Source organism: Streptomyces sp. NPDC028991 (genome assembly GCF_055564775.1).
In genome coordinates, this window is the sequence record NZ_JBVHVP010000020.1 from 1 (window position 1) to 57,671 (window position 57,671).

A 57,671-nucleotide genomic window follows, 5' to 3' on the forward strand; every position below is an offset into this window, starting at 1 on the left:
GATGTGGCGGAGAACAGCGCCCCCGAGTCCCGACCCTTTGGCGATGGGGGCGGTTTAGGGGGAAACGCGCCGCGCCCCGGGGGGGGCTCCTTTCGGGGCCCGCTTCGCCCGCATCAGGCGTCACCCGTCCAGCGACGTCATCACGTGCTTGACCCGCGTGTAGTCGTCGAAGCCGTACGACGACAGGTCCTTGCCGTAGCCGGACTTCTTGAAGCCGCCGTGCGGCATCTCGGCGACCAGCGGGATGTGGGTGTTGATCCACACGCAGCCGAAGTCCAGCTTCTTGGACATCCGCATGGCGCGGCCGTGGTCCTTGGTCCACACCGAGGAGGCCAGCGCGTACTCGACGCCGTTGGCCCACTCGACCGCCTGGTCCTCGTCGCGGAAGGCCTGGACCGTGATGACGGGACCGAAGACCTCCTTCTGGACGATCTCGTCGTCCTGCCTGAGGCCCGAGACGACGGTCGGGGCGTAGAAGTAGCCCTTCTCGCCGACCTGGTGGCCGCCCGCCTCGACCTTGGCGTGGGCGGGGAGCCGCTCGATGAACCCGGCGACCTGCTTGAGCTGGTTGGGGTTGTTGAGCGGGCCGTACATGACGTCCTCGTCGTCCGGCTGACCGGTCTTGATCTCGGACGCGGCCTTCGCGAGCGCGCTCACGAACTCGTCGTGGACCGACTCGTGAACCAGCACGCGAGTGGCCGCGGTGCAGTCCTGGCCGGCGTTGAAGTAGCCCGCCTCCGAGATGCCCTCGACGGCCTTGGGGATGTCGGTGTCCTCGAAGACCACGACCGGTGCCTTGCCGCCCAGCTCCAGGTGGACGCGCTTGAGGTCCTTCGACGCCGACTCGGCGACCGACATGCCGGCCCGCACCGAGCCGGTGATGGAGGCCATCGCCGGGGTCTCGTGCTCGACCATCAGGCGGCCGGTGTCGCGGTCGCCGCAGACGACGTTGAAGACGCCCTTGGGCACGATCGAGCCGATGATGTCGGCCATCAGGGCCGTGGACGCGGGGGTGGTGTCCGAGGGCTTCAGGACGACCGTGTTGCCCGCGGCGAGCGCCGGGGCGAACTTCCACACGGCCATCATCATCGGGTAGTTCCACGGCGCGACCTGCGCGCAGACCCCGATCGGCTCGCGGCGGATCATGGAGGTCAGGCCCTCCATGTACTCACCGGCGCTTCGCCCCTCCAGCATCCGGGCCGCGCCCGCGAAGAAGCGGATCTGGTCGACCATCGGCGGGATCTCCTCGGAGCGGGTCAGCCCGATGGGCTTGCCCGTGTTCTCCACCTCGGCCGCGATCAGCTCCTCGGCCCGCTCCTCGAACGCGTCCGCGATCTTCAGCAGGGCCTTCTGCCGCTCGGCCGGGACCAGGTCCCGCCAGGCCGGGAAGGCCGCGGCGGCGGCCGCCATGGCGGCGTCCACGTCCGCCTGCCCGGACAGGGGGGCGGTCGCGTAGGCCTCGCCGGTGGCGGGGTTGACCACCTCGGTGGTCCGTCCGTCGGCGGCGTCCCGGAACTCACCGTCGATGTAGTTGCGCAGACGACGCAGCTCGGTGCTCACTGCCGGCCCTCCAAGTTCGGTGTCTACTTCAGGTCTCTCGATGTCCGGACCGCTCCGCTGTCCAAACACTGAGACACCCACCCTAGACGGAGACCCGACGTTTTCAACACCCCCGGTCACCTCAAGGTTGCGAAATCCGTAGAGTCTGACCTCACAGACAACGAATTTCATCGATTCGGCCTTGCAAAACTGTCGAGACGTCGTGCACAGTGAAGCCGTGGCCAGTCGAAGCGCAGACCAGAGGGACTCCCGCGAGTCCAGGAACGGCGGTCCCCAGTTGGACGCCGTCTCCCTCGCCATCATCGAGCAGCTCCAGGAGGACGGCCGCCGGCCGTACGCCGCCATCGGCAAGGCCGTGGGCCTTTCGGAGGCGGCCGTGCGCCAGCGCGTCCAGAAGCTCCTCGACCAGGGCGTGATGCAGATCGTCGCCGTCACGGACCCGCTCACCGTGGGATTCCGGCGACAGGCGATGGTCGGCGTCAATGTCGAGGGCGACGTGGAGTCCGTCGCCGACGCGGTGACGGCCATGTCCGAATGCGAGTACGTGGTGATGACCGCGGGCTCCTTCGACCTGATGGTGGAGGTCGTCTGCGAGGACGACGACCACCTTCTGGACGTCATCAACAAACGCATCCGGGCCGTCCCCGGAGTGCGCTCCACCGAGAGCTTCGTCTACATGAAGCTCAAGAAGCAGACCTATATGTGGGGAACCCGATAATCGTGAGCACCGACAGCCCCAAGGACCTCAGCAGGACCGCGTACGACCACCTGTGGATGCACTTCACCCGCATGTCGTCGTACGAGAACGCACCCGTCCCCACCATCGTCCGCGGTGAGGGCACCCACATCTACGACGACAAGGGCAAGCGCTACCTCGACGGTCTCGCCGGCCTGTTCGTGGTCCAGGCCGGACACGGCCGCACGGAGCTGGCCGAGACCGCCTCGAAGCAGGCGCAGGAGCTCGCCTTCTTCCCGGTGTGGTCCTACGCCCACCCGAAGGCCGTGGAGCTGGCCGAGCGCCTGGCCGACGAGGCCCCCGGCGACCTCAACAAGGTCTTCTTCACCACCGGCGGCGGTGAGGCGGTCGAGACCGCCTGGAAGCTGGCCAAGCAGTACTTCAAGCTGACCGGCAAGCCGACCAAGTACAAGGTCATCTCCCGCGCGGTCGCCTACCACGGCACCCCGCAGGGCGCCCTGTCCATCACCGGCCTGCCCGCCCTCAAGGCCCCCTTCGAGCCGCTCGTCCCGGGCGCGCACAAGGTGCCGAACACCAACATCTACCGCGCCCCGCTCTTCGGCGACGACCCCGAGGCCTTCGGCCGCTGGGCCGCCGACCAGATCGAGCAGCAGATCCTGTTCGAGGGCCCGGAGACGGTCGCGGCCGTCTTCCTGGAGCCCGTGCAGAACGCCGGCGGCTGCTTCCCGCCCCCGCCCGGCTACTTCCAGCGGGTGCGCGAGATCTGCGACCAGTACGACGTGCTGCTCGTCTCGGACGAGGTCATCTGCGCCTTCGGCCGCCTGGGCACGACCTTCGCCTGCGACAAGTTCGGCTACGTCCCGGACATGATCACCTGCGCGAAGGGCATGACCTCGGGCTACTCCCCGATCGGCGCCTGCATCATCTCCGACCGCCTGGCCGAGCCGTTCTACAAGGGCGACAACACCTTCCTGCACGGCTACACCTTCGGCGGCCACCCGGTCTCCGCCGCGGTCGGCGTCGCCAACCTCGACCTGTTCGAGCGCGAGGGCCTCAACCAGCACGTGCTGGACAACGAGGGCAACTTCCGGGCGACCCTGGAGAAGCTCCTCGACCTGCCGATCGTCGGCGACGTCCGCGGCAACGGCTTCTTCTACGGCATCGAGCTGGTCAAGGACAAGAACACCAAGGAGTCCTTCACCGACGAGGAGACCGAGCGCGTCCTGTACGGCTTCCTCTCCAAGAAGCTCTTCGAGAACGGCCTGTACTGCCGTGCCGACGACCGCGGCGACCCGGTCATCCAGCTCGCCCCGCCGCTGATCTCCAACCAGGAGACCTTCGACGAGATCGAGCAGATTCTGCGCGCCACGCTGACGGAGGCGTGGACCAAGCTCTGATCCGGGCGGTGCCCTGGAACCAGGCACAGCTCCGATCATCCTTCTGGATGATCATCACCGGCCCCGGCGCCGTCCGTTCGAGTGAGAACGGCGGCCCGGGGCCGCGTGCTGTCCGGCTTCCTCCGCGGGGACTCCTTACCGTGCCCAGTGACCGATCGGCCCCACCTTCGTTCCCCCGGAAGAGGGACACGACCGGGGAAATACGGATCAGAACCGAGGTGTACGCCCATGGAGGCCCCGCCGGACAACGACGTGCTCTGGGCCCACGCCCTGCGCTTCCAGCACCACGACGGCTCCCCCGCGCTTCAAGGCGTGTCGCTCGGCGTCCGCGAGGGCGAGATCCTCGCCGTGAGCGGCCCGCGCGGCAGTGGCAAGACCACGCTGCTGCGCTGTCTGTCCGGGCTGGTCCGGCCGCAGGAGGGCGAGGTGTGGTTCAACAGCGTGCCGATGCACTCCATGGGCCCGCTCGGCCGCGAGCGACTGCGCCGCGACCGCTTCGGCTGGATCGACCCCGCCCCCGTGCTCGTCCCGGAGCTGAACGCGTGGGAGAACGCCGCCCTCCCGCTCATGCTGCGCGGCACCGGCCGGCGCCGGGCCAAGACCGCCGCCCTGGAGTGGCTGGAACGCCTCGACGTCGGTGACAAGGCCCGTCGGCGCCCGGAGGAGCTCCAGCAGGCCGAGCGGCAGCGCGTCTGCATCGCCCGCGCGCTCGCCGTCGCCCCCGCGGTCCTCTTCGCCGACGAGCCGACGGCCCCCCTGCACCGCGCCGACCGCGCCCACGTCCTGCGGACGCTCACCACGGCGGCCCGCTCGCACGGGATCACCGTCCTGCTCGCCACGCACGACGCGCGGACCGCCGCCCTGGCGGACCGCACGGTGGCCCTGCTGGACGGGCGGCGGGTACGGACCGTGCACCTGCCCCCGGTCGCCGAGACGACGGTGGCGACAGGAGCCGGCGGGACCACGGGGACCCCCGGAACGGAAGGCCGGGCGGCGTGCTCGCTCTCCGCCTGACCCGCGCCGCCCACCTCGCCGTGCAACTGCGCCGACTGCTGGTCGCGGTGGCCTCGGCGGGCACGGGCTTCCTGCTGCTGTGCGCCCTCGGCCACGCGATGACCCACCCGGGCGCACCCGGCACCTCCGCACTCCGCCTGGCCTGGTGCGCGGCACCCCTCGCCGCCACGGTGTACCTCGCCGTCGCCGTGGCCCGCACCGATCCCGGTACCCGGCCCCGCCCGGGGCTGTCGGCGATCGGCCTGGGCCCCGGCCGGCTGATGGCCGTCTCGGCGGCGACCACGGCCCTGACCTGCGCGCTCGGCTCGGTGGCGGGGCTGCTCGTCTTCCTCCACCTGCGCGGCGACCTGACGGGCCCGCCCTTCGACGGCGCGGTGACCGACGCCCTGGCACCCGGCCGGCCCCTCCCCTTCCCGGCGGCGCTGACACTGCTGGCCCTGGTCCCGGCCACCGCGTCGGCCGCCGTGGCGCTCACGCTGCGCCCCCGCGAGCCCCGGCCCACCCCGCCCACCGGCTCCCGTCGCTACGGCCGTTTCGGCGCCTATGGCTGGGGAGCGGCCCGCGAGACGTTCGGCGCCTACGGCCGCTACGGCGCCCGCCTGGCCCGGGCCCGGCACGCCCAGCCTGCGGGCAGTCCCGCCGTGGACCCTGCGGGCGGCCCTGCCGCTGGGGCGGCCCGCGTGGGCGCTGGGGGTCCCCCCTCCGGAGGAGGGGCCCTGCTGACGCAGGCCGGCGCCACCCGCCCCGCGGCCACGACGGACGTCCCGCGGCCGACGCCGGACGCCGTACCCGACCCCCCGGCCTCGGACTCGGACTCGGCATCGGCATCGGCATCGGCATCGGCATCGACCGCGCCCACACCCACGCCCCGTCCCCAGAACACCACCCTCCCCTGGGGCATCGCCGTACTCACCGCGGGCCTCGCCGTGGAGACCTACGCCGGCAACACGGCCGCCGCCCCCGCCCCCGGCGCCACCCCCTCCGCCGGCGTCCTCTGCGGCTGGGCCCTCACCGCCCTGGGCCTCGCCCTGGCCGGCCCCGGCCTCACCCACCTGTGCGGCCGACTGCTCCAGACCGCCCGCCCCGGCGCCATGCGCCTCCTGGCCGGCCGGGTCCTGATGGAGGAGTCACACCGCATCGGCCGTCCCCTCGGCGTCGTCTGCGCCGTGGCCTCCGCCGGCTACGCGGGGACCGCCCTGCACGGCACGGACGGACCGGGCTTCGGCCCACTGAGCGTCCTCGGCGCCCTCCTCGTGGGCGGCTGCACGGTGGCCACCCTCCTCACCGCCGCCGTCGAGGCGAAACACGCCCGCGTCGACACGACGGACGCCCTGCTGCGGCTGGGCGCGCCCCCGGCGACCCTGCGCGCCGCGGCCGCCGTTCGCGCCGGCGCGCTGCTCGCCCTGTTCGGTCCCCTGACCCTGATCGTCGCGCAGCTGGCAGCACTGCCCCTGGCCGGCTGAGACACCACGCCCGCTGATCCCGGTGGTCCCGGTGACCCCAGTGACCCGGTGGAAAAGTCCTCGAAGAAATCCGCGAATCCGCGATGAGTTCCGCGCACCACCCGCGTCTAACCTCTCGAACGGCATGAGAACAGCAGCACACCGACGGGAGAGGCCCCCATGTACCAGCAGATGATCTTCGTGAACCTGGCCACCAACAACCTCGACGCCTCGAAGAAGTTCTTCACCGAGCTCGGATACGAGATCAACGCCCAGTTCAGCGACGACACCACCGCGTCGATCCCCCTGAGCGAGGCCATCGTCGTGATGGTGCACACGCCGGAGAAGTACCGCCAGTTCACGAAGAAGGAGATCGTGGACTCGACGAAGTCCAGCGAGGTGCTGATCGCGCTGAGCGCCGAGAGCCGCGAGAAGGTCGACGAGCTGGTGGAGAAGGCGGTCGCGGCCGGCGGCTCGGTGTCCGGCGAGACCCAGGACCACGGCTTCATGTACGGCCGCGCCTTCGACGACATCGACGGCCACACCTTCGAGGTCGTGTGGATGGACCCGGCGGCGGTCGAGGGCTGAGCCGACCGCGGGCCTAGCATGGGCGGGTGGATCCGACACCCGCCCGGCCCAAGGCCCGGTCACAGGCTCAGCTCCAGTCCCACCACGCCTCCCACGACCGGGAGATCGAGAGCCTCGCCGAGTTCGACTCCGTCTTCTCGGCGCACGGCACACTCGCCCACTACCGCGTCCAGGCCGTCGATCTGACGGCCCGCACGGACGCCTTGATGTCCGCGGACCCCACGGGTGCCGTCTTCCTCGGCTGCCCGATGGCACCGGAGGCCGCCGCCCGAGTGCGCGCCGCCGGCGCCCTGGTCTTCCCGCCCATACCGGGCCTGCCCTTCGATCCGTACCGCGCACGCGTCTACTCCCCCGGTGAGCTGTACGCCCGTCTCGGCGAGGGCTACGAGGCGACACCGGACGCCCTCGCCTACGACTGGTTCCAGGAGACCAAGGCGGACGGCGATGTCTTCGCCTCCATGCTGCGCGCGATTCACGACGACGCCGTCTCGGACGCGATCGACGAACTCCTCGTCGGCGACCGGGTGGTGGGAGTCATGGGCGGCCACGCCATGGCGCGCGGCACCGGAGCCTACGCGGGCGCCGCCCGCCTGGGCCGCGAGCTGGCCCGCGCCGGGTTCACCGTGGCCACCGGCGGCGGTCCGGGCGCGATGGAGGCGGCGAACCTCGGCGCCTACGCCGCCCCGTTCGACGACGGCATGCTGGACGAGGCGCTGCTCCTCCTCGCCAAGGTCGCGTCGTTCACGCCCTCGGTCACGGACTGGGCGCGCTCCGCCTTCGAGGTCCGCGAACGCTGGCCCGGGGGTGGCCCGTCGGTCGGCGTCCCCACCTGGTTCTACGGCCACGAGCCGCCCAACGCCTTCGCCGCGCACATCGCCAAGTACTTCGCCAACGCCACCCGCGAGGACGGCCTGCTGGCCCGCTCGAACGCGGGCGTGGTCTTCCTGCCGGGCGCCGCCGGGACCGTGCAGGAGGTCTTCGACAACGCGACGCCGAACTACTACGAGTCGCGGGGCGTACCCACGCCGATGGTGCTGGTGGACCGGGCGCACTGGACGAAGAAGCTGCCCGCCTGGCCGCTGCTCGCCTCGCTCGCCGAGGGGCGGACGATGGAGTCCCGGATCGCTCTGGTCGACCGGATCGAGGAGGCTCCTGGAGCGCTGAAACGTCTCGGCGGTTAATGAGACGGCAAAGTCAACGCCCTTGACCGGCATATGCGTTGACACTTCTTACGCACCGCTTATAGACCAGTGAGACTCGTGGGTGTGCTGGTACCGCGTCACCGCGCATCAGCCCTCACTCCACCCCCCGCATCTGCGCTCCCGTAAAGGACAAACGTGGCAGTCCTGTCCATACTCAGAAGCACGGCATCGCGCCGTAGCGTTCGCGCCCTCGGCGTCGCCTCCGCCTCGGTGGCCCTGGCGATCGGCGCCGCCGGCAACGCCCTCGCCTGCGACATCAGCGAGTTCTCCGCCGCCGCCAAGTGCGAGGGCGACAAGGGTGTCATCACCGTCACCGACGTGGACCCCGCCGGCATCCCCGCCACCGTCACCGTGTACCTGCAGAACAACGGTGCCGACGCCGAGAAGATCGGCGAGCAGGTGGTCAAGGGTTCGCGCGAGGGCAGCACCATCACCTTCGCCGCGGACTGGAAGCCGAACGCCGAGTACCGCATCCATGTCAAGGCCGACAAGTACGTCGACGAGGACATCAAGCCCAACCTCGTGACCCCGTCGACCCCCTGCGAGACGGAGGACACGCCGACCCCGACCCCGTCGGAAAGCTCTTCCACCCCGGCCGAGGAGACGGAAACGCCGGCCCCGGCACCGTCCACGTCGGCCCCGGCACCGTCCCAGAGCGAGAGCACCGCACCGGCGGCCGTGCCGAGCAACGCCCCGTCCCCGGCGGCCGGTGAGTCCAACCTCGCCGAAACCGGCGCCAACTCCAACACCGGCATGATCGCCGGCGTCGCGGCGGCCCTGGTCGCCATCGGTGGCGGCGCGGTCTTCTTCGGCCTGCGCCGCCGCGGAGCGAACAGCAACCGCTGACGCACCGCGCCCCGGCACGCAGCACGGTGGCCCGGCCCCGGCCGGGGCCGGGCCACCGTCACGTCGTGTCGCGCGGCGTCAGGGATGCTCCGGCCCGGCGCACGCGGGGTCCTCCACCGGTCCGTCCGGAAGGACCCGCTGCACGAACCGCACGATCTCCAGCCACTCGTCGATCGCGTCGGCGGCCACGTCGGCCGCGAGCGCCTCGAACGGCCGGTCCGACAGATCGGCACGGTGGCGGACAGGCCGGTGCCGGGAGGACAGTACGGACCCGAACCGGCCCACCCGGTGGGCGGTTTCGTCGCCGTAGCGGTCATGCCCGAGGAGTGCCATGCCACCGCCCTACGAGCGGGACGATCACCCGAGCACGGCGATTTCCGCCGCGTCGAACTCCACCCCCACCACGTCCCCGACCTCCGGTGCCGTCCGCAGGCCACACGCCGCCTCCAGCCGCGGCGCGTCCCCCGGCCGGAGGTGGACGGCGACGTGGGTGCCGCGGAAGGTACGGGCGGTGACCGTGCAGCGCAGGCCCGCGTCGGCGGGCACCAGACGGACCCCGGCGGGCCGCACGAGCAGGGTGCGCGTTCCCTGCGGGGCGTCCTCGGGGACCGGCACCTTGCCCCACGGGGTGTCCGCGGCCTGCCCTGCGACGGTCGCCTCGACGACGTTGTCGAAGCCGAGGAAGCGGGCCACGAACGCGTCGGCCGGCCGCTGCCACACCTCGAGCGGCGTGCCCGACTGGGCGATCCGCCCGTCCCGCATCACCACGACCCGGTCGGCGAGCGCGAAGGCCTCGCCCTGGTCGTGCGTCACGGCGAGCACGGTGGTGCCCAACCGGCCGAACAGCTCCCGGAGTTCCACGACGAGCCGCTCCCGCAGCGAACGGTCGAGCTGGCCGAGCGGCTCGTCCAGCATCAGCAACCGGGGCCGGGACGCGAGGGCGCGGGCCAGCGCCACCCGCTGCTGTTCCCCGCCGGACAGGGCGGCGACGGACCGGCGGGCGGCGTCCGGCAGCCCCACCAGTTCCAGCAACTCGCGCACCCGCTCCCGCTGTTCGGCTCTGGAAGCGCCACGCATCCGGGGCCCGAAGGCGATGTTTCCGGCCACGTCCCGCTGCGGGAAGAGCTGGTGGTCCTGGAACATCAGCCCGACCTCCCGCTTGTGCGCGGGCACCCCGGCCTGGTCCCGCCCGTCGAGCGTCACCCGCCCGGCGTCCAGCGGCTGGAGCCCGGCGACCGCCCGCAGCAGCGTCGACTTGCCGCTGCCGCTGGGCCCGAGCACACACACCACCTCGTGCTCGGCGACGTCCAGGCCCACGGCGTCGAGCACGGCCCGCCCGCCGAAGCGGACCGTCGCGCCCTCAAGGCTCAGCAGCATCTCCGGAACCCCCGCATCCTAGAACTCCCCGCTCCGGTCGGTCCGCAGCCGCTCCAGCACCACCAGAGCCACTGCGCACACCAGCATCAGAATCGTCGACAGGGCCATCGCCTGGCCGTAGTTCATGTCCCCGGGCCGGCCCAGCAGCCGCGCCACGGCGACCGGCAGGGTCGGGTTGTCGGGCCGCGCGATGAACACGGTCGCGCCGAACTCCCCGAGCGACACCGCGAAGGCGAAGCCGGCCGCGACCAGCAGCGCCCGCCGCACCATCGGCAGATCGACCTCACGCCACACCCGCCACGGCGACGCCCCGAGCACGGACGCCGCCTCCCGCAGCCGTACGTCCACCGCCCGCAGCACCGGCAGCATGGTCCGTACGACGAAGGGGACGCCGACGAGCGCCTGCGCGAGCGGCACGAGGATCCACGACGACCGGAGGTCCAGCGGGGGCTCGTCCAGCGCGATCAGGAATCCGAAGCCGACCGTCACGGCGGAGACCCCGAGCGGCAGCATCAGCAGCGCGTCGAAGCCGCGTACGAAACGGCCCGCGTCGCGGCGGGTGAGCGCGGTGGCGGCCAGCGCGCCGATCACCACGGCGATGGCGGTGGCGGCGACGGCGTACTGGAGGGAGTTGCCGATCGCCTCGATCGGCGGGACGAGGAAGGTGCCGCCGTCCTCGCGGGTCAGCGCCCGGTAGTAGCCGAGGCCCGGCGCACCCAGTGACCGCTCGACCAGCACGGCGAGCGGCAGCACCAGCAGCACCGCGACGGTGATCAGGACCCCGGCCAGCAGCGCCCACTGCCCGGTCCCGCGCGGCCGGCGCGCGGTCGTGGCCGCGTCCACCAGCCGCAGGGCCGTCTCCCGCCGCCGTACGGTCCAGGCGTGCACGGCGAGGATGCCGGCCACCGCGGCAAACTGGATCAGCGTCAGCACGGCGGCCGTGGACAGGTCGAAGAACTGCGAGGTCTGCCGGTAGATCTCCACCTCCAGGGTGGAGAAGGCGGGCCCGCCGAGGATCTGGACGATCCCGAAGGAGGTGAAGGTGAACAGGAACACCATCAGGGCGGCGGCGGCCACCGCGGGCGCGAGCGCGGGCAGCGTCACCTGCCGCCAGGCCTTGAGCCGCGAGGCACCGAGCATCCGCGCGGCCTCCTCCTGGCGCGGGTCGAGCTGCGACCAGAGGCCGCCGACGGTGCGTACGACAACGGCGTAGTTGAAGAAGACGTGCGCGAGCAGGATCGCCCACACGCTGGTGTCCAGCCGTACGCCCCACAACTCGTCGAGCAGCCCGCCGCGCCCGACCAGCGCCAGGAAAGCGGTCCCGACGACGACCGTCGGCAGCACGAACGGCACGGTCACCACGGCCCGCAGGATCTGCTTGCCGGGGAAGTCGAAGCGGGCGAAGACGTAGGCGCCGGGCAGTGCGATCAGCAGGGTGAGCGCGGTGGAGGCCAGCGCCTGCCAGGTGGTGAACCACAGCACGTGCCGGACGTCGGGCTGGGCGAGTACGTCCGCGATCCGCCCGAGCCGCCAGGAGCCGTCGACCTCCAGTCCGCGTGCGACGATCGCGGCGACGGGGTAGGCGAAGAACACCGCGAAGAACGCGACGGGCACGGCCATCAGGGCGAGCCGCGCCGCGCTCCCGCGCGCAGTCCCGGCCTTGCCTACTTCAGTACGAGTGAGGTCCACGACTTGACCCACTGGTCGCGGTTGTCGGCGATCTTCGCCGGGTCCATGGTCTCCGGATCCCTGGCAGGCGGCCCGAACTTCCGGAACGCCTCGGGGATCTCGGCGCCCTTCCGCACCGGGTGGACGAACATGTTCAGCGGCAGGTCCTCCTGGAACCGCTCACCGATGAGGAAGTCGAGGAGCGCCTTGCCGCCCTCCGGATTCCCGGCGTTGCTCAGCAGACCCGCGTACTCGACCTGCCGGAAGCAGGTGCCGGTCGAGACACCCGTCGGCGCGGTGGCCGGCTGCGGGTCGGCGTAGATGACCTCGGCGGGCGGGGACGAGGCGTAGGAGACGACGAGCGGGCGGTCGCCCTTGGCCTTCTTGCCGCCGGCCGAACCGGAGAACTCCTCGTTGTACGCCTGCTCCCAGCTGTCGACGACCTTGACTCCGTTCGCCTCGAGCTTCTTCCAGTAGTCCTGCCAGCCGTCGTCGCCGTACCTGGCGGCGGTGCCGAGCAGGAAGCCGAGGCCGGGTGAGGAACCGGCCGCGTTCTCGGTGACGAGCAAATCCTTGTACTCGGGCTTGACCAGATCGTCGAAGGAGTCCGGCGGGGTCAGCTTGTGCTTGCCGAAGTACGCCTTGTCGTAGTTGACGCAGATGTCGCCGGTGGTGACGGGCGTGACCCGGTGCTTCGTGTCGGTCCGGAAGGCGGCGCCGACCTGGTCGAGGCCCTTTGCCTCGTACGGCTGGAACAGCCCGTTGTCGAGCGCCCGGGACAGCAGCGTGTTGTCGACGCCGAAGAAGACGTCGCCCTGCGGGTTGTCCTTGGTGAGGATCGCCTTGTTGACGGCCTGCCCGGCGTCGCCGTCCTCCAGGACCTCGACCTGGTAGCCGGAGCTCTTCTCGAAGGCGGCGATGACGTCCTCCGAGACGGCCCACGAGTCGTGGCTGACGAGGGTCACGGTCTTGGAGCCGCCGGAACCCCCGCCGTCCCCTTCGGACGACGATCCGCACGCGGCGAGGCCGCCGGCCATGCCCAGCCCGACCGCCAGCGCGGTGACCTTCTTGGTGATGCTCACTGAATCCCTCCTGGGTGACCAGGAGAAGACGCGGCCCCGCCCGGGAACCCCTGGCGAGGGTCCCGGGCAGGGCGCAACAGCTCGAGTGGTGACCGATCTCCCTACCCAGAATGACCTGGGCCAGGTTCGGAGGGTCTGCGGCCGGTGCCGCACTCTCAGCGCTGTGGCGCTCCCCTGTCGGAATATGAAGATGTACTTCTCTGCGTACTTCCGTATGAAGCCGTCGTACGACGCTGTACGACGTCGGCCAGGTTACCGCTCGCTCGCGGCGAGCTGACCACACGCCCCGTCGATCTCCTGCCCACGGGTGTCCCGGATCGTCACCGGCACACCATGCGCCGCGATCGCCTCGACGAACGCCTTCTCGTCCTCGGGCCGCGACGCGGTCCACTTCGAGCCGGGCGTGGGGTTGAGCGGGATGAGGTTGACGTGCACGGGCCTGCCCTTGAGCAGCCGCCCGAGCCGGTCGCCGCGCCAGGCCTGGTCGTTGATGTCCCGGATCAGCGCGTACTCGATGGACAGCCGCCGGCCCGACCGCTCGGCGTACTCGAAACCGGCGTCCAGTACCTCACGCACCTTCCAGCGCGTGTTGACGGGGACGAGGGTGTCGCGCAGCTCGTCGTCCGGCGCGTGCAGCGAGATGGCGAGGCGGCATTTGAAGCCCTCGTCGGCGAAGCGGTGGATCGCCGGGACGAGGCCGACCGTGGAGACGGTGATGCCGCGCTGGGAGAGCCCCAGCCCGTCCGGCTCGGGATCGGTGAGGCGGCGGATGGACCCGACGACGCGGTTGTAGTTGGCGAGGGGCTCGCCCATGCCCATGAACACGATGTTGCTCAGCCGGGCCGGCCCTCCGGGGACCTCGCCGTCCCTGAGCGCCCGCATCCCGTCGACGATCTGGTGCACGATCTCGGCCGTCGACAGGTTCCGGTCGAGGCCGGCCTGCCCCGTGGCGCAGAACGGGCAGTTCATGCCGCAGCCCGCCTGGGAGCTGATGCACATGGTCACCCGGTCCGGGTAGCGCATGAGGACGGACTCGACGAGCGTCCCGTCGAACAGTTTCCACAGCGTCTTGCGGGTGGTGCCCTGGTCGGTCGACAGATGCCGCACGACCGACATCAGCTCGGGCAGCAGCGCCTCCCGGAGCCCCTGGCGCGAGCCGGCCGGGATGTCGGTCCACTGCTCGGGGTCGTGCGCGTACCGCGCGAAGTAGTGCTGCGAGAGCTGCTTCGCGCGGAACGGCTTCTCGCCGATGGCGGCGACGGCCTCCTTGCGCTCGGCGGGCGTGAGGTCGGCGAGGTGCCGCGGCGGCTTCTTGGCTGCGCGGGGGGCGACGAATGTGAGTTCTCCGGGCTTAGGCATGACTCAACCAGTGTCGCAGATCGATTCCGGGGCGGTTCCCGCCGCCGGGGGCGGGCCGTTCCTCAGGACGCCATGCCGTCCAGGAAGTTCATGACGGCTCGGACGACGCGGCTCCTGCGGCGGTGTGCCGGGCTGCAGTACTGATGCCATCGCCAGCGCCGCGGCCGTGTCACCGGCACTCCACACCAGTCGCACGACCGCGTCCTGTTCCGCCGGACTCCGAACATGATTCCCCCTGTGCCCCGGATGCCCAGGATACGGCTGAACCCGCCGCCCCGGGGCAGGGGCGGCGGGCCTCACACGCCGAGAGGACGAGTGGCTCGTCACCCGGACCCGACGAAGATCACAAACAGCAGCCACACCACCGGAGCCGTCGGCAGCAGCGAGTCCAGGCGGTCCATGATGCCGCCGTGGCCCGGCAGCAGCGTGCCCATGTCCTTGATGCCGAGGTCGCGCTTGATCATGGACTCGCCGAGGTCGCCCAGCGTGGCGCTGACGGCGACCGCGAGGCCGAGCAGCAGGCCTTGCCACCAGGTGCCGTCGTCGATCAGGAACTGCATGCACAGCGCGCCCGCCACCATCGCGAACGACACCGCTCCGAGCAGGCCCTCGCGGGTCTTGCCGGGGCTGATGCGCGGGGCGAGCTTGGTCTTGCCGAAGCGCCAGCCCACGGCGTAGGCGCCGGTGTCGCTGACGACCGTCAGCACCAGGAAGACCAGGACGCGCCGCGAGCCGTCGTCCGCCATGAGCATCATCGCGACGAACGTGGCCAGGAACGGCACGTAGAACGCCGCGAACAGACCCGCCGTGACGTCCTTGAGGTAGCCCTCCGGCGGCTCGGTCATCCGCCAGACGAGGACCGCCAGTGCCGTGAGCGCCATGGCGACCCACGCTCCCTCGGCGCCCCGTACATACCCGGCGACCACCATCGCCGCGCCGCCGATCGCGAGCGGTACGAGGGGCGCCTTGATGCCCTTGCGCTCCTCCAGCCGCTTGGTCAGCTCCCACAGGCCCACCACGACCGCGACCGCGACCACGCCGACGAAGACGGCCTTGACGACGAACAGCGACGCGACGATCACCGCGCCGAGCCCGACGCCGACCCCTATCGCGGCACCCAGGTCACGCCCCGCGGTCTTCTTCTGCGGCTGCGGCTGCGCCGGCTGGGGGACCTCGGGCATGGGCTCCGGATTCTGCGGCACCGCCGCATACGGCTGCGCCGACGTGCTCTCGTCGCGATACGGCTCGTCGCGGTACGACTGGTCGCGGAACGGCTCGTCTCCGAACAAGGGGCCGCTCAGCCGAGCGGCCCCCTGGTCGTCATCCTGGTCTCCGCCGTGTTCGGGTACGTCGGGCACGATGGGCATGGGGCGAGTCTGCTGCGCGTATAGCGCATCGTACGCGGGACCCGCCGGGGCAGCCCCCTGGACAGGCCCCTGGTCGGACGCCCCCCAGTACCCGGCTTGTGGCGGCGCTCCCCAGGAAGAGTCGTTCATCAGACCTCGAGCAGCTCCGCTTCCTTGTGCTTCAGGAGCTCGTCCACCTGGGCGACGTACTTGGCGGTGGTGTCGTCGAGCTCCTTCTCCGCGCGGCGGCCCTCGTCCTCGCCGACGTCGCCGTCCTTGACCATCTTGTCGATGGCGTCCTTGGCCTTGCGGCGCACGGAGCGGATGGAGACCTTGGCGTCCTCGGCCTTGCTCTTGGCGACCTTGATGTAGTCGCGGCGGCGCTCCTCGGTGAGCTCGGGGAACACCACCCGGATGATGTTGCCGTCGTTGCTGGGGTTGACGCCCAGGTCGGAGTCGCGGATCGCCTGTTCGATGTTGCGCAGGGCGCTCTTGTCGAAGGGGGTCACCACGGCCATGCGCGGCTCGGGCACGGAGAACGAGGCCAGCTGGTTGATCGGCGTCAGCGCGCCGTAGTAGTCGGCCACGATCTTGTTGAACATCGCCGGGTGCGCACGGCCGGTGCGGATCGCGGCGAAGTCCTCCTTGGCGACCACGACGGCCTTCTCCATCTTCTCCTCGGCCTCGAGGAGGGTCTCTTCGATCACCACTTGCTCCTGCGTGTCTTGAGTAGGCCCGGCTGCGGTTCCCTGTCGGGGCGGCGGCCGGCTGCGTCGCGTTCTTCCTGCACGGTTCCCGACCGGCGGGACATTGTCCATCCCCCGGCCCGGCCCCGTCCCGTCCGTCCCCCGGACAGGTGGCGTCCGCGGACAGGGGGTGCTTCTCCGGTCAGTCCCGGGTGCCTTGGTCACCCACAAGCGTGCCGATCTTCTCACCCTTGACGGCGCGGGCGATATTGCCCTCCTTCAGGAGCTCGAAGACCACGATCGGGAGGCTGTTGTCGCGGCAGAGCGTGACGGCCGTCGCGTCGGCGACCTTCAGGTCACGGGTGATGACCTCGCCGTACCCGAGCGCGTCGAACTTCACGGCGTCCGGGTTGGTCTTCGGGTCGGAGTCGTAGACCCCGTCCACGCCGTTCTTGCCCATGAGCAGTGCCTCGGCGTCGATCTCGAGGGCGCGCTGGGCGGCGGTGGTGTCGGTGGAGAAGTAGGGCATGCCCATACCGGCGCCGAAGATGACCACGCGGCCCTTCTCCAAGTGGCGCACGGCGCGCAGCGGGATGTACGGCTCGGCGACCTGGCCCATGGTGATGGCGGTCTGCACACGGCAGTCGACGCCCTCCTTCTCCAGGAAGTCCTGGAGGGCCAGGCAGTTCATCACGGTGCCGAGCATGCCCATGTAGTCGGAGCGGGCGCGGTCCATGCCGCGCACCTGCAGCTCGGCGCCACGGAAGAAGTTGCCGCCGCCGATGACGATCGCGATCTGCGCGCCGTCCCGGACGACGGCCGCGATCTCACGGGCGATGGCGTGCACCACGTCGGGGTCGACGCCCAGGCCCCCACCGCCGGAGAAGGCCTCTCCGGACAGCTTCAGCATGAAGCGGCCGCGTACTTTGCCGTCGTCGCTCTTCTCGGCCTTGGTGGTCATGGAGATCTCGCCTCTTTTACGTGGGTCACACACACGAAGAAGGCCACTGCCGGTGGGGGCGTGTTTCGCATCCCATACGCGGCAATGGCCTCCTCGTCAGATCTGCTGTCGCCCGCCGCCACGCGCGCGTACGCAACGGCGTACGCGAACGGCGCCGACGACTGCTGTCGACCCTACCGGGGTCGCGCGTCCGTCGCGGTACGGACTCAGATGCCGACCTTGATGCGCGAGAAGCGCTTCAGGGTGACACCGGCCTCGTCCAGCACCTTCTGGACGGACTTCTTGTTGTCGAGCGCGTAGGGCTGGCCCAGCAGCGTGGCGTCCTTGAAGAAGCCGTTGAGGCGACCCTCGACGATCTTCGGCAGGGCGGCCTCGGGCTTGCCCTCGGCGCGGGTGGTCTCCTCGGCGACGCGGCGCTCGGACTCGACGACCTCGGCCGGGACGTCCTCCTTGGAGAGGTACTTCGGCGCGAAGGCGGCGATGTGCTGGGCGACGCCCTTGGCGATCTCGGCGTTCGGCTTGTCCAGCTCGACGAGGACACCGATCTGCGGGGGCAGGTCGGGCATCGTACGGTGCATGTACGCGGTCACGAAGCCGCCGGAGAACTGCGCGAAGCGGTCCAGGACGATCTTCTCGCCGAGGTTGGCGTTGGCCTCGTCCACGTACGCCTGGACGGTCTTGCCGGGCTCGATCTCGGAGGCGAGCAGGGCCTCGAGGTCGGCCGGGGCGGCCTTGGCGACGTGCTCGGCGATGGCCTTGGCGACGTTCTGGAACTTGTCGCCCTTGGCGACGAAGTCCGTCTCGCACTTCAGCTCGACGAGGACACCCGAGGTGTTGTCGTCGGCGATGATCGAGACGACGGCGCCGTTCTCGGCAGAGCGGCCCTCGCGCTTGGCGACGCCCTTCTGACCCTTGATGCGGAGCGCCTCGACGGCCTTCTCGACGCTGCCGTCGGCCTCGTCCAGCGCCTTCTTGCAGTCCATCATGCCGGCGCCGGTCAGCTCACGAAGCTTCTTGACGTCGGCGGCGGTGTAGTTCGCCATGAGTCTGTGAATCTTTCTGGAAGTCTGGAAGATCGAAGATCTGCGGGATCACGGACCTGCATGGAGCTGCAGGTCCGTGATCTTCCACCGACCTACGGGTGAACGGCGGGAGCGGTTTCGATGTCACCGCTCCCGCCGTCGACGCCGACGGGACGGTCAGGCCTGCTCGCCCTCGGCGGCCGGAGCAGCCTCGGCAGCCGGAGCCTCGGCGGGGGCGGCCTCGGCGGGGGCAGCCTCGGCAGCCGGAGCCTCGGCGGCGGGGGCCTCGGCGGGGGCAGCCTCGGCGGCCGGAGCCTCGGCGGGCTTCTCGGCGGTCTCGGCGTCGGCCTTCTTCTCGGCCTTCTCGCCCTCGAGCAGGTCGCGCTCCCAGGCGGCGAGCGGCTCGCCGGCGGCCTTGTCGCCCTTGTCACCGGCGGCGGCGCCGGAGCGGGCGATGAGGCCCTCGGCGACGGCGTCGGCGATCACGCGGGTGAGCAGGGTGACGGAGCGGATCGCGTCGTCGTTGCCCGGGATCTTGTAGTCGACCTCGTCGGGGTCGCAGTTGGTGTCGAGGATGGCGACGACCGGGATGTTGAGCTTCCGGGCCTCGCCGACCGCGATGTGCTCCTTCTTGGTGTCCACGATCCAGACGGCGCTGGGCACCTTGGACATCTCGCGGATACCGCCGAGGGTCTTCTCCAGCTTGGCCTTCTCGCGGGAGAGGACCAGCAGCTCCTTCTTGGTGAGGCCGGAGGCGGCCACGTCCTCGAAGTCGATCTGCTCGAGCTCCTTCAGGCGCTGCAGGCGCTTGTAGACGGTCGAGAAGTTGGTGAGCATGCCGCCCAGCCAGCGCTGGTTGACGTAGGGCATGCCGACGCGGGTGGCCTGCTCGGCGATGGCCTCCTGCGCCTGCTTCTTCGTGCCGACGAACATGACCGTGCCGCCGTGGGCGACGGTCTCCTTGACGAACTCGTAGGCGCGGTCGATGTACGACAGCGACTGGAGCAGGTCGATGATGTAGATGCCGTTGCGCTCCGTGAAGATGAACCGCTTCATCTTCGGGTTCCAACGACGGGTCTGGTGACCGAAGTGGACGCCGCTTTCCAGCAGCTCCCGCATCGTGACGACGGCCATGGCCGTATCTCCTCGAGTTTCTCGGTTGTGCCGCGGAAGCCGGACGGCTCCCGCGCCTGACGCCCGCGATGCGCCTGCCGCTAAGGACCGAGGGGCGCTGACACCAGCCTTGAAGGGCATCGTGCCGGGGCGTGCGAAGTCGACCCGGTGACCCGGATCGCCACCAGAAGTGTACGGGACCGGCGGGGTAGCGGGTGACGCGGCTGCCCACAACCGAGTGGCGGTCCACAGGGCCGGACGGCGGCCGGCCCTGGTGCGGGACGGTTCTCGCATGCGAGCGAGGCGATGTGTGAGTGCGTGTACATGGGTCGTGCTGCTGCTGACCGTCCTGGCCCCGGGGCCGCCGCGAGCGGCGCCGCCGGTGTCACCGGCGTCGGCGTCGGCGTCGGCGTTGACGTCGGCGTCGGCGTCGGCGTCGGCGTCGGCGTCGGCGTCGGCGTCGGCGGTCACGGACACCGGACGGGGTCCGGACCCGACGGTGCCGGCGGTGGCCCGCCACTGGCCGGTCGGCGTCCGGCCCGCGGTCCTGCGGGGCTGGGAGCCCCCGGCGAGCCCGTACGGCCCGGGCCATCGCGGCGTGGACCTCGCGGCGGTGGGCGGGGCCCCGGCCCGGGCGGTGGCGGCGGGGCGGGTGTCGTTCGCGGGGCGGGTGGCGGGCAGGGGCGTCGTCTCGCTGGAACTGACCGGAACGGGTGACCCGCCCCTGCGGACGACCTACGAACCCGTGGCGGTGTCGGTGCGGAAGGGCGACGAGGTGGCGGCGGGCGACGTACTCGGCACGGTGGAACCGACGGGCTCGCACTGCACGGGCTGCCTGCACTGGGGTCTGCTGCGGGGCGACGTCTACCTGAACCCGCTGTCGGTCCTCCCGGCATGGCTGCTCGACGGGGGCCCGTCAAGGCTGCTGCCGGTCCTCGGAGTCCCGCTTCCGCAGGCCGCGGACGGGGCCGCGCCTCCCCCGGTGTCGTGACGACCGGGGGGAACCGCCATGAGCGGCGGGGCGGCCCGGGTGCCTCCGCCTCGGGGACGCAGCCGGGGAGCGCACCCCGTAGCGCCGGACCGGACACCCGTTCCCGGCCCGAAGGACCGCATGTGGACGACGAGGCTGTCGACCGCCCTCGCGATCAGCCCCGCACGCCCCGCAACGCCATGGAGACCGCCGCCTCCGTGACGGCCGTCGGCTCCTCCGCCGCCCCCAGCTCGATCCGCCGCACGGCCGCGTCCACGACTCCCTGGAGCAGCATCGCCGCCAGCCGCGGCTGCTCGTGCCCCATCTCCCCCAGCGCCTCGACGATCATCGCGATCAGCCCGCCGTGCGCTGCCCGGATCTTCTCCCGCGCACCGGCGTCCAGCTCGCTCGCCGAGATGGCCACGACGGCCCGGTGGCGACGGTCCCCGACGAGGCCGAGCTGCTTGCGCACATACGCCTCGACCTTGGCCTCGGGGGTCGCCTCGCCTTCCATGGCCGCCTCGACCTCCGCGGCCCAGACCGGGAAGTCGACGGCGCACAGCTCCTCGACGACCGCCGCCCGTGACCGGAAGTACTCGTAGACGGACGACCGGGCGAGGCCGGTCCGTTCGGCGAGGGCGGGGAAGGTCAGCGCCTCCGTTCCGCCGTCGGACAGCAGGGAGCGTGCCGCGTCCAGCAGGGCGGCACGCTGCATCGACCGGTGCTCGGCCACGGAGGCCGCTCGAATCCTTGGCACGCCCCCACTTTACGGACGCGCCGGCCCGTACGGGAGTCACCCACCCGACCGCACGACAGCCGTCCGGGTCACCACAGGGGTCGGCTCCACTTCACAAGACCTGGTCAGCGGCCGAATCCCGCCAGCTTGGCACGCAGTTGCAACACCGACTTGGTGTGGATCTGGCTGACCCGGCTCTCCGTCACGCCCAGCACGTTCCCGATCTCCGCGAGCGTGAGGCCCTCGTAGTAGTAGAGGGTGACGACGGTCTTCTCCCGCTCCGGCAGCGTGTTGATCGCCCGTGCCAGGAAACGCCGCAGCTCCCGGTCCTCGGCGACCTCCACGGGATTGTCGGCGGCGGTGTCCTCCAGCGTGTCCATGAGGCTCAGCCGGTCCCCGCCCTCGCCCCCGGCGTGCAGCAGTTCCTCCAACGCCACCACGTTGGCCAGCGACAACTGGCTGAAGACGGCGTGGAGGTCCTCCACCGCGATCCCCATCTCGACGGCCACCTCGCTCTCCGACGGGGTGCGGCGCAGCCGTGCCTCCAGCGTCGCGTAGGCGCGCTCCACGTTGCGCGCCTTCTGCCGGACCGATCGCGGGATCCAGTCCAGGGCGCGCAGCTCGTCGATCATCGCACCCCGGATCCGGGTGATCGCGTACGTCTCGAACTTGATCTCGCGGTCGACGTCGAACTTCTCGATCGCGTCGATCAGTCCGAACACCCCCGAGGAGACGAAGTCGGCCTGCTCGACGTTGGGCGGCAGTCCCACACTCACCCGGCCCGCCACGTATTTCACGAGGGGCGAGTAGTGCAGGATCAGCTGTTCCCGCAGCCGCTCGTCCCCCGTCGCCTTGTACGACCGCCACAGCTCGTCGAGCGTCGAGGGGGCGGGCGGTCGCACGCTGCCACCGTCGCGGGCGGCTGGGGGGATCGCCGCCCGGTCGGACCCGGAGGTGTGCTGGGGCATTCGTCGCCTTGTGCCGTTCTGCCGTGATGTTGGTGTGCCTGGGTGAGGCCGCCGGTCTGCTGTCTGCGTGGGGGTCCTCGTGAGCGTAGCGTGACTGGACTGTCGCGGTGTGCGAAGAGCGGAGCGGGCCCGTACGCAGATACGTTCCGCTGAACGCTCTACAGGGGAGACGATGGTCGCTCTGCGTGATCACTCGAATACCCCAACTGCCAGAATTCCCAAGGGTGTCGGGGTTCCCCCGGACGGCCGAACACACTGGGTCAGCACGGGCTTTCGCCGCCGCGGACCGAGATCATCGCCTGGCGTGTCAACTTCCAGCCGTCGCCGTGTCGTTCGACGTAACCAAGCGCTCGAAGCTCGTACAGCCTCGCGATCGCGTCGTCCTCCGTGGTCTGCGCGCGGCGCGCCACCTCGGCCGGTGCCACCGCTCCGCGTGCGGGGAGCCCGGCCAGCACCTGGCGGGTGCGGGATTCCAGCAGGTCGGTGGGGAGCACCGGCCCACGCCGGTCCGGGGGCAGCTCGCCCATGTCGCCGACCAGTTCGACGACCTCGGCGGCGTCACCGACCAGCACCGCGCCGCCGCGCAGCAGTTCGTGCACCCCCGCGGACAGGGCGCTGGTGGCCGGCCCGGGCACGCCCATCGTGTGCCGGCCAAGGCGCTGGGCCGCCCGGGCCGTGACCAGCGAGCCGCTGCGGTATGCGGCCTCGACGACGACCGTGCCCCGAGTGAGCGCGGCGATCACGCGGTTGCGCAGGATGAACCTGCTCGGCGTCGGATGATCGCCCGGTGGCAGCTCCCCGACGACCAGTCCCTGTTCCGCGATCCTGGTGATCAGCCCGGTGTGCCCGGGCGGGTAGGGCCGGTCGACCCCGCAGGCGAGGACGGCCGCGGTGGCACCGCCCGCCCCCAGGGCGCCCCGGTGGGCCGCGCCGTCGACCCCGTAGGCACCGCCGGAGACCACGACCCAGCCGCGTTCGGCGAGCCCGGCGGCGAGAGTGGCCGCCATGTGGGCGCCGTACTCGGTGCAGGCGCGGGCGCCGACGACGGCCACCGACCGCAGCGCCCACATGCGCAGACTGGGCCCGCCGCGCACCCACAGCCCGAGGGGCCTGGCGTCCCCGAGGTCGTCGAGCTGCCGCGGCCACTCGGCCGACCCGGGGGTCACGAACCGCACCCCGGCCGCCCGAGCGACGGCGAGATCCCGGCGCGGCTCGGCCCGGCCCGCCCGGGCACACAGCCCGGCCCACCGCTTCTCGCTCACCCCCGGCAGGGCACGTCCGCCCTCACGCAGCCGCCGCACCACGTCGGCGAGGCCGCGCTCCCGCACCCACCGTCCACCGGTCTCGTCACCGGGTTCGATGACCCGGGTGAGGAAGACCCGGCCGAGCAACGCGTCGTCGTCCGCCTGTCCGCCCGGCACCTCGCCGTTGCCGCCGGCCGGGTCGGAACGACCGGCCGGGGCGCCGCGCCGGCTCACGGCGCCGCCCATGAGGACGGTGCCGCCCCGCAAGACGGCGCCTTCCCGCACAGCCGCCTCGTCCCCGGCAAGGGCGTCGCTCCCGGCCGCGACGGCCTCGCTGAGGGCGGTCTCGTCCCCGGCCGCGGCAGCCTCCCCGGAGGCAGGGGCGTCCCCGGTCGCGAAGTCGCCGCCCGAGCAGCCGGTGTCACCCACCGGCAGGACGTCGCCCCGGGCAGCAGCGTCACCCGCGGACGCCGCGTCGTCGCAGGACACGGCGCTGTCGTAGAACTCGGCGCTGTCGCGGGAATCGGCGTCGTCCATGAGCACGGCGTCGTCCGCGACCGGATCGCCGGTCCTGGCGACGGCGCGGTCCCCGGGCATGTCGCCGTCCCCGCTCACGTCAGCGCTCCAAGGACCATGGGGGCGCCCCTCGGCACGCCCGTGCGCAGTTGCAGCGCGAGGGCGACGTCGTCCGCGTCGGGCCGGTCGTGGCCGACGAGATCGGCGACGGTCCAGGCGACGCGCAGGACACGGTCGAAGCCTCGGGCGGTGAGGACGCCCCTTTCCAGGCTGCGTTCCGCGTCCTCCAGCGCGCCGGGCGCCGCGTACCAGCGGCTGCGAAGCTCCCGGCCGGGCACCTCGCTGTTGGACAGCCACGGGGTGCCCGCGAGGCGCGCGGCCGCCCGGTCCCGGGCCGCCCGCACTCGGTCGGCGACCGTCGCGGTGGTGTCGCCCCGGGTGCCGTCCCCGGCCAGCTGGCCGCGCGTGACGCGGTCCACCTCGACGCGGAGGTCGACGCGGTCGAGCAGCGGGCCGGACAGCCTGGCCTGGTAGCGGCGGATCGCCGAGGGCGGGCATTCGCACAGCTCCTCCTTCCGCGAGAACCGCCCGCAGGGACAGGGGTTGGCCGCGAGCACCATCAGGAACCGTGCCGGGAACCGCACCACCCCCGCGCTGCGCGCGATGACCACGTGTCCGGCCTCGAGCGGCTGGCGCAGGGCGTCCAGGGCATGGCTGCTGAATTCCGGGGTCTCGTCCAGGAACAGGACGCCTCGATGTGCCAGCGAGACGGCTCCCGGCCGCCCGATGCCGGGGCCTCCCCCGACGAGGGCCTGCATCGTGGCGGAGTGGTGCGGTGCGCAGTAGGGGGCGACGTCGATCAGCGGCTTGCCGGGCGGCAGCAGACCAGCCACCGAGTGCACCGCGGTGACTTCCAGCGACTCCGTCCGGCAGAGCCGGGGCAGGATGGCGGGCAGGCGCTCGGCGAGCATGGTCTTTCCGGCGCCGGGCGGCCCCTCGAGGAACAGGTGGTGGCCGCCCGCCGCGGCGACCTCGACCGCGGTGCGCGCCGATGTCTGGCCCACGACGTCGGCGAGGTCGGTGTCGTGTGGGTGCTGCGCCGCCCCCATGCTGTGCATCCCGGTGGCGGCGCCCGTACCGGGCATGCGCAGGCCGGCGAGGAGCGGGTCGGGCCGGCCCTGCTGGTCCGGTTCCTCGTCCGGCACCGGCTCGTCGGCGAGGACGGCGATCAGCTGGCGCAGGCTGCGTACGCCGAGTACCGACACGTCGGGCACCAGGGACGCCTCGGCAGCGGCGCACTCCGGGACGACCACCTGTTCGTAGCCGGCCTCCGCCGCGGCCAGTACCGCCGGCAGGATTCCGCGCACGGGCCGGACCCGTCCGTCCAGGCCCAGCTCCCCGATCATCACGATGTCGGCGAGCACGCGGGGATCGATGCGCTCGGCGGCGCCGAGGACCGCGGCGGCGACGGCGAGATCGAACCCGCTGCCGCTCTTCGGCACCGACGCCGGGCTGAGTCCCACCGTCAGCTTCTTCTGCGGCCACTCGGCACCCGAGTTGACCACCGCGGCCCGCACTCGGTCCCGGCTCTCGGTAAGGCTCTTGTCCGGCAGCCCCACCAGCGTGAACGCGGCCACGCCCGGTTCGAGGTCGGCCTGGACCTCGACCACCACGCCCTCGACGCCGGCGAGCGCGACGGAGCACGTACGCGCGAACCCCATCACGCCACCCCCCGCGCGTGCTCGATCACGGGGGCGCCGCGCCGCGGGAGGAGGACACCGACCAGGTCGATGCGGACTCCGCCGGGCGGAGCCCCTCCGTGGGTCTGGATCCAGCGCTCGGCGAGCCGCCGCAGCCGCTCCACCTTCTCGGGGCTCACCGCGGCCATCGGGTGCTCGAAGGAGCCGCCCCCGCGCGTCTTGACCTCGCAGACGACCAGGACGTCCCCGTCCCGGGCCACGATGTCGATCTCGCCGGTCCTGCCGCAGCGCCAGTTGCGCTCCAGGACCGTCATGCCGGCCCCGGACAGCCGGCGGGCGGCGAGTGTCTCGCCGTACCTGCCCATCGCACCTCGTGCGTTCATGTCGGCACCACCTCCGGCGCCAACGATGAGGGCAGCTCAGCGAGCTATTGGATCTTGGTGGAATGTCGGACGGCTGTGGACAACCTTGTCACCCACACGAGTGAGACTCCCGGCCGGTCAGCCGCTGGGAAGCTCGAGGTCGCTCTTGTTCAGCTCCTCGATGTTCACGTCCTTGAACGTCAACACCCGCACCTGCTTCACGAACCGGGCCGGCCGGTACATGTCCCACACCCAGGCATCGGCCATGGACACCTCGAAGAACACCTCACCCTGGACCGAGTGCACCTGCATCTCGTAGTCGTTGGTGAGGTAGAAGCGCCGCTCGGTCTCGATCACGTATTTGAACAGACCGACGACATCGCGGTACTCCCGGTAGAGCTTGAGCTCCATCTCGGTCTCGTACTTCTCGAGGTCCTCGGCGCTCATGGCATGTTCCCCTTCAGCCGTGCGGTCCCCCCATTGTGCGCCAGTCCCGTGAGCCCCTAGACGATTTCGGTGTCCAGGGTCACCGGCCCGGCCGGAGGACCGTCGTCGAGCAGCCTGCGCAGCAGCTCGGCGAGTCTGGTCGGATACACCGTCTCATGTGCCCGGGTCAGTTCCTGACACGTCCACCAGCGCGCTCCGGCGACACTGCGCCGCTCCAACTCGGTCAGCCCCGCTGCCTCGGTCGCGGTCTGGGCCGTACGGGCCAGGTAGTACCACTCGTCCTGGTCCCAGCGTCGGCCGGCGAAGGGGAAGGAGCACCTGCGCCGCCACAGCACCGGGCCGAGTTCGATGTCGGCGATGCCGGTCTCCTCGACGAGTTCCCGCCGTGCGGCCTGCTCACGGGTCTCGTCGCCCTCCACACCGCCGCCCGGGGTGAACCACCAGTCGTCGGCCGGATCGTCCGGTTCGTGACCGTGCAGCAGCAGGATGCGGTCGTCGGGATCGAGCAGCACCACCCTGGCGACCCTGCGCAGCCCGCCCTCGTGGGAGTCCCGACCGGCCCGGGTCGCCTCAGCGGACACCGGTGGGCCCCGTTCCGGTCCGGGCGCGGGAGGCGGCGGCCCGCTTGGCGAAGGGGCCGTAGGCGGCACCGCCGAGGATCAGCACGGACCCGGCGATCACCAGCACGACGACCGTCCGCAGCGGGCCCGGGGAGGAGAGCCCACCGAGCACCTCGAAGCCGGTCGGCCGCTCCAGCATGCCGTTCATGGGCCAGACCACGGCGTCGACGCGGGCGTCCACGGCACCGCGCGACACGGTGCCGCCGGCGGCGTCGGTGAGGTGGGCGGTGGAGTCCACGGAGTTGTCCCGCTCGTCGCCGAGCAGGAACAGGCGGCCCTCGGGCACGGTCACGGTCGGGAAGTTGCCGAGCCCGGCCGGCGTATCGTCGGGCAGGTAGGGCTCGTCGACGATCTTGCCGTTGACCTTCAGCCCGCCCTCCCGGCAGCAGGAGACGGTGTCCCCGCCGACCGCGACCACGCGCTTGACCATCGGGGCGTCGGCCCAGGTCGCGTCCTTGAAGACGACGACGTCGCCACGGCGGACATCGGCGCCGTCGATGCGCTGCGCCAGCACCCGGTCACCGGCGTCGATGGACGGCGTCATCGAACTGGTCGGCACGGTGTAGGGCCGGTAGACCACCGCACCCCAGGCGAAGCCGCCGAGGAACAGCACGAGACCGAGCGCCACGGCCAGCCCGGACAGCCGCTGCCCGGTCCGGCTGCCCGCCGGGCCCTTGTTCGCGCCGCCGCCACGCGGGGCCGTACGTGTCGTGCTCTCGCCACCCATGGATCCGCACCTTACCCGGCGGTACCCGAACGGGGCAGCCCCTCCCGGCGTGCGGGAGGGGCTGGGAGGGGTCGGGTCGCCTGGCGACGGTGGACGGCGCGGGGGCCGCGCGGCTCAGCGGGTCTCGGCGGGGGTGACGCGCCTGCGGCGCCACCACACGACCGGGACGACTCCCGCGAGGGCCAGGCCCTGGGGCGCGACCGACAGCCCGGCGGCGGCCGACGACTGGGCCTGCAGACCGTCCTGGTCGAAGGTCTCCGGGACCGGCAGGGTGTCCCACCGGTTCATCGGCCAGGCGATCACGATGGCGCGGCCGACGACCTCCTTGACCGGGACCATGCCGCCGTGCCGGTCCGACTGGTTGTAGCGGGAGTCCCGGGAGTTCTGCCGGTGGTCGCCCATGACCCAGAGGGAGCCCTCGGGGACCTTGACCTTGAACTGGCCGCCCTGGTCGTCGACGCTGCACGGTGTGTTGCCGGGGTAGATGTAGTCCTGCTCGTTCAGCGCCTTGCCGTTGACCTTGAGCGGGCCGGTGCCCTTGCACTCGACGGTGTCGCCGCCGACCCCGATGACGCGCTTGATCAGGTCCTTCTCGTCCGCGGAGGGCATCAGGCCGATCCAGCTGAGGACCGTCTGCAACGCGTTCGGGTCGGGCGTCGGCTCGCCCGCCAGCCAGTCGTCCGGGTCGTGGAAGACGACGATCTCGCCTCGCTCGGGCTCGGAGCCGAACCATGGGGTGAGCTTGTCGACGAGGACCCGGTCATTGATCGTGAGGGTGTTCTGCATCGAGGCCGACGGGATCGAGAACGCCTGTACCAGGAACGTCTTGATCAGCAGCGCGAGCACCAGCGCGATGCCGATCAGGATCGGCAGCTCCTTCCAGAAGGAGCGCTGCTTCTTGGCCGCGGGGGGTGCCGCCGGGGGCGTGCCGCCCACTCCCTCGTCCTGGGTCCCGCTCTGTTCGTCCGTCACCCTGCCGTCCTCGGTCCCGGAGTCGTGCCCGGAGTCCGGGGCGCCGTCCGCGGCCGGGCCGGCTGTCCCCACGGGGCGTCCGCGGTTCTCCTCGCCGTCGTGTCCGGACCGTGCGCCAACCGCCACATCCCCCACGCCAACTCCTTACTCTCTGCCGCCGCCTGCGCCGTAGACGGTGCAAGCCCACCACTCCCATAACGAGCGGGAGTTCCGCAGGGCTCGGGAGTTGAATCATCGTGTCTGGATCGTAGGGGGCAACCCTATGCGACAGTCGCGGAGCGGCGGCCGAACCGGGCGCCGAGTCGGACACGGACGCGTACGTTCTCGGTTCGTCCAGAGTGGTCCAGTGGCCGAACGGCCAGGCGATCACCATGGCCCGCCCCACCACCTCGTCCTCGGAGACGGTGCCGAAGTCGGTCTCCTGGTGGGCGCGGGAGTCGGCGGAGTTGGACCGGTGGTCGCCCATCACCCACAGCCGTCCCTCGGGGACCGTGACGTCGAACGGCGTCTTGGAGGGCCTGTCACCGGGATACAGGTAGTCCTCGGTCAGGGGAACGCCGTTGACGGTGACCCGTCCCTGGGTGTCGCAGCACGTGACCCGGTCCCCGCCCACACCGACGACCCGCTTGATGAGGTCCTTCTCGTCGTCGGAGGGCAGCAGGCCGATGAAGGCGAGGCCCTCCTTGACCTGCTTGATGACGACGGGGTCGTCCTTCTTGGCGGTCTGCTCGCCCTGGAGCCAGCCGCCGGGATCGCGGAAGACGACGACGTCCCCGCGCTGCGGCTCGGAGCCGAACCACGGGGTGAGCTTGTCCACCAGGACCCGGTCACCGATCTGGATCGTCTGCTCCATGGAGCCCGACGGGATCACGAACGCCTGGACGAAGAAGGTCTTCAGCACCAGCGCTATGAGGACGGCGACGCCGATGAGGAGCGGTACCTCCTTGACCGCGCCGCGCCTGCGGCGGCGCTTGACCTTGCGCTGCAGCTTGCGCCGCTCGGCGCGGGACCGGCCGCCGGACGGCGCGGAGGTGCGCCGCGAGCCGGTGGGCAGCAGGTTGTCCGCGGGGCTGCTGGGCGCCCCGCGCGGTTTTCCCCGGCTACCCATCGGCACCCTCTGACCGGCGCGCCTCACCGGCCGGTTCGCCGGCTTCCGTGTCCGGCACGCGTGCGTAGGCGTCCGGACGGTCGAGGTGGGTGGCGTGACCGAAGGGCCAGACGATCCAGTCGGCGCGGCCGATCACCTCACCCACCGGGACCATGCCGCCACCGGGCGAACCCAGGTGGTCGCGGGAGTCGCTGGAGTCGGCCCGGTGGTCGCCGAGGACGAACAGGGTGCCGTCGGGGACGACGACGTCGAAGGGCACCGCGGACGGGCGGTCGCCGGGGTACAGGAACGCCGACTCGTCGACCCATTGGCCGTTCACCTGGACCCTCCCCTGCTCGTCACAGCACACCACGTGGTCCCCGCCCACACCGACAACGCGTTTGATGTAGTCGCCGTGCCCGAAGAGCCCGGTGCCGTCGAAGACGACGATGTCGCCCCGCTGCGGCCGGTCATCGAAACGGTACGCCAACTTGTTTACGAGAACCCGGTCGCCGATCCTCAATCCGCGTTCCATGGATCCGCTGGGAATCTGGAACGGCTGCAGGACGAACGTACTGAGGAGCAGCAGGAACAGCAGCAGGGTCAGGAGGGTCACGGTGATCCGGCCGCCCGGCACCCAGTCCGTGATCCACCCCGCGAACGCGGAACGCGACCGTTCCTCCGGACCCTCCGGATCCGAGGGCTGCTCGGAATCGGAAGGGCGGGAGGAGCGGTCGCGCTCCGTGGGCTGTGCTTCGGTGTCCATCGGGGCCAGATGCTATCCGGCCCCGGTGGGACCTCGGAGGGCGCTCAGCTCTCGCGCTTCTCCTTGATCTTCGCCGCCTTGCCGCGCAGCTCACGCAGGTAGTACAGCTTGGCGCGACGGACGTCACCGCGGGTGACGAGCTCGATCTTCTCCACGATCGGGGTGTGCACCGGGAAGGTGCGCTCGACGCCGACGGAGAAGGAGACCTTGCGGACCGTGAAGGTCTCGCGCACGCCGGCGCCCTGGCGGCGGATGACCACGCCCTTGAACTGCTGCACACGGGAGCGGTTGCCCTCGATGACGCGGACGTGGACGTTGACGGTGTCGCCGGGGCGGAAGGCCGGGACGTCGCTGCGCAGCGACGCGGAGTCGACGGAGTCGAGCAGGTGAGACATTTCGTCTGCTTTCCTCGCTGATGCCACAGGTCATCAACGGAAACTAGGTGTTTCGGAATCTGGGATGTGCGGGTCGGGACGGGCGTCGTGTCCCCCTGTGGCAGGGGCGCGCTCCGGACGGACGCACAACAGCGCCCTATTCTTCCATGCCCGGCGTCCTGCGCCAAAATCGGCCGTACGGCTCCCCGTCCGGGTCGGGTTCCCAGCCGAGGATGGAGAGCATCTCGCGGTCCTTCTTGTCGAAGGCCTCGGGGTCACACCGTTCGATCAGGTCGGGCCGGTTGGCCGTCGTGCGCCGCAGGGCCTCGTCGCGGCGCCAGCGGGCGATCTTCCCGTGGTGGCCGCTGAGCAGCACCTCCGGAATACCACGGCCGCGCCACTGCGGCGGCTTGGTGTGGACGGGGCCCTCCAGCAGGTTTGCCATGGCGCCGGGAGCGAAGGAGTCGTCGCGGTGGGACTCGGCGTTGCCGAGGACGCCGGGCAGCAGCCGCGCGACGGCCTCGGTGACGACGAGTACGGCCGCCTCGCCGCCGGCGAGGACGTAGTCGCCGATGGACACCTCGTACACGGGCATCCGGGTCGCGTACTCGTCGATGACGCGGCGGTCGATGCCCTCGTAGCGGGCGGGCGTGAAGATCAGCCAGGGCCGCTCGGAGAGGTGGACGGCGAGTTCCTGGGTGAAGGGCCGCCCGCTGGGGGTGGGCACGATCAGGGCGGGCCCGCCGGAGCCCGCCTCGTAGCCGTCGGCCAGGACGGTGTCCAGGGCGTCGCCCCACGGCCCGGTCTTCATGACCATGCCGGGGCCGCCGCCGTACGGAGTGTCGTCGACGGTGTTGTGCCGGTCGTAGGCCCAGGAGCGCAGGTCGTGCACGTGGACGTCCAGCTGTCCACGCGCGCGGGCCTTGCCGACCAGGGAGACGTTCAGCGGTTCCAGGTACTCGGGGAAGATCGTGACGACGTCGAGCCGCATTACGCCTCTTCTCCCGGGGATTCCTCCGCCGCGTCCACCGGCTCGTCCCGCGAGGAGGCGATCTCCGCGCGGTCGTCGATCAGACCCGGCGGCGGGTCGATGACCGCGCGCTGCTGGTCCAGGTCGATCTCGGTGACGATCTCGGAGACGAACGGCACGTAGACCTCGCTGCCGTCGGGGCGCTCCACCACGAACAGGTCCTGCGTGGGCAGGTGGGAGATCTCGGTGATCCGGCCGACCTCCTCGCCGTCCCCGGTCACCACGTCGAGGTCGATCAGCTGGTGATCGTAGTACTCGTCCTCCTCCTCGGGCCGCTCGTCCGGGTCGACGTCGGCGATCAGGAGGGTGTTGCGCAGCGCCTCGGCGCCGGTGCGGTCGTGGACGCCGACGAAGCGCAGCAGGAGGCGGCCGCTGTGGACCCGGCCGGTCTCGATGGTGAGCGGTCCGGTGGAGGCGGGGTCGGTGGCCAGTACGGCACCGGGGCCGAGCCGCAGCTCCGGCTCGTCGGTGCGGACCTCGACGGTGACCTCGCCCTTGATTCCATGGGCGCGGCCGATACGCGCGACTACCAGCTGCACTGTGCTTGATCTCCTGTCGGGAACTGCGGCGAGCCGGTCACGGCTCATGACGACGCCGGTCACGGCTCATACGACTGCGGGCCGGGGACGGCCCAGTGGCCCTCCCCGGCCCGAGCCGGTGCTGCGTTTGGCGTCAGCGGACGTGATCCACGTCGACGAGGTCGACGCGGACCCCGCGGCCGCCGATGGCGCCCACGACGGTGCGCAGAGCGCGTGCGGTGCGGCCGTTGCGACCGATCACCTTGCCGAGGTCTTCGGGGTGGACCCGGACCTCGAGCACACGCCCGCGGCGCAGGTTGCGCGAGGCGACCTGCACATCGTCAGGATTGTCGACGATGCCCTTCACGAGGTGCTCGAGAGCCTCCTCGAGCATGCTCAGGCCTCGGTCGACTCGGACGCAGCGGCAGCCTCGTCCTTCTTGTCGGCCTTCTTCTTCTGGGTGATCGCCTCACCCTTGCCCTCGTCGTCGCCACCGATCGCCTCGAAGGACGGACGGGCCGACTTCTCGGCCGGCTGCAGCAGCGGCGCCGGGGCGGGCTCGCCCTTGAACTTCTGCCAGTCGCCGGTCTTCTTCAGGATGGCGAGCACGGGCTCGGTCGGCTGGGCGCCGACACGCAGCCAGTACGCGACACGCTCGGCGTCGACCTCCATCACCGACGGGTTGTACGTCGGGTGGTACTTGCCGATCTCCTCGATGGCCCGGCCGTCACGGCGGGTACGGGAGTCGGCGACGACGATGCGGTAGTGAGGCGAACGGATCTTGCCCAGACGCTTCAGCTTGATCTTGACTGCCACGGGAGTGGGTTCTCCTGGTTTTGACGTGATTGGGCACGGCGGATGAGCCGCGTGGGGTTGCGGTACCCGAGTGCCCGATGGACGCGTCAGCCGGAGGAGAGAGGGGTCCTATGCGACTGTCGAGTACAGCTAGCCATTGTGCCACACGCGGGCGGCCCCTTCGGACCGAGGGCGGACCGAAGGGGTGGCGATGGAGGACCGGAGGCGGGCCGAGGGCACGCGCCCGGTCCGACTGCCACGAGCAGCCGGACCGTCAGCTCGCCACCGCGCCGACCACCTCCGGAATCCGGAACGGCTTGCCGCAGCCGCCGCACATGATCGGGGCCTGGGCCAGGACGGACGGTACGACCCGCACGTTGCGTCCGCAGTCGCAGACGGCCTTCACTCGCACCCCTCCCCCGGAGGAGCCGTGGCGGGCGGCCGGACCGCGGAAGCTGCGGGCCGTGTCGGTCGCGGTCGCGGCGGTGTGGGCCTTCAGCGCGCGCTGGAGGCGTTCCATCGTCGGGCGATAGCGTCGCTTCGCCTCGGGGGTGAGCGTGACCAGCGAGAAGCCGCTGCTTGGATGCGGCTCCTCGGGGTGGTCGAGGCCCAACTCCTCCGCGATCGCGAGGAATCGACGGTTGTGATAGCGCCCCGCGCGGGAGGTGTCGCGTACTCCTCGCGCGGCGGCGATGCCGTGGACTGCCTCGTGAAGCAGTCGTTCGAAGGAGAGTTCGTGCCCGCAGGCGGACGACGACTCTCCGATCAGGGACTCGGGCGCGGCAAGATCGGGCAGCTCGGTGTGGTGCCGCTGAATGTCGGCCCACGCCTGCGCCAGCTCTGCGGCGAGAACAGGTGGTGTCGTGCTCACGTAATGACAACGAGCCGGGGTGCCCCTGTGTTCCTATTCCGGGGCATCCCAAATAATTTGCACGTACCCGTCAGTTGCCGCTGATGCGTCCTGACGAGGGCGGGTGCGCTGATCTGCGGAGAAGCCTCACAGCTCATACCAAGCTGGTGCGTAGTCCGACGTACGCGCCGGCGCGTAGCCCCCGTCCACACGCCGGGGGGCGTGGGGCTCGCGGGTGCGCAAGGGGCGTTTCGGCCGCTGTCGTGCCGGAAGGGCGCCACCCGATCGGCTCATCGACGGGCGCGTCGACGCACTCGTCGACGCCCGACGTTACCGGGTGTGCCCCGGGCGTGCGGCACCGCCCCACCCCCCTGCCGCTTCCCGTCACCCCGAGGTGGTCGCCGAGCCCGCCGACCATGGCCGGAACCGCCTCGCCGGCGCCACCGCCACCCGCTGTCATCGCCGAGCGTCACGATCAGGCCATCCGCCGTTGGGACCGGGACGGGGCTACCCGGAGTACCACGCGGCCAGGCCCACGTTGCCGGGAAGTGAAATCTCGCCACCGGGGCGGCGATCGGGCAAACCGTCCGCCGCTACCACTGGACGCCACGGCGAGCCCGGAGTTTCCTGGCATACGGGGGAAGTGCGAGCGCACTGCACGGGGGCCATGGAACCGGGCACAGCGGCAACACTCGTCGATTGGGGCGCTTTCCTATGACACCTACGCTCGTGCGGCAGCACTCATCTCACGCGGGGACGACGCCTCGTGTGGACCTGCGTGCACGCGCGCGTGACTGGTCCGAGATACAGGAGCGGATGCTCGTACCGCTCTACGAGGCGGTCTTCGAGCGACTGGACGTGGGCGGCAACACAAGAATGCTGGGGCTGGGCTGTGGTTCCGGGCTGGCCCTGCTGATGGCCGCCTCGCGCGGCGCCGCGGTGACCGGGGTCGACTCGCGCTCCCCGGAATGTCTGGCCCTCGCGCGTCGGCGCCTGCTGCCCGAGGCACTCGACGGTCCCGGTTCGCCGGGCACGCGCGCGGGCGCGGACGCGGCACGGATCGTCGAGGGCACGCCCCGTGACGCGGCGGACCCGTCGGCGCCGGCGTTCACCCTGGTGACCGCCTTCGAGCCCATCGGGTGCCTCGCCGGCGACTCGGAGGGCCTGGGCGAGCTGCTCGCCCAGGCGACGCCGCTGGCCGGGCGCGGGGCGGCCGTGGTGCTGGCCGGGTGGGGCCCGCCGGAGCGGTGCGCCACGACGTCGGTGCTTCGGGTGGCCACCAAACTCGCGGACCCGCTGCGCAGCGCGGGCAGCTGGCGCCCCGCCCTGCGCGATGACCTGGAGGAGGTCGCCCAGCGGGCCGGGCTGCGGCCGGACGGCTCGGGCCGGGTGGCGTGCCCCTTCGGCTACGCCGACGCGGCCAGCGCGATGCGCGGACTGCTGTCGACCGGGCTGTTCGACGCGGCGATCGCCGCGACCGACCGGGAACAGGTCGACAAGGAGCTGTCCGAGGCCCTGCATCCGTATCGGCGTCCGGACGGGACCGTGTGGATGCCGAACGTGTTCCGCTATCTGATCGCCCGAATTCCCTGACAACCGGTTCCGACCGGATGTGTACGCGGTCTGAGGGAGTTCTTCCGATGCAGGTGTGAATGCTGTGAAGAAGCCGGACGGGGACTTCTGCGGTTTCTCCCGGTGGATCATGGCCCTCTAATCTGATCCACCGTTCGGGGGAACAGACACATCTGCATACAGGAGCCTGTAGTGCCGCACCACAAGACCGCGCTGCGCCTCACCGCGCCCGTCGCCGTTCTCGCCCTTGCCCTCACCGCGTGCGGGGACGGCGACGACACCGACACCGGCGCCGACGCCAAGAGCCCGGCGAGCCCCGAGGCCCCGGCCTCTCCCACCAAGGCGGCCTCGGGCGGCGACCTGGCGACGGGCGAGAGCGCGACGGGGAAGGTCGCGGAGGACCCCGGGGAGGTCACCTACGAGGTCGTGGCCCAGAAGGTCGACGTCGGCACGGAGGCGGAGGCCGCCAAGGCGGTGGCGGACGCCGCGGACGCCAAGGGCAAGGTGCTGGCCGTCGCACACGTCGAGTACACCCACAAGAGCGGGCCGGCCCTCACCGAGGGCTCCGACGTGCACGACGGCACCACGATCTTCGCCGACGGGCAGCGTGGCGGCGTCCTCATCGGCGCCTCCGACGACGCCCCGGGCTGCGAGGACCCCTACGACGTCGACAGCTGGAAGCAGGGTGAGAGCCACGTCTTCTGCGAGACGTACGTGATCCCGGCGAACGCCGCGAGCGTGGAGGTGCACTGGTCGGAGGAGGACGGCGAGCCCTACGTCTGGAAGTTCCCGCAGAAGTAGCGTCGGGGGCCCGCAGAAGCGACCTCGGGGAATTCCCATGGAAGTGGGGGCGGTCCTCCAGAAGTGGGGACGGTCCTCACACCTCCGGGCCGTCCTTGGCCGGCCGCGTGATTCCGGCGATCCGGTACGCGTCCGCCTCCTCGAGCGTCTCGTTCGCCAGCAGCGCCTCGGCCAGCGCGTCGAGCTGCCCGCGGTGGTCGCGCAGCTTGCGGACGGCCTCCGCGTAGCACTCGTCGACGACCCGCCGCATCTCGCCGTCGATGGCGTCGAGTGTCCCCGGGGCGGCGGCCAGCCCGTAGGCCTGCTGGGCGTCGCCGGGGAGGGCGGACAGCCTGCCGACCTGTTCGCTCATGCCCCAGCGGCCGACCATCCCGCGGGCGATCCGGGTGACCTGTTCGAGGTCGCTCTCCGAGCCGGTGGTGATCACGTCGTACACCACCTGCTCGGCCGCCATCCCGCCGAGCGCGCCGATGATCCGCCCGCGCAGGTACTCCTCCGTGTACGCGTACTTGTCCGCGTCCGGCGTCGACAGCGTCACCCCGAGCGCCCGCCCGCGCGGCACGATGGTGATCTTGCGGACGGGGTCGGCGCCCGGTCGCAGCATGCCCAGCAGGGCGTGCCCGCTCTCGTGGTAGGCGGTGCGCCGGCGCTCCCCCTCGGGCATCACCAGCGGGCGTTCGGCCCCCAGCTGGACCTTCTCCATGGCCTCGGAGAGGTTCGCCTGCGTCACCCGGTCCTGCTTCCGCTTGACCGCGAGCAGCGCGGCCTCGTTGGCGAGGTTGGCGAGTTCGGCGCCGGTCATGCCCGGGGTCGTACGGGCGACCTGGGCGAGGTCGACGTCCGGGGCGAGCGGGATCTCGCGAGTGTGGATCTCCAGGATCGCCTTCCGGCCGCTCCGGTCCGGTGGGGAGACGTTGACCACGCGGTCGAAGCGGCCGGGTCGGGTCAGGGCCGGGTCCAGGATGTCGGCGCGGTTGGTGGCGGCGATGACGATCACGCCCTCGGCGCCGGAGAAGCCGTCCATCTCCGTGAGGATCTGGTTCAGGGTCTGCTCGCGCTCGTCGTGGCCGCCCATGCCGGAGCCGCCGCCGCGGGCCCGGCCGATGGTGTCGATCTCGTCGATGAAGATGATCGACGGCGCCACCTTCCGGGCCTCGGCGAACAGCTCCCGCACCCGGGAGGCGCCCACGCCCACGATCATCTCGATGAACTCGGACGCGGACGCCGAGAAGAACGGCACGCCCGCCTCGCCGGCCACCGCGCGCGCGCGAGGAGCGTCTTTCCGGTGCCGGGCGGGCCGGACAGCAGGACCCCGCGCGGCATCTTGGCGCCCATGCGGCGATACGCGTCGGGGTTCTTCAGGAAGTCGACGACATCGCTGAGCTCGCCCTCCACCTCGTCGATCCCGGCCACATCGGCGAACGTGGTGCGCGGCTCCCCGGCCTCCAGCTCGACCGGCTTGGGCGGCGCCTTGCGGCCGAGCATGCCGCCCGCCCCGCCGCCCAGGGCGCCCCTCATGCGCCGCGCGATGAAGATCCACAGCACCACCAGGAGCAGCATCGGGGCCAGCGAGATCAGCACGTTGACCAGGAGGCTGCGCTGCTGGACGACCGGCTCGGCCGTGACGGTGACGTTGTGCTCGGTCAGATCGTCCCAGAGCCGGTCGTCCGCGAAGGTCGGCCGCTCGGTCGTGAACTTGGTGTAGGTCCCGTCGCCCTCGGGGTTGTCCCGGGCCTTTTCGAGCTGGCCCTGGATCGCGTCGCCCTTGGCGTAGATCTTGCTGACGTTGCCCGCCTCGACCTGCCGGCTGAACTCCGTGTAGGAGATGGTCGGCTCGTCGCCCTCGTTGAAGAAGGAGAGCACGAGGTTGGCGATGAGGAAGACGATCAGCGCGGCCAGGACCAGGTTCCACCAGCCCCCGCGCATCCTCCTGCCGCCGGGAGGCGGCTTGGGCGGCTCGTCGGGCGTGCCCTCGGTGCGCCAGGGCGGCTCTGGGGCCTTGCGCGACGGGGACGGGTTGGTCATATCCGGACGTTACGACAGGAAAGACGCGCAGGCATGTGCGTGTACGGCGCTGGAGCGCCCCTCCGGTGAGGGGCGCCCCAGCGCCGTACACGCCCTACGAGCCGAGAACCGTCAGCCCATGAACTTCTTGAACTCGTCCGGCAGCTCGAAGTCCTGGCCGCCCTGCTGGGGCAGTCCGAAGGCGCCGCCGTTCTGCGCGGCGGCGGCGCGGCGGGCGGCCTCCTCCTGCTCCTGCTGCTTGCGCTTCATCGGGTTGCCGGAGCGCTGCTTGCCCTTGGCCTTCTTCTGCTGCTTCTTCTGCCGGCCGGGGCCGCCGCCCATGCCCGGAACACCGGGCATACCCGGCATGCCGCCGCCCTGGGCCATGCGGGACATCATCTTGCGGGCCTCGAAGAACCGCTCCACGAGCGACTTGACCGCGCTGACGTCGACGCCGGAGCCCTTGGCGATACGGGCGCGGCGCGAGCCGTTGATGATCGTCGGCTCCGTGCGCTCGGCCGGGGTCATCGACTTGATGATGGCGGCCGTGCGGTCGACGTCGCGCTCGTCGAGGTTGTTGATCTGGTCCTTCATCTGGCCCATGCCGGGAAGCATGCCGAGCAGCTTCGAAATCGAGCCCATTTTCCTGACCTGCTCCATCTGGGCCAGGAAGTCGTCCAGGGTGAAGTCCTGGCCCTTCTTGGACGCCAGCTTGGAGGCCATTTTCTCGGCCTCTTCCTGGCTGAACGTCTTCTCCGCCTGCTCGATCAGGGTGAGCAGGTCACCCATGTCGAGGATGCGGGAGGCCATCCGGTCAGGGTGGAAGGCGTCGAAGTCGTCGAGCTTCTCGCCGTTCGACGCGAACATGATCGGCTTGCCGGTCACCGAGGCGATCGACAGGGCCGCACCACCACGGGCGTCACCGTCCAGCTTGGACAGCACCACGCCGTCGAAGCCGACGCCGTCGCGGAAGGCCTCGGCGGTGTTGACGGCGTCCTGGCCGATCATCGCGTCGACGACGAAAAGGATCTCGTCGGGGCCGACCGCGTCCCTGATGTCCGCGGCCTGCCGCATCAGCTCCTGATCGATGCCCAGGCGGCCGGCGGTGTCGACGATGACCAGGTCGTGAACCTTGGCCTTGGCGAACTCGATGGAGTCCTTGGCGACCTTGACCGGGTCACCGACGCCGTTGCCCGGCTCGGGCGCGTAGACCGCGACACCGGCGCGCTCGGCGACGACGCTCAGCTGGTTGACGGCGTTGGGGCGCTGGAGGTCACAGGCGACCAGGAGCGGCGAGTGGCCCTGCTCCTTGAGCCACCGGCCCAGCTTGCCCGCGAGGGTGGTCTTACCGGCACCCTGCAGACCGGCCAGCATGATCACGGTCGGCGGCTGCTTGGCGAAGCGCAGGCGGCGGGTCTCACCGCCGAGGATGCCGACCAGTTCCTCGTTGACGATCTTGAGAACCTGTTGAGCAGGATTGAGCGCCTTGGAGACCTCGGCGCCCAGGGAGCGCTCCTTGACCTTCTTGATGAAGGCGCGCACGACGGGCAGGGCCACGTCGGCCTCGAGGAGCGCGATGCGGATCTCGCGGGCCGTGGCGTCGATGTCCGCCTCGGTCAGCCGTCCTTTGCCCCGCAGGGATTTGAAGGTGGCTGACAGGCGGTCGGAGAGAGTATCGAACACGGCGGCGTAGGTCCTCGCGTCGGCGTTGGTGTGGGTCGCCCTCCAGGGTATCCGGCCCGGCAAGTAAATCGTCCCTGCCCGCTACAGAGAGCGGACAGGGACTGAAGCCCCGCGGGTGCGGGGAGCACATATTGCGTACCTCTGAGAACCGCTCGACCAGAGGACCATCCCCGCCCTGCGGGGAGCACTCCCATTCAACGCGGGACTGCGCAACAAGGTTCACGCCCGCAGCGACTCCTCCAGCTCTCGGGCCACGAACGCCGCCTCATCGCCCGGCAACGGCGCACCCTCGCCCCGCGTCACATAGAAGGCGTCGACCGCGTTCGCCCCCAGCGTCGACACATGCGCGCTCCGCACCCGCACCCCCGCCCCCTCCAGCGCCCGCCCGAGCCGGAACAGCAGGCCCGGCGCGTCCTGGGCGCGGACCTCGATCACCGTGGCCAGCCGGGACGCGGCAGGGGCCACCGTCACGCGCGGCGGGGGCGGCTCCACGCCCCGGCGCCGCGGGTAGGCGGCGTCCCGTTCGGCGAGCCGGGCGGCGATGTCCAGGGTGCCGTCCAGGGCCCGGACCAGGTCGGCGCGCAGGCGGGTGGCCTGGGGCAGGGATCCGTATTCCGCGGCGACCCGCCAGTCCAGCAGCAGGACGGAGCCCTCGACGCCGTCCGGCAGCGGATGGGACCGCAGCTCGGCGGTGCGGACGGTCAGCCGGTGCATGGCCAGCACCCCGGCGACCGCGGGGAGCACGCCCGCCTGGTCCGGCACGGCGATCAGCAGCTCCACGCCGAGGGGCTCCGGGTCGGCGGCGCGCTCCGGGGCCGCGGCGTGCGCCGGGGCCGCGGCGTGCGCCGGGTCGGCCGGCGGTTCGGTCTGGGCGCGCAGTGCCAGTACCGGCCCGCCCGTGCGGAACGCCTCGACGGCGAGCCGTTCCTGCTCCGCGGTGGGCGCGGCGGCCTCGGGCTCCTCCAGCGGGTCGCCCGCCAGCACCGCCGAGACGCGTTTCACCAGGTCGGCGACGAGGGAGCCGCGCCAGGACGACCAGGCGGCCGGGCCGGTGGCCAGCGCGTCCGCCTCGGTCAGGGCGTGCAGCAGCTCCAGGGTGCCCTCCGTGCCGACCGCCTCGGCGACCGCGCGCACGGTGGCCGGGTCGTCGAGGTCGCGCCGGGTGGCCGTCTCGACGAGCAGCAGGTGGTGGCGTACGAGGGTGGCGAGGACGGCCGTGTCCGCGCGGTCGAAGCCGATCCGCGCCGCCACGTCCCGGGCGATGGTCTCACCGGCCACGGAGTGGTCCCCGGGCCAGCCCTTGCCGATGTCGTGCAGCAGTGCGGCGACCAGGAGCAGGTCGGGCCGGTGGACGCGGCGGGTGAACCCGGAGGCACGCACCGCGGTCTCGATCAGGTGCCGGTCGACGGTCCAGAGGTGCACGGCGTTGCGCTGCGGGCGGCAGCGGACCCGCTCCCAGTCGGGCAGGAGCCGGGTGATCAGTCCCTCGGCCTCCAGCGCCTCCCAGACCTCCACGGTGGGCCGGCCCGAGCCCAGCAGGGTCACCAGCTGCTCCCGTGCCTCGGCGGGCCAGGGCGTGGGCAGCGGGCGCACGGTGGCCGCCAGGCGCCGTACGGCGTGCAGGGAGAGCGGGAGCCCGGCCTGCGCGGCGGCTGCCGCGGCACGCAGCGGGAGCACGGGGTCGCGATCGGGGCGCGCGGTGCGGGCGAGCACCACCTCGCCGTCCTGCTCCACGACGCCCTCGGCGAGCGGGGAGCGCTCGGCGACCTGCTTCCCACCGCCCAGCATGGCGCGCAGCCTCGGCCGCACGGAGCGCGAGCGCAGTACGCGCCCCACCTCGCGCCAGGTGACGTCGCCCGCGTACGAGATGACGCGCGCCGCCTCGTACACCTGCCGCAGCAGGGCGTCGGCGTCCAGCATCCCCAGCTCGGCCGCCACCTGGTCCTGTTCCTGCAACGCCAGCCGGTCGGTCGCCCGGCCCGTCGCCAGGTGGAGCGCGTCGCGTACGTCGAGCAGCCGGCGCCGGGCCTCGGCGAGGCCCTCGCGCGGGGCGTCGGCCAGCCAGGAGGCGGCTACGGCGCGCAGGGCGGTGGCGTCGCGCAGGCCGCCCCGCGCCTCCTTGAGGTCGGGCTCCAGCAGGTACTGCAGTTCGCCCTGGCGTGCGGCGCGCTCGGCGCACAGCTCCTGGAGTTCCGGGAGGCGCTTGGGTGCCTGGTTGCGCCAGTCGGCGAGGACCGCGGTGCGCAGCCCGGCGGTCACTCCCAGGTCGCCCGCGAGATGGCGGGCGTCCAGGAGACCGAGTTGGACTTTCAAATCCTCACTCGCCGTCTTGCGGGCCTCCGCCGGGGTCCGTACGGAGTGGTCCAGGGCGAGACCGAGGTCCCAGACGGGGTACCAGAGGCGGTCGGCGAGGGCGGCGACCGCCTTGTCGTCACCGCCGTCGTGCAGCAGGAGCAGGTCCAGGTCGCTGCGCGGGGACAGCTCGCCGCGGCCATAGCCGCCGACGGCGACCAGGGAGACGCCCCGGAGCGGACCCGCGGCGGTGAAGAGGCCCGACAGCCACTCGTCCGTCAGTCCGGCGAGGGCGGCACGGCGCGGCGGCCCGGACCGCGCCCCCTCGGTGAGGAGGCGCAGCCGGGCCGCCGCGTAGCCGCTGGGTCCCGAGTCCTCTGCTTCTTTCGTCACGTCCGTACTCGTCACCCGGCGACTCCCGTTCCGTTGTCGTGTCTCAGGGCTGCCCTACAGCGCGTCGGGGCCGCGCTCGCCGGTCCGGACCCGTACGGCCGTGTCGACCGGGACCGACCAGACCTTGCCGTCACCGATCTTGCCGGTGCGGGCCGCCTTGACCACGACCTCGATGAGCTGCTCGGCGTCGTCGTCCTCGACCAGCACCTCGATGCGGATCTTGGGCACCAGGTCGACGGTGTACTCGGCGCCGCGGTAGACCTCGGTGTGGCCGCGCTGACGGCCGTAGCCGCTCGCCTCGGTGACGGTCAGGCCGTGGACCCCGAAGGCCTGGAGGGCCTCCTTGATCTCGTCGAGCCGGTGCGGCTTGACGACGGCGGTGATGAGCTTCATGCGTCCACCTTCTTGCTCTGGGCCGAGCCGGCCACGGAGGCGGCCGGCGTGGCGGTCGTCCGGGCGGCACCACCGCCGGCGCCGCTGAAGTCGTATGCGGTCTCGGCGTGCTCGGCCTGGTCGATGCCGGCCACCTCGTCGTCCTCCGGCACGCGCATGCCGATCGTCTTGTGCAGGACGAAGGCGAGGATGGCGGAGACGACCAGGGAGTAGGCGAGGACACCGAAGACACCGGCGCACTGCTTCCAGAACTGGTCCAGGCCGCCACCGTAGAAGAGGCCCTCGACGTCGGACTGGCCCTTGCCGGTGGCGAAGAAGCCGACGAGGAGGGAGCCGAGGATGCCGCCGACGAGGTGCACGCCGACCACGTCGAGCGAGTCGTCGTAGCCGAACCGGTACTTCAGGCCGACCGCCATGGCGCACAGCACACCGGCGATGACACCGACGGCGATCGCGCCCAGCGGGGAGACCGCGCCGCCCGCCGGGGTGATGGCGACCAGTCCGGAGACGGCGCCGGAGGCGGCGCCGAGCGTGGTGAACGCGCCGTGGCGGATCTTCTCGTAGGCGAGCCAGCCGAGGACGGCGGCGCCCGTGGCGACCTGCGTGTTGACGAACATCAGCGCGCCGACGCCGTCGTCGTTGCCCAGCCAGGAGCCGGCGTTGAAGCCGAACCAGCCGAACCACAGCAGGCCCGCGCCGAGCATGACCAGCGGCAGGCTGTGCGGGCGCATCGGGTCCTTCTTGAAGCCGACCCGCTTGCCGATCACCAGGATGACGCCGAGCGCGGCGGCACCTGCGTTGATGTGCACGGCCGTACCGCCGGCGAAGTCGATCACGCCGAGCTCGAAGGCCCAGCCGCCGGAGCCCCAGACCCAGTGGGCGACCGGGAAGTAGACGATCGTGACCCACAGGGCGATGAACAGCGCCCAGGCGGTGAACTTCACCCGGTCCGCGAGGGCGCCGCTGATCAGGGCGGGTGTGAGCACCGCGAACATCAGCTGGAAGACCAGGAAGACGAAGACCGGGATGGTGTAGCCGTCCCACAGCTCGCTCGGACCGATGCCGCTGAGGCCGACCCAGTCGGAGTTCCAGCCGACGATGCCGCCGGTGTCGGTGCCGAACGCCATGGAGAAGCCGTACAGCACCCACAGGACGGTGACGATGCCGAGGCTGATGAAGCTCATCATCAGCATGTTCAGGGTGCTTTTGACGCGGACCATGCCTCCGTAGAAGAAGGCCAGGGCCGGCGTCATCAGCATCACCAGGGCGGAGCAGATGAGCATGAAGCCTGTGTTGGCGGCAGAGAGCTCCGTCTCTGCGGCAAGCGTGATGGCTGGAGCCATCGGCGTCTCCTCGTCGTTGGTACGGCCCCGTGCGGGCGAAGCCTGAGCGGAATGAGGGGTGGGCCGGTTATGCGCCATGAGATTGGCGCAGCGCGGTTTCGGTGGACGCCCCTCGTTGTTTCGCCGCCGTGACGAAGGCGCTGTGCGTGTTACGCGTGGGTGAACTGCCGGTTCGCGGGCCGGGCCGCCGTTATCGTCACGCAACCGTCCAGGCGATCTCCGCAACCATCAATTGAGCAACCCCTATGGCGAGCAACCAGGTCCGCGAGAGCGGCGCCGGTTCAGGCGCAAAGGGGGGAACCGGCCGCGGCGGCCTCCGAATGACCTGGCATGGGGGAGCCGAGTCGGGCAGTTCGGGAGGGCCGGCCGCGGCCGGGGCTGGTGGGGGTTCAGACCGCTTCGGCGGTCTCCGGCAACTCGACGGCGAGCCGTTCGGTCAGGTCGACGACCTCACCGAGGTCACCGAAATCGCGTACGGCCGTGTCGACGGTCTTGCGGATGCGGGTGTTGACGCGTTCGGAGCGGACCTTCTTGGCGATGCCCATGGCCTCCACGGCCAGGCCGGTGCTCTCCTCGGGCTCGCGGCGCAGCAGGTGAACGGTGGCCATGCCGATCAGGTTCAGCGCGTAGGAGCGCTGGTGCTCGTCGTCCTCGGCGAACAGCTCCACCGCGCGGCGCATCAGCGGCTCGGCCAGCGAGGCGTAGGCGGGGCTGCGGCCGGCGACGTAGGCGAGGTCGCGGAAGGAGTGGCTGTTCTCCCCGTACAGCTCGGCCTCGGAGAAGAAGCGGATCCAGTCGGGGTCGGGCTCGTCCCACTCGCCGGTCTCGGCGAAGGTGTCCTCGGCCATGCGCACCGCCCGCTTGCAGCGTCCGGGCTGGCCCATGTTGGCGTAGGCGCGGGCCTCCATCGCATACAGCATCGACTGGGTACGGGGACTCGCGCAGTCCCGGCTGCCGTACTGCGCGAGGTGGATCAGCTCCAGGGCGTCGTCGGGGCGGCCGAGGTGGATCATCTGGCGGCTCATGCTGGAGAGGATGTACGAGCCGAGCGGCCGGTCGCCCGCCTCCTTGGCGGCGTGCAGGGCGAGGACGAAGTACTTCTGCGCGGTGGGCTGGAGCCCGACGTCGTACGACATCCAGCCGGCCAGTTCGGCGAGTTCGGCGGCGACCTTGAACAGCTTGGACCGGGTGGCCTCGGTCTGGGGCTCCTGCAGCAGGTCGGTCACCTCGTGCAGCTGGCCGACCACCGCCTTGCGGCGCAGGCCGCCGCCGCACTGGGCGTCCCAGCGGCGGAACATCACGGCGGTCGACTCGAGCAGGTCCAGCTCCGGCCTGGACAGGCGCCCACGCGAGCGAGAGGCGGGCGCGGGCTCGCGCCCGGAGGAGGCGGCCGGGGGCGAGGGGACGAGCCAGCGCTGCATGGGCTCGATGAGGGACGGGCCCGCGGAGAGGGCCAGCGAGCTCCCGAGGAAGCCGCGCCGCGCCAGCATCAGGTCGCTGCGCGAGAACTCGCTGAGCAGGGCCACGGTCTGCGGGCCCGTCCAGGGCAGGTCGACGCCGGTCGCGGAGGGCGTCGGGCGGGTGGAGCGCAGGCCCAGGTCCTCGACGGAGACGACGACGCCGAAGCGCTCGGAGAACAGCTCGGACAGGATCCGCGGGATCGGCTCGCGCGGGTTCTCGCCGTCGAGCCAGCGGCGTACTCGTGAGGTGTCCGTGGAGATGTGGTTGGCGCCCAACTGGCGTGCCCGGCGGTTGACCTGGCGGGCCAGCTCGCCCTTGGACCAGCCGCTGCGGGCGAACCACGAGGTGAGCAGCTCGTTGGGGCGCTTGTCAGCGTGCGACGCGCTTCCCGCGCTCGTACCGCTTCCGCCGTTGCCGCTCACTGGAACGCCCCCATCCCTGAGACCACCTGTCGCCGATTGCGCCAAGCCCTATCAGAATGCCGGTGGTTGGGGCTCTCCGTCCGACGGTTGCCGCCCTTCGAACGGAAAGCCGAGTTGCCTCCGGCATACCCATGTGTGCATGTGCCCCACGGCTCCATGCACACAAAGTAATCCTACGATCACCCGTCCAGCCATGGCGATTGCAGAATCGCCACCATTCGCCACCCCTTCGAATGAACTCCCGGTGGCCTGCACGCGATTCACTTGACATAGGCCGACCGGGAGTCGGTGCACCGGTGCACACCGGGGCGTGCATTGGCGAGCACACCACCCGGAGTGCTTCCGGACGCCGTCTGAACCGCGCCGGACTGGGGAGTTGGAAGCAGAGAGTCACGTTTCACGTCCGCTGCGTAACCGCCGCTGCGTCGGACCCGTTGGAGGGGGCATGGGCTTCACGATCGGCATCGGCAGCAGTCGGGGCATGCGCGACATCCGGTCCGGTGTGCGCCGCCGCGGCCGCGCGTCGGAGTGCACCGTCGTGGCCGAGTTCACCGGACTGTGGGGCTGGGCCGTGGTGCCGGGGGCCCGGGCCGCCGCGGGCGCCTGCTCGTGCGGCCGGCGCGACTGCCCGGCGCCGGGTGCGCATCCCCTCGCCTTCGCGCCGGAGGTGCCCGCCGGGGCGACCCTGGACGAGGCGAGCCGGGCCTGGGCCGAGTTCCCGGGCGCCTCGGTCATGCTGCCGGCCGGACGGACCTTCGACGTGATCGAGGTGGCCGAGCCGGCCGGACTGCGGGCCCTGGCCCGGCTGGAGCGCATGGGCCTCCCGCTCGGCCCGGTCGCGGCGACCCCACAGGGCCGTGTCCACTTCTTCGTCGCGCCGGGCGCCGCCGCCGACCTACCCCGGCTGCTCTACCGCATGGGCTGGGACGACCCGTCCGCCCTGGACCTGCGCGGACTCGGCCCCGGTACGCACGTCACCGCCCCGCCCTCCGACCGCGGAGGCCTCGGTCCGGTGCGCTGGTTGCGTCCGCCGGCCCTCGACTCGGCGACCAAGCCGCCGGCGGCCCGGCTGCTGCTGGGGACACTGGCGTACGTCGCCCATCGGTCGCGGGCGTAGACCCCAGGCCGGGAGGGCGTGCGGTCTTCACCCGTGCCCCGCATCCCACGGCCCCCGCACCCGCACCCGCACCCGCACCCGCACCCGCATTCAACGCCCGCCGACGCGGCGGGCAACGGACACGGCGGTCGACCCCGCCACCGTCGTTTCCGCCCCACGCCCCACCCCGCCCCGTCACGCCCCGCTGTCACCCGAGCCCCTGCCACACACGGCGAAGCGCCCGTCCCCCGGTCACGGGAGGCGGGCGCTTCTTCGCACGCGGGGACATGCTCCGGTGCGCGCACCGGAGTCCGGCAGGCGGCGGCGATCACTCGCCGATAAGGGCATCCACGAACGCCGCGGGCTCGAACGGCGCCAGGTCGTCCGCGCCCTCCCCGAGCCCGATCAGCTTGACCGGCACGCCCAGCTCGCGCTGAACGGCGACCACGATGCCGCCCTTGGCCGTGCCGTCCAGCTTGGTGAGCACGATGCCGGTGATGTCGACGACCTCGGCGAAGACCCGGGCCTGGATCAGGCCGTTCTGGCCGGTGGTCGCGTCGAGCACGAGCAGCACCTCGTCCAGCGGCGCGTGCTTCTCCACGACACGCTTGACCTTGCCGAGCTCGTCCATGAGGCCGGTCTTGGTGTGCAGGCGCCCGGCGGTGTCGATGAGCACGACGTCCGAGCCCATCTCCTTGCCTTCCTTGACCGCGTCGAAGGCGACGGAGGCCGGGTCGCCGCCCTCCGGCCCGCGCACGGTGTGCGCGCCGACCCGCTCGCCCCAGGTCTGCAGCTGGTCGGCGGCGGCGGCACGGAAGGTGTCGGCGGCGCCGAGGACGACACTGCGGCCGTCGGCGACCAGGACGCGGGCGAGCTTGCCGGTGGTGGTGGTCTTCCCGGTGCCGTTGACACCGACGACCATCACGATGCCGGGCTTGGTGTTCGGCGGCTCGGTCTTGACCTCGCGGTCCATGTCGGGGCCGACGAGGGTGATCAGCTCCTCGCGCAGCAGGGCGCGCAGCTCGTCGGGCGTGCGGGTGCCGAGCACCTTCACACGCTCGCGCAGCCGCTCGACCAGCTCCTGGGTGGGCTGCACGCCGACATCGGCGGTGAGCAGGGTGTCCTCGATCTCCTCCCAGGTGTCCTCGTCGAGGTGCTCCCGGGAGAGCAGGGTGAGCAGGCCCTTGCCGAGGGCGTTCTGCGAGCGGGAGAGGCGGGCACGGAGCCGGACCAGACGGCCGGCGGTGGGCTCGGGAACCTCGATCTGCGGGATCTCGAGCTCTTCGACGACGGGCGGCTCCTCGACGGTGGCGGGAGCGGTGCCGCCGTCCGGGAGGTCGACCTCCTCTATCGTCCGGCGCGGTTCGTCGCGCGGCGTCTCGGCCTCGTCGCCGACGTGCGGCTCGGCCGGAGGGGCGGTGATGTCGGGCGCGGCGGGGGGCGGCGGAGGCAGCTGCTTCTTACGGCGACTGCCGATGACCAGCCCGCCGAGCGCGCCGATCACGACCACGGCGATGACTACAGCAAGGATGACGATTTCCATAACCCGTCCAGTATCAGCCATGGGCCCCCGGAGACCGCCCTTTGTGGCTTTCTCCAAAGGACAAAGGCCCCTGGAAGGAAGGAGTCGGATCAAAGTACGATGGAAGAGGCCACGTCAACGCGCGTAGAGTCCCGACAACCCCCTCTTCTCCCACGATCGAGGCACGGACCCCCCACATGAGCAAGACCGCCGAGACCGAAGGCGCCCTCGAAACCCGCGGCATCGAGCAGGTGCCCGACGATGAGCGGACCGCCCGGACCCGCGAGCTTTTCCCGACCTGGGTCGGCGCCAACATCAGCGTGCTGCTGCTCACGATGGGCGCGAGCCTCGTCGTCGCGTACCAGCTCAACTTCTGGCAGGCCCTCGTCGTCGCGGCCGCCGCGCCGGTCCTGTCGTACGGCCTGGTCGGGCTGATCGGCATCGCCGGCAAGCGCGGTGGCGCTCCCGGGATGGCACTGTCCCGGGCGGTCTTCGGTCAGCGGGGCAATCTGCTGCCCGGCTCGCTGATCTGGATCGCCCGCTGGGGCTGGGAGACGATCAACGCGGTGACCGGTGCCTATGCCCTGCTCACCGTGCTGGACATCGTGTTCGGCATTCGGGCCAACAGCCTGCTGGACATGGTCACGTTGCTCGCCTTCGTCGTGGCGACGTTCGCGATCTCCGGACTGGGCATCAACGCCGTGCAGAAGTGCAACAAGTACGCGGCCTACCTCTTCGCCGCCTTCTCGGTGCTGGTCCTCGGCTACCTGGTCGTCGACACCGACTGGTCCGCGGTGTTCGACCGGTCCGCCGGTTCGGTGGCCGCGATGATCACCGGCATCGGCCTGATCGCGGCCGGGGGCGTCAGCTGGATCCCGTCCGCCCCGGACTTCACGCGGTACCTGCCGCGCACGGCCTCCTCGAAGGGGATCGTCGGCGTGACGATCGGCGGCGCCGGCATCGTCGTCCTGCCCATGGTCCTGATGGGCATGGTCATGGCCGTCTCCACGCCCGACCTGGCCTCGGCCGCCGACCCGGTCTCCTTCCTCGGCGAGATCCTGCCGACCTGGATCGCGGTGCCGTACCTGCTGATCGCGCTGATCGGCATGCTGTTGATCAACTCGATGTCGATGTACTCGGCCGGCTTCACCGCGCAGACCCTGGGCTTCAGGATTCCGCGGCACTGGGCGGTCTCGGTCAACGCCGTGATCTCGCTGCTCTTCGGCGGCGTGCTGATGCTGGCGGCGACCAGCTTCATGGGCTCCTTCATCGCCTTCCTGTCGCTGCTCGCGGTCGCCTTCTCCGCCTGGGTCGGCGTCTTCGGCGCGGACATGCTGCGCCGCAGGGAGTACGACGGCGAGGCCCTGGCCGACACCGGCCGCACCAGCGCCTACTGGTACCGCGGCGGCTTCTCCGTCGCCGCCGTCGCCGCCTGGGCCGTGGGCCTGATCGCCGGTCTGATGTTCACCACGTCCGACTGGTTCACCGGCCCCCTCGCAGCGAACAACGTCATCGGCGAGTACGGCCTCGGCTGGGTGGCCACGGTGGTGATCTCCGGTCTGCTGTACGCCGTACTGCCGAAGCCGGCGGTGGTCGCCCCGGCGGCGGCGCCGGCCGAGCGGGCCGAATCCGTGACCGTCTGACCCCGCGCCACCCGACGCCCCCTCCCGGGCCGAGCCTCTCCGAGTGCCGGCGGAAGGGGGCGACGCGTGTGCGGCACCCACCGGCCACCACGGGGGGATCCCGTTGCCCGCACCGGGGTGGTCGCCTGCGCCCATGAGCGCGCTGGTGGAAGTCCTCGTCCGGGAACCGGGACGGTCCGAGGCGCTTCCCGGCGAGGACGCCCACAACTGCGGCGGTTTCGAGTCCTGGCGCACCGAGGTGTGAGGGCGGGGCCTGGTGCGCGCCTCGGCCGCCGCCTCCTGCCGGTTCCGGCCGAACGGGATGGGGAGGTGGAGCCGGGCAGGTGCCCGACCTGTGCAAGAGGTCGCTCTGCTGCGGTCCCCCTCTCGGCCGGATCGCGGCCGGCACCGACCGCCCGGCGGTCGCTGCCGGAACACCGGAGCCGGACCGAGGACCGCCTGCGCGTCTTCGAGGAGCCCGCCGGGGGCACTGGAGACCGGCGGCGGGGTCGTCGTCTGGTGAGCGGACCGGACCCGGACGCCGGACGTACGACACCGCCGCCCCCGGTCCGGCGGTGGGCCGGGCGGGGGCGGCGGACGGTACGAGGAGAGGGGCAGCGGGGACTTGGCCCTTCTCCCCGGATTCGGGGGCGGGCGGTCAGCCCATCTCCTCCAGGGCCTTGCCCTTCGTCTCCTTCACGAACTTCAGGACGAAGGGGATGGAGAGGCCGGCGAAGATCGTGTAGATCACATAAGTGCCGGAGAGGTTCCACTCGGCCAGCGACGGGAAGCTCGCGGTGATGGCCCAGTTGGCGATCCACTGCGCGGCCGCGGCCACGCCCAGCGCGGCGGCGCGCAGCCGGTTCGGGAACATCTCGCCGAGGAAGACCCAGACGACCACACCCCAGGAGAGGGCGAAGAAGAGGACGAACAGGTGGGCGGCGATCAGGGCGACCCAGCCCTGCGTGGCCGGGAGCTTGCCGTCGACCAGGTCGAAGGAGAAGGCCCAGGCCTCCAGCGCCAGGCCGATCACCATGCCGACCGACCCGATGAGGGCGAGCGGCTTGCGCCCGATGCGGTCCACGAAGATCATCGCGATCACGGTGCCGACGATGTTGATGATCGACGTCGTGAACGAGTAGAAGAACGACTGCGACGGGTCGACACCGACCGACTGCCACAGCGTCGCCGAGTAGTAGAACGCGACGTTGATGCCGACGAACTGCTGGAAGACGGACAGGCCGATACCGATCCAGACGATCGGCTTGAAGAAGAAGCTGCCGCCGAGCAGGTCCTTGAAGGAGGACTTCTCCTCGCGGTGCATCGCGTGCTCGATCTCGGCGATGCGGGTGTCGAAGTCCACGTCCTTGCCCTCGACCTCTTCGAGGATCTGCTTGGCGCGCTCGTGCTTGCCGACGGAGACCAGGAAGCGCGGGGACTCGGGGATGGCGAAGGAGAGCAGGCCGTAGAGGATGGCCGGGATGACCATGACGCCGAGCATGACCTGCCAGGCCTCCAGGCCCATCAGCTCACCGCGCTGGTCGCCGCCGGCGGCGTTCAGCAGACCCCAGTTGACCAGTTGCGACACGGCGATGCCGATGACGATCGCGGCCTGCTGGAAGGAGCCGAGCCGGCCTCGGTAGGCGGGCGGGGAGACCTCGGCGATGTAGGCGGGGCCGATCACCGAGGCCATGCCGATGGCGAAGCCGCCGATGACGCGCCACATGGCCAGATCCCACAGCGCGAAGGGGAGGGCGGAGCCGACGGCGCTGACGGTGAAGAGCACGGCCGCGATCTGCATGCAGCGGATGCGGCCGATGCGGTCGGCGATGCGGCCGGCGGTCGCGGCGCCGATGGCGCAGCCGATCAGTGCGACGGCGATGACCTGGGCCAGCACCGCGGAGCCGACGTCGTAGCGGTCCCGGATGGCCTCGACGGCGCCGTTGATCACGGAACTGTCATAGCCGAACAGGAAGCCGCCCATGGCGGCCGCCGCCGCGATGAAGATGACGTGCCCGAGATGATCGGGGTGAGCCGTCCTGGCTCCTGAACTGGGTGCCTGCGATGTGCTGGCCACGTGTACTCCTCGGGCTACCGGCAACGCTGCCGGGGTGGATCGCCTTCGAGGTGCCACTGAAGGAACCTGAAGGTAAAAGCAACGTTGCAGAGACTATGCCTTCAAGTTTCGAAGTCAATAGGGGAAGAGCTGTGAGTTTGAGGACGCGGAGAGAGGTCACTCGTTCAAGAGTTGAAGTTAATGACTTACGGAACTAGCGCAGCCGCTGGCTGATGACCTTCGACACACCGTCGCCCTGCATGGACACGCCGTACAGCGCGTCGGCGACCTCCATCGTGCGCTTCTGGTGCGTGATCACGATGAGCTGCGAGGCCTCCTGCAGCTCCTGCATGATGCGGATCAGCCGCTGCAGGTTCGTGTCGTCGAGCGCCGCCTCGACCTCGTCCATGACGTAGAACGGGCTGGGCCGCGCCTTGAAGATCGACACGAGCATCGCCACGGCGGTCAGCGAGCGCTCTCCGCCCGACAGCAGTGAGAGCCGCTTGACCTTCTTGCCCGGCGGACGGGCCTCGACGTCCACGCCGGTGGTGAGCATGTTGCCGGGGTCGGTCAGGATCAGCCGTCCCTCACCGCCCGGGAACAGCCGGCTGAAGACGCCCTCGAACTGCCGGGCCGTGTCCCGGAAGGCCTCGGTGAAGACCTGCTCGACGCGTTCGTCGACCTCCTTGACGACCTGGAGCAGGTCGGCGCGGGTCTTCTTTAGATCCTCCAGCTGCTCGCTGAGGAACTGGTGCCGTTCCTCCAGCGCCGCGAACTCCTCCAGAGCCAGCGGATTCACCTTGCCGAGCTGCTGATAGGCGCGTTCGGCGGCCTTCAGGCGCTTCTCCTGCTCGGAGCGGACGAAGGGCCGGGGACGGTTGCGTGGATGCTCCGGGTCTTCGGGGAGCTCCTCGCCCTCGGCGGGGGGCGAGGGCGGCACCTCTTGATGGGGGCCGTACTCGGCCGCGAGCCCCTCCGGTTCCACACCGAGTTCCTCCAGCGCCTTGGTCTCCAGCTGCTCGATGCGCAGCCGCTTCTCGGCGCCGAGTACCTCACCCCGGTGGACTGAATCCGTCAACTTGTCGAGCTCCGCCTTGAGATCGCGCCCTGCGGTGCGCGCGGCGGTCAGTTCCTGCTCCCGCCGGGCCTTGGCGGCCTCGGCCGCGGTGCGCTCCTCGTCGGCGCGGGTCAGGGAGACCTCGACGTGCGCGAGCAGTTGCCGGGCGCCGGTGGCCACGGCCCCGGCGACGGCCGCCTCGTGCCGCAGCCTGGCCCGCCGCTCTTCGGCACGCGCGCGTGCCTCACGTTCCGCGCGGGCGGCACGGTCCAGGGAGTCGGCCCGCCCGGCGAGACCCTTGACCCGCTCCTCGTGCGTACGGACCTGGAGGCGGGCCTCCATCTCGGTCTGGCGGGCGTTGGCGCCGTCGGCCGCGAGCCGGTCGCGCGCGGAGGTGTCGGGTTCCTCCTCGACCGGCATCTCCTCCGCCACGGCGAGCCGTTCCGCCAGCTCCTCCACGTCCATCAGCGCCTTGTCGAGGGCCTCCTGCGCCCGGTCCGCCGCGGCGGCGGACCGCTCGGCCTCCCCGGCGGCCCCCCGGGCCTGTCCCGCGAGGCGCCCCAGTTGCTGGGCGACGGCCGACTTCTCACGGTCGGCGGCCCGGCGCCGCTCCCCCAGCTCCTCGACGAGCGCGGCGCACTCCCGGCGGCGTGCGACGGCCGCGTCCTGCGCCTCGGCGAGCTCCTCGCACCGCGCACCCAGCTCCTCCAGCTCGGCGGCGGCCTGGTCAACGGAGGCCTGCACCTCCAGGAGGCTGGGCACCCCGGCGGACCCGCCCTGCGCGAAGTGGGCACCCAGCAGGTCGCCCTCGGCGGTGACGGCGGTCAGCCCGGGCCTGGCGTAGACGAGGTCCTCGGCGTCCTCCAGGGTGGCGACGACGACGATCCCGCGCAGCAGCCGCCGCACGGCGGGCATCAGGTCGGCGGGCCCGCGGACGAGGTCGGCGGCGTACGGCGGCCCGTCGTGCCGGGCTTCCTCCGGTACGGAGTCGGGGGCGCCGGCGAGCAGCAGGGCCGCCCGGCCGGCGTCCTGCTTGCGCAGCAGGCGGATGGCGTCGGCGGCGGCCGCCGGGGACGTCACCGCGAGGGCGTCGGCGGCGGCGCCGAAGGCGGTGGCCAGGGCGGCCTCGTGGCCGGGCGTCACGGTGAGGAGCCCGGCGGCGGGACCGAGCAGACCGGTGAGCCGGTCCTTGGCGGCGAGCAGCGCACCGGTGCCGTCCTTGCGGCGCAGTCCGAGCGCCAGCGCCTCGTGGCGGGCCTGGGTCGCGGCTCGCGCGCGTTCCGTCGCGGTGACTGCCTCACGGGCGGCGCTCAGGGCGGCGTCCGCCTCGGCCAACTGCCGCTTGGCCCTCTCGTGCCGCTCGCCGAGCTCCTGGTCGTCGGCGTCCAGGCCGTCGACCTCCGCCTGGAGTGCCTCGTACTCCGCCTGGGCTGCGGCGGCGCGCTCCCGGGCCTCGTCCCGGGCCTCGGCCAGCCGCTCGATCTCGGCCTGGGCCGAGGCGGCGCGGGAGCGGGCGGTGCCGACCTGGCCGCTGAGCCGGGCCAGTCCCTCACGGCGGTCGGCGATGGCGCGGGCGGCGTCCTTGAGGCGGCGCTCCTCCAGGGCCAGTTCGCGTTCGAGGTCGGCACGGTGGGCGACCGTGTCCTCCAGGGCGTGCTCGGCCGCCTCCAGGGCCGCCTCGAGTTCCGCCTCCTGTTCGCGGACGCGGGCGGCCTCGCGCTCCAGTTCCTCCGGGTCGCGGCCGCGCCGCTCCTCGGGGGGCGCGGAGGTGGCGCTCTTCACGCGCGCGTCGGCCAGCGAGATGGTGCCCCGCACCCGTTCGGCGAGCTGGGACAGCTCGTACCAGGTCTGCTGGGCGCGCTGGAGGCGCGGGGTGAGCCGGCGTACCTCTTCCTCAAGGTCCGCCTCGCGGCGCAGCGCCCGGCCCAGCTCCTGCTCGGCGGCTTCCTTGCGTTCCTTGAGCGCGGCCTCGTCGGCGATCTCGGCACGAAGCGCCTCGCGCAGCCGTACGAGGTCGTCGGCGAGGAGTCTGAGCCGGGCGTCCCGGAGGTCGGCCTGGATGACGGCGGCCCTGCGCGCGACCGCGGCCTGTCGGCCCAGGGGCTTGAGCTGGCGGCGCAGCTCGTCCGTCAGGTCCTGCACGCGCGCGAGGTTGGCCTGCATCGCGTCCAGTTTCCTGAGCGCCTTCTCCTTGCGCTTGCGGTGCTTGAGGACGCCCGCGGCCTCCTCGATGAAGGCGCGGCGGCCCATCGGGTCGGCGTGCAGCACGGAGTCGAGCTGGCCCTGGCCGACGATGACGTGCATCTCGCGGCCGATGCCGGAGTCGGAGAGCAGTTCCTGGATGTCGAGGAGGCGGCAGGTGTCGCCGTTGATCTGGTACTCGCTGCCGCCGTTGCGGAACATGATCCGCGTGATGGTGACCTCGGCGTACTCGATGGGCAGGGCCCCGTCGGAGTTGTCGATGGTCAGGGACACCTCGGCCCGGCCCAGCGGCGGGCGGCCGGTGGTGCCGGCGAAGATGACGTCCTCCATCTTGCCGCCGCGCAGCGACTTGGCGCCCTGCTCGCCCATGACCCAGCTGAGCGCGTCGACGACGTTGGACTTCCCCGAACCGTTCGGGCCGACGACGCAGGTGATGCCCGGCTCGAACCGGAGCGTGGTCGCCGAGGCGAACGACTTGAATCCGCGGAGGGTCAGGGCCTTCAGGTGCACGCCGCCGGACTCTACCTTTCACGCGTGTCTCACTCCATGAACCGGCGAACCGCCGCGGTTTCACCGGTGAACGTGCAGGGCACATCAGACGTTGAAGAGGGTGAAAGGATGCACGGGGGCGGGCCGGTCGGCGGAGACGGGGGCAGGAAAGAAAGAAGGGACGCCGAAGCGTCCCTTGCAGACTCTGACACCTGAGCGGTTGTACGGGCGGGCCCGACCACTGCCGTGCCGTGTGGAGCGATGCAGTGATCAGGTGAGCGCAGGCTCCGCCTGGTGTGCGTCAACGCTCTCCATGCTCTCCATGATCCTGTCGTGAGAAGCGGCAGCCGCCAACGCGTCCTTCTCCGCCTGGATTCGTCCGAGCTCGGATTCCAGGTCCTGGACGCGCTGCTGGAGCCGTCGCATCTCGGCGAGGAGTCGAGGGTCGGAGCCGCCGACGTAACCGAGAAGCGCCTTTGCCATGATGGATGGTCCTCCACAATGAGTGACCGACCGATGCGGTTTGGGTCGTGAGGGATTCGCACCCGCGGTGCTTGGCACTATGGAGTTTTTTCTGCCGTTCAACCATGCCAAACAGCTAAGGTGCGCGGGGCTTTTAGCGTCTCACCAAAAAGTTTGACGGTCAACACGATCACGCCCCGTATCGGCGGGTGCCCGGTGGCTCGCGGCCTGGAAACGGCGTCGCGGCGACTCCTGCGGACCCCTGGGGGCGTGGCGATCATCCTGCGTCCGGAGCCTGCCACGGCACGTCGTTCTTGGCAACCACCTGCCCGTTTCCGCCCCGGGCACCTCTCCCTGGACGGCCGCACCGAACGCCAGGAGCCCTCCACGCGGTCCGGCGTCAGCGGATGGCGAAGCCCTCGTAGCCCCCTCGCGGTGTGTCCCAGATCTCGGTCACACCGTCCACGCGTCCGGGCGTGTCGTCACCGTGCAGCCACTCGAGCAGGCCCTCGCAGCGCTCGCGCGGCCCCTCCGCGACGACCTGGACGCGCCCGTCGGCCAAATTGAGAGCAAAACCACTCATCCCGCCGAGCTCCAGCGCCCTGGCCCGCGTGAACCAGCGGAAACCCACACCCTGAACCTGTCCGCGCACCCACGCGACCAGCCGTACGTCCTCGCTCATGACTGCAAGCTAACCAGTCAATGTCTCGCCGGACACTTCACCCCCTGGCGCCATGCGGTACCGTCCCCACCCAATGA

The 57,671-nt window shown here is 71.3% G+C and carries 49 protein-coding genes, 2 pseudogenes and 1 riboswitch; of the genes and pseudogenes, 12 read left to right on the forward strand and 39 right to left on the reverse strand.

Going from position 1 to position 57,671, the window contains the following annotated elements; genetic code table 11:
* Nucleotides 1-120 precede the first annotated feature (120 nt).
* Nucleotides 121-1,560 carry a gamma-aminobutyraldehyde dehydrogenase gene (locus ACZ4V1_RS28785; protein WP_468341616.1) on the reverse strand — a complete coding sequence of 480 codons (1,440 nt, stop codon included), beginning with the start codon at nucleotides 1,558-1,560 and terminating at the stop codon, nucleotides 121-123.
* Between the two features lie 202 nt (nucleotides 1,561-1,762).
* Here ACZ4V1_RS28785 and ACZ4V1_RS28790 point away from each other — a divergent pair, with 202 nt between their 5' ends.
* The 7 genes from ACZ4V1_RS28790 (at nucleotide 1,763) to ACZ4V1_RS28820 (ending at nucleotide 8,746) form a co-directional block, all read left to right on the forward strand.
* Nucleotides 1,763-2,278 carry an Lrp/AsnC family transcriptional regulator gene (locus ACZ4V1_RS28790; RefSeq protein ID WP_468341619.1) on the forward strand — a complete coding sequence of 172 codons (516 nt, stop codon included), beginning with the start codon at nucleotides 1,763-1,765 and terminating at the stop codon, nucleotides 2,276-2,278.
* 2 nt (nucleotides 2,279-2,280) lie between these two features.
* The gene (locus ACZ4V1_RS28795) at nucleotides 2,281-3,654 is read left to right on the forward strand and encodes an aspartate aminotransferase family protein (protein ID WP_468341621.1); all 1,374 of its coding nucleotides are present in this window, start codon (nucleotides 2,281-2,283) and stop codon (nucleotides 3,652-3,654) included.
* 228 nt (nucleotides 3,655-3,882) lie between these two features.
* The gene (locus ACZ4V1_RS28800; protein ID WP_468341624.1) at nucleotides 3,883-4,668 is read left to right on the forward strand and encodes an ABC transporter ATP-binding protein; all 786 of its coding nucleotides are present in this window, start codon (nucleotides 3,883-3,885) and stop codon (nucleotides 4,666-4,668) included.
* The gene (locus tag ACZ4V1_RS28805; protein ID WP_468341627.1) at nucleotides 4,650-6,131 is read left to right on the forward strand and encodes a hypothetical protein; all 1,482 of its coding nucleotides are present in this window, start codon (nucleotides 4,650-4,652) and stop codon (nucleotides 6,129-6,131) included. Before ACZ4V1_RS28800 ends, ACZ4V1_RS28805 begins: the two co-directional genes overlap by 19 nt.
* Nucleotides 6,132-6,290: 159 nt before the next feature.
* Entirely contained in the window at nucleotides 6,291-6,698 is a 408-nt protein-coding gene (locus tag ACZ4V1_RS28810; protein ID WP_468341630.1) for a VOC family protein, read from the forward strand.
* Nucleotides 6,699-6,724: 26 nt separating this feature from the next.
* Nucleotides 6,725-7,879 (forward strand): LOG family protein, encoded by a 1,155-nt coding sequence (locus ACZ4V1_RS28815; protein ID WP_468341633.1) that lies wholly within the window; start codon nucleotides 6,725-6,727, stop codon nucleotides 7,877-7,879.
* A gap of 156 nt (nucleotides 7,880-8,035) precedes the next feature.
* The gene (locus ACZ4V1_RS28820) at nucleotides 8,036-8,746 is read left to right on the forward strand and encodes an LAETG motif-containing sortase-dependent surface protein (protein ID WP_468341635.1); all 711 of its coding nucleotides are present in this window, start codon (nucleotides 8,036-8,038) and stop codon (nucleotides 8,744-8,746) included.
* A 78-nt stretch (nucleotides 8,747-8,824) separates the two neighbouring features.
* Here the strand turns inward: ACZ4V1_RS28820 and ACZ4V1_RS28825 are convergent, their stop codons facing one another.
* From ACZ4V1_RS28825 to rpsB, 10 genes are all read right to left on the reverse strand, one after another.
* Nucleotides 8,825-9,079 carry a hypothetical protein gene (locus ACZ4V1_RS28825; RefSeq protein WP_468341638.1) on the reverse strand — a complete coding sequence of 85 codons (255 nt, stop codon included), beginning with the start codon at nucleotides 9,077-9,079 and terminating at the stop codon, nucleotides 8,825-8,827.
* Between the two features lie 24 nt (nucleotides 9,080-9,103).
* Nucleotides 9,104-10,123 (reverse strand): ABC transporter ATP-binding protein, encoded by a 1,020-nt coding sequence (locus tag ACZ4V1_RS28830; RefSeq protein WP_468341641.1) that lies wholly within the window; start codon nucleotides 10,121-10,123, stop codon nucleotides 9,104-9,106.
* An 18-nt stretch (nucleotides 10,124-10,141) separates the two neighbouring features.
* Nucleotides 10,142-11,812, reverse strand: coding sequence for an ABC transporter permease (locus ACZ4V1_RS28835; RefSeq protein ID WP_468341644.1), 1,671 nt, complete (start codon nucleotides 11,810-11,812; stop codon nucleotides 10,142-10,144).
* Nucleotides 11,788-12,873 (reverse strand): thiamine ABC transporter substrate-binding protein, encoded by a 1,086-nt coding sequence (locus tag ACZ4V1_RS28840; protein ID WP_468341647.1) that lies wholly within the window; start codon nucleotides 12,871-12,873, stop codon nucleotides 11,788-11,790. Before ACZ4V1_RS28840 ends, ACZ4V1_RS28835 begins: the two co-directional genes overlap by 25 nt.
* Nucleotides 12,874-12,953: 80 nt before the next feature.
* A riboswitch (TPP riboswitch) is annotated at nucleotides 12,954-13,059 on the reverse strand.
* Nucleotides 13,060-13,125: 66 nt separating this feature from the next.
* Nucleotides 13,126-14,232 carry a dual-specificity RNA methyltransferase RlmN gene (gene rlmN, locus ACZ4V1_RS28845; RefSeq protein ID WP_468341650.1) on the reverse strand — a complete coding sequence of 369 codons (1,107 nt, stop codon included), beginning with the start codon at nucleotides 14,230-14,232 and terminating at the stop codon, nucleotides 13,126-13,128.
* Between the two features lie 323 nt (nucleotides 14,233-14,555).
* Nucleotides 14,556-15,728, reverse strand: a complete 1,173-nt coding sequence (locus ACZ4V1_RS28850; protein WP_468341653.1) for a phosphatidate cytidylyltransferase — start codon at nucleotides 15,726-15,728, stop codon at nucleotides 14,556-14,558.
* Entirely contained in the window at nucleotides 15,728-16,285 is a 558-nt protein-coding gene (frr, locus tag ACZ4V1_RS28855) for a ribosome recycling factor (RefSeq protein WP_210960347.1), read from the reverse strand. The genes ACZ4V1_RS28850 and frr overlap by 1 nt, the downstream gene beginning before the upstream one ends.
* 181 nt (nucleotides 16,286-16,466) lie before the next feature.
* Nucleotides 16,467-17,225: a UMP kinase gene (gene pyrH, locus ACZ4V1_RS28860; protein WP_468341657.1), complete on the reverse strand. Its 759-nt coding sequence runs from the start codon at nucleotides 17,223-17,225 to the stop codon at nucleotides 16,467-16,469.
* 206 nt (nucleotides 17,226-17,431) lie between these two features.
* Entirely contained in the window at nucleotides 17,432-18,268 is an 837-nt protein-coding gene (gene tsf, locus ACZ4V1_RS28865) for a translation elongation factor Ts (RefSeq protein ID WP_468341660.1), read from the reverse strand.
* A gap of 156 nt (nucleotides 18,269-18,424) precedes the next feature.
* Complete coding sequence (gene rpsB / locus ACZ4V1_RS28870) at nucleotides 18,425-19,381, reverse strand: 30S ribosomal protein S2 (protein ID WP_468341663.1); 957 nt, start codon at nucleotides 19,379-19,381, stop codon at nucleotides 18,425-18,427.
* A 271-nt stretch (nucleotides 19,382-19,652) separates the two neighbouring features.
* On the opposite strand from rpsB, the gene ACZ4V1_RS28875 reads away from it, so the two are divergent.
* Complete coding sequence (locus tag ACZ4V1_RS28875; RefSeq protein ID WP_468341666.1) at nucleotides 19,653-20,351, forward strand: murein hydrolase activator EnvC family protein; 699 nt, start codon at nucleotides 19,653-19,655, stop codon at nucleotides 20,349-20,351.
* A gap of 154 nt (nucleotides 20,352-20,505) precedes the next feature.
* Here the strand turns inward: ACZ4V1_RS28875 and ACZ4V1_RS28880 are convergent, their stop codons facing one another.
* The 17 genes and pseudogenes from ACZ4V1_RS28880 to ACZ4V1_RS28960 all read right to left on the reverse strand — a co-directional run bounded on the left by ACZ4V1_RS28880 (nucleotide 20,506) and on the right by ACZ4V1_RS28960 (nucleotide 34,063).
* Nucleotides 20,506-21,063 (reverse strand): TetR/AcrR family transcriptional regulator, encoded by a 558-nt coding sequence (locus tag ACZ4V1_RS28880; RefSeq protein WP_468341813.1) that lies wholly within the window; start codon nucleotides 21,061-21,063, stop codon nucleotides 20,506-20,508.
* A 128-nt stretch (nucleotides 21,064-21,191) separates the two neighbouring features.
* Entirely contained in the window at nucleotides 21,192-22,034 is an 843-nt protein-coding gene (gene whiG, locus ACZ4V1_RS28885) for an RNA polymerase sigma factor WhiG (protein WP_055421734.1), read from the reverse strand.
* Nucleotides 22,035-22,294: 260 nt separating this feature from the next.
* A complete protein-coding gene (gene dprA / locus ACZ4V1_RS28890) occupies nucleotides 22,295-23,524 on the reverse strand; it encodes a DNA-processing protein DprA (RefSeq protein WP_468341816.1) in 1,230 nt (409 codons plus the stop codon).
* Between the two features lie 365 nt (nucleotides 23,525-23,889).
* Nucleotides 23,890-25,515: a YifB family Mg chelatase-like AAA ATPase gene (locus ACZ4V1_RS28895; protein WP_468341670.1), complete on the reverse strand. Its 1,626-nt coding sequence runs from the start codon at nucleotides 25,513-25,515 to the stop codon at nucleotides 23,890-23,892.
* Nucleotides 25,515-25,877: a YraN family protein gene (locus tag ACZ4V1_RS28900; RefSeq protein WP_468341673.1), complete on the reverse strand. Its 363-nt coding sequence runs from the start codon at nucleotides 25,875-25,877 to the stop codon at nucleotides 25,515-25,517. The genes ACZ4V1_RS28895 and ACZ4V1_RS28900 overlap by 1 nt, the downstream gene beginning before the upstream one ends.
* Before the next feature lie 117 nt (nucleotides 25,878-25,994).
* Entirely contained in the window at nucleotides 25,995-26,303 is a 309-nt protein-coding gene (locus ACZ4V1_RS28905; RefSeq protein ID WP_003993268.1) for a DUF2469 domain-containing protein, read from the reverse strand.
* A gap of 56 nt (nucleotides 26,304-26,359) precedes the next feature.
* The gene (locus ACZ4V1_RS28910; protein ID WP_468341676.1) at nucleotides 26,360-26,884 is read right to left on the reverse strand and encodes an NUDIX hydrolase; all 525 of its coding nucleotides are present in this window, start codon (nucleotides 26,882-26,884) and stop codon (nucleotides 26,360-26,362) included.
* Nucleotides 26,874-27,650, reverse strand: a complete 777-nt coding sequence (gene lepB / locus ACZ4V1_RS28915; protein WP_468341679.1) for a signal peptidase I — start codon at nucleotides 27,648-27,650, stop codon at nucleotides 26,874-26,876. Before lepB (ACZ4V1_RS28915) ends, ACZ4V1_RS28910 begins: the two co-directional genes overlap by 11 nt.
* Nucleotides 27,651-27,764: 114 nt before the next feature.
* Entirely contained in the window at nucleotides 27,765-28,757 is a 993-nt protein-coding gene (gene lepB / locus ACZ4V1_RS28920) for a signal peptidase I (protein ID WP_468341682.1), read from the reverse strand.
* A pseudogene (lepB, locus tag ACZ4V1_RS28925) lies at nucleotides 28,651-29,730 on the reverse strand (signal peptidase I); the annotation flags it as partial. The pseudogene lepB (ACZ4V1_RS28925) and the gene lepB (ACZ4V1_RS28920), both read right to left, overlap by 107 nt.
* The gene (lepB, locus tag ACZ4V1_RS28930; protein WP_468341685.1) at nucleotides 29,723-30,475 is read right to left on the reverse strand and encodes a signal peptidase I; all 753 of its coding nucleotides are present in this window, start codon (nucleotides 30,473-30,475) and stop codon (nucleotides 29,723-29,725) included. The gene lepB (ACZ4V1_RS28930) and the pseudogene lepB (ACZ4V1_RS28925), both read right to left, overlap by 8 nt.
* Before the next feature lie 44 nt (nucleotides 30,476-30,519).
* A complete protein-coding gene (gene rplS / locus ACZ4V1_RS28935) occupies nucleotides 30,520-30,870 on the reverse strand; it encodes a 50S ribosomal protein L19 (RefSeq protein ID WP_389092677.1) in 351 nt (116 codons plus the stop codon).
* A 136-nt stretch (nucleotides 30,871-31,006) separates the two neighbouring features.
* Nucleotides 31,007-31,840: a tRNA (guanosine(37)-N1)-methyltransferase TrmD gene (trmD, locus tag ACZ4V1_RS28940; protein WP_468341688.1), complete on the reverse strand. Its 834-nt coding sequence runs from the start codon at nucleotides 31,838-31,840 to the stop codon at nucleotides 31,007-31,009.
* The gene (rimM, locus tag ACZ4V1_RS28945; protein ID WP_468341691.1) at nucleotides 31,840-32,418 is read right to left on the reverse strand and encodes a ribosome maturation factor RimM; all 579 of its coding nucleotides are present in this window, start codon (nucleotides 32,416-32,418) and stop codon (nucleotides 31,840-31,842) included. The genes trmD and rimM overlap by 1 nt, the downstream gene beginning before the upstream one ends.
* Nucleotides 32,419-32,551: 133 nt before the next feature.
* Entirely contained in the window at nucleotides 32,552-32,791 is a 240-nt protein-coding gene (locus ACZ4V1_RS28950; RefSeq protein ID WP_009190870.1) for an RNA-binding protein, read from the reverse strand.
* A 2-nt stretch (nucleotides 32,792-32,793) separates the two neighbouring features.
* The gene (rpsP, locus tag ACZ4V1_RS28955) at nucleotides 32,794-33,213 is read right to left on the reverse strand and encodes a 30S ribosomal protein S16 (protein ID WP_055421745.1); all 420 of its coding nucleotides are present in this window, start codon (nucleotides 33,211-33,213) and stop codon (nucleotides 32,794-32,796) included.
* A 253-nt stretch (nucleotides 33,214-33,466) separates the two neighbouring features.
* On the reverse strand, nucleotides 33,467-34,063 hold the full coding sequence (locus tag ACZ4V1_RS28960; protein ID WP_468341696.1) for a hypothetical protein: 597 nt from the start codon (nucleotides 34,061-34,063) through the stop codon (nucleotides 33,467-33,469).
* Between the two features lie 693 nt (nucleotides 34,064-34,756).
* Here ACZ4V1_RS28960 and ACZ4V1_RS28965 point away from each other — a divergent pair.
* The gene (locus ACZ4V1_RS28965; protein WP_468341698.1) at nucleotides 34,757-35,635 is read left to right on the forward strand and encodes an SAM-dependent methyltransferase; all 879 of its coding nucleotides are present in this window, start codon (nucleotides 34,757-34,759) and stop codon (nucleotides 35,633-35,635) included.
* Nucleotides 35,636-35,806: 171 nt separating this feature from the next.
* A complete protein-coding gene (locus ACZ4V1_RS28970; protein WP_468341700.1) occupies nucleotides 35,807-36,415 on the forward strand; it encodes a hypothetical protein in 609 nt (202 codons plus the stop codon).
* A gap of 76 nt (nucleotides 36,416-36,491) precedes the next feature.
* Here ACZ4V1_RS28970 and ftsH read toward each other — a convergent pair.
* The 6 genes and pseudogenes from ftsH to nsdA all read right to left on the reverse strand — a co-directional run bounded on the left by ftsH (nucleotide 36,492) and on the right by nsdA (nucleotide 46,406).
* Nucleotides 36,492-38,440: pseudogene (ftsH, locus tag ACZ4V1_RS28975) on the reverse strand (ATP-dependent zinc metalloprotease FtsH).
* Between the two features lie 111 nt (nucleotides 38,441-38,551).
* On the reverse strand, nucleotides 38,552-40,102 hold the full coding sequence (gene ffh, locus ACZ4V1_RS28980; protein ID WP_468341702.1) for a signal recognition particle protein: 1,551 nt from the start codon (nucleotides 40,100-40,102) through the stop codon (nucleotides 38,552-38,554).
* A 219-nt stretch (nucleotides 40,103-40,321) separates the two neighbouring features.
* Entirely contained in the window at nucleotides 40,322-42,802 is a 2,481-nt protein-coding gene (locus ACZ4V1_RS28985) for a [protein-PII] uridylyltransferase (protein ID WP_468341705.1), read from the reverse strand.
* A gap of 39 nt (nucleotides 42,803-42,841) precedes the next feature.
* Nucleotides 42,842-43,180 (reverse strand): P-II family nitrogen regulator, encoded by a 339-nt coding sequence (locus ACZ4V1_RS28990; protein WP_019328769.1) that lies wholly within the window; start codon nucleotides 43,178-43,180, stop codon nucleotides 42,842-42,844.
* Entirely contained in the window at nucleotides 43,177-44,523 is a 1,347-nt protein-coding gene (locus ACZ4V1_RS28995) for an ammonium transporter (RefSeq protein ID WP_468341709.1), read from the reverse strand. The genes ACZ4V1_RS28990 and ACZ4V1_RS28995 overlap by 4 nt, the downstream gene beginning before the upstream one ends.
* A gap of 389 nt (nucleotides 44,524-44,912) precedes the next feature.
* Entirely contained in the window at nucleotides 44,913-46,406 is a 1,494-nt protein-coding gene (gene nsdA / locus ACZ4V1_RS29000) for a transcriptional repressor NsdA (protein ID WP_468341712.1), read from the reverse strand.
* Nucleotides 46,407-46,851: 445 nt separating this feature from the next.
* Between nsdA and ACZ4V1_RS29005 the strand changes: the two genes are divergently transcribed.
* Nucleotides 46,852-47,523 carry a bifunctional DNA primase/polymerase gene (locus ACZ4V1_RS29005; protein ID WP_468341715.1) on the forward strand — a complete coding sequence of 224 codons (672 nt, stop codon included), beginning with the start codon at nucleotides 46,852-46,854 and terminating at the stop codon, nucleotides 47,521-47,523.
* A gap of 307 nt (nucleotides 47,524-47,830) precedes the next feature.
* On the opposite strand, the gene ftsY is transcribed toward ACZ4V1_RS29005, so the two are convergent.
* On the reverse strand, nucleotides 47,831-49,045 hold the full coding sequence (gene ftsY / locus ACZ4V1_RS29010) for a signal recognition particle-docking protein FtsY (protein WP_468341718.1): 1,215 nt from the start codon (nucleotides 49,043-49,045) through the stop codon (nucleotides 47,831-47,833).
* Between the two features lie 176 nt (nucleotides 49,046-49,221).
* On the opposite strand from ftsY, the gene ACZ4V1_RS29015 reads away from it, so the two are divergent.
* Entirely contained in the window at nucleotides 49,222-50,667 is a 1,446-nt protein-coding gene (locus tag ACZ4V1_RS29015; RefSeq protein ID WP_468341721.1) for a cytosine permease, read from the forward strand.
* Between the two features lie 637 nt (nucleotides 50,668-51,304).
* On the opposite strand, the gene ACZ4V1_RS29020 is transcribed toward ACZ4V1_RS29015, so the two are convergent.
* From ACZ4V1_RS29020 to ACZ4V1_RS29035, 4 genes are all read right to left on the reverse strand, one after another.
* Complete coding sequence (locus ACZ4V1_RS29020; protein ID WP_468341724.1) at nucleotides 51,305-52,723, reverse strand: sugar porter family MFS transporter; 1,419 nt, start codon at nucleotides 52,721-52,723, stop codon at nucleotides 51,305-51,307.
* Nucleotides 52,724-52,916: 193 nt separating this feature from the next.
* Complete coding sequence (smc, locus tag ACZ4V1_RS29025) at nucleotides 52,917-56,471, reverse strand: chromosome segregation protein SMC (protein WP_468341727.1); 3,555 nt, start codon at nucleotides 56,469-56,471, stop codon at nucleotides 52,917-52,919.
* 249 nt (nucleotides 56,472-56,720) lie between these two features.
* Nucleotides 56,721-56,933, reverse strand: coding sequence for a hypothetical protein (locus tag ACZ4V1_RS29030; protein ID WP_030188592.1), 213 nt, complete (start codon nucleotides 56,931-56,933; stop codon nucleotides 56,721-56,723).
* Between the two features lie 379 nt (nucleotides 56,934-57,312).
* Nucleotides 57,313-57,594: an acylphosphatase gene (locus tag ACZ4V1_RS29035; RefSeq protein WP_073731596.1), complete on the reverse strand. Its 282-nt coding sequence runs from the start codon at nucleotides 57,592-57,594 to the stop codon at nucleotides 57,313-57,315.
* Between the last annotated feature and the right edge of the window lie 77 nt (nucleotides 57,595-57,671).

Coding starts and splice junctions, on each gene's coding strand:
- ACZ4V1_RS28800 (WP_468341624.1), top strand. CDS start 3,883: ATGGAGGCCCCGCCGGACAACGACGTGCTCTGGGCCCACGCCCTGCGC.
- ACZ4V1_RS28810 (WP_468341630.1), top strand. CDS start 6,291: ATGTACCAGCAGATGATCTTCGTGAACCTGGCCACCAACAACCTCGAC.
- ACZ4V1_RS28825 (WP_468341638.1), bottom strand. CDS start 9,079: ATGGCACTCCTCGGGCATGACCGCTACGGCGACGAAACCGCCCACCGG.
- ACZ4V1_RS28830 (WP_468341641.1), bottom strand. CDS start 10,123: ATGCTGCTGAGCCTTGAGGGCGCGACGGTCCGCTTCGGCGGGCGGGCC.
- rlmN (WP_468341650.1), bottom strand. CDS start 14,232: ATGCCTAAGCCCGGAGAACTCACATTCGTCGCCCCCCGCGCAGCCAAG.
- ACZ4V1_RS28850 (WP_468341653.1), bottom strand. CDS start 15,728: ATGAACGACTCTTCCTGGGGAGCGCCGCCACAAGCCGGGTACTGGGGG.
- pyrH (WP_468341657.1), bottom strand. CDS start 17,225: ATGACCACCAAGGCCGAGAAGAGCGACGACGGCAAAGTACGCGGCCGC.
- tsf (WP_468341660.1), bottom strand. CDS start 18,268: ATGGCGAACTACACCGCCGCCGACGTCAAGAAGCTTCGTGAGCTGACC.
- rpsB (WP_468341663.1), bottom strand. CDS start 19,381: ATGGCCGTCGTCACGATGCGGGAGCTGCTGGAAAGCGGCGTCCACTTC.
- ACZ4V1_RS28875 (WP_468341666.1), top strand. CDS start 19,653: ATGCGAGCGAGGCGATGTGTGAGTGCGTGTACATGGGTCGTGCTGCTG.
- whiG (WP_055421734.1), bottom strand. CDS start 22,034: ATGCCCCAGCACACCTCCGGGTCCGACCGGGCGGCGATCCCCCCAGCC.
- dprA (WP_468341816.1), bottom strand. CDS start 23,524: ATGGGCGGCGCCGTGAGCCGGCGCGGCGCCCCGGCCGGTCGTTCCGAC.
- ACZ4V1_RS28895 (WP_468341670.1), bottom strand. CDS start 25,515: ATGGGGTTCGCGCGTACGTGCTCCGTCGCGCTCGCCGGCGTCGAGGGC.
- ACZ4V1_RS28900 (WP_468341673.1), bottom strand. CDS start 25,877: ATGAACGCACGAGGTGCGATGGGCAGGTACGGCGAGACACTCGCCGCC.
- ACZ4V1_RS28905 (WP_003993268.1), bottom strand. CDS start 26,303: ATGAGCGCCGAGGACCTCGAGAAGTACGAGACCGAGATGGAGCTCAAG.
- lepB (WP_468341679.1), bottom strand. CDS start 27,650: ATGGGTGGCGAGAGCACGACACGTACGGCCCCGCGTGGCGGCGGCGCG.
- lepB (WP_468341685.1), bottom strand. CDS start 30,475: ATGGACACCGAAGCACAGCCCACGGAGCGCGACCGCTCCTCCCGCCCT.
- rplS (WP_389092677.1), bottom strand. CDS start 30,870: ATGTCTCACCTGCTCGACTCCGTCGACTCCGCGTCGCTGCGCAGCGAC.
- trmD (WP_468341688.1), bottom strand. CDS start 31,840: ATGCGGCTCGACGTCGTCACGATCTTCCCCGAGTACCTGGAACCGCTG.
- ACZ4V1_RS28950 (WP_009190870.1), bottom strand. CDS start 32,791: ATGCTCGAGGAGGCTCTCGAGCACCTCGTGAAGGGCATCGTCGACAAT.
- ACZ4V1_RS28965 (WP_468341698.1), top strand. CDS start 34,757: ATGACACCTACGCTCGTGCGGCAGCACTCATCTCACGCGGGGACGACG.
- ACZ4V1_RS28990 (WP_019328769.1), bottom strand. CDS start 43,180: ATGAAGCTCATCACCGCCGTCGTCAAGCCGCACCGGCTCGACGAGATC.
- ACZ4V1_RS28995 (WP_468341709.1), bottom strand. CDS start 44,523: ATGGCTCCAGCCATCACGCTTGCCGCAGAGACGGAGCTCTCTGCCGCC.
- ACZ4V1_RS29005 (WP_468341715.1), top strand. CDS start 46,852: ATGGGCTTCACGATCGGCATCGGCAGCAGTCGGGGCATGCGCGACATC.
- ftsY (WP_468341718.1), bottom strand. CDS start 49,045: ATGGAAATCGTCATCCTTGCTGTAGTCATCGCCGTGGTCGTGATCGGC.
- ACZ4V1_RS29015 (WP_468341721.1), top strand. CDS start 49,222: ATGAGCAAGACCGCCGAGACCGAAGGCGCCCTCGAAACCCGCGGCATC.
- ACZ4V1_RS29030 (WP_030188592.1), bottom strand. CDS start 56,933: ATGGCAAAGGCGCTTCTCGGTTACGTCGGCGGCTCCGACCCTCGACTC.
- ACZ4V1_RS29035 (WP_073731596.1), bottom strand. CDS start 57,594: ATGAGCGAGGACGTACGGCTGGTCGCGTGGGTGCGCGGACAGGTTCAG.